Raw genomic sequence first — 55,988 nt, 5'->3', positions numbered from 1 at the left:
GATGCGAGAGGCGGCCGTGGCGGAACTCGCCCGGCGGGCGGGGTTGGAGTCGGGGGAGGGATCGGGCACCACGTGAAGGCCGCGGCGCGCGCCGGCCGGCTCCTCGCGGGCAGGGCGGCCGCCGCGGTTTTCGACGCGCTCGTGCCCGCGGCATGCATCGGGTGCCGCCGCGGCGTCGCTCCGGATGGCGCGCCTCTGTGCGCCCTCTGCCGGTCGCGCCTCCCTCGGCTGGCGAATCCGCGCTGCCCGCGCTGCGCTCAGGGGCTCGGCAACCTCGCGGCGGCGGCCGGCGAACTCGTGCGGTGCGGGACGTGCGAGGAGTGGCCCGAAATCCTGGTTGCGGCCGACGCGCCCTTCGCCTTCGAGGGCCTCGCCGCCCGGACCGTACGCGCCCTCAAGTACGACCGCTGGCGCTCCCTCGCCCCGTGGATGGCCGCCCGCATGGCTCCCGGGGCCGAGGCGATGGCGTCCCGGCTCGGCGAAGTCGCGCCCTGGCTGATTCCGGTGCCGCTCACGCCGGCCCGGCAGCGGGAGCGGGGTTTCAATCAGGCCGGGGAGTTGGCCCGTGCGCTCGCGGAACTTGGCGTCGGGTCGCTGGGGCCGTTCCTCGACCGCCGTCCGGGGGGCAGCCGCCAGGCCGGCGTCCGGGGGGCGCTGCGCCGCGCGAACGTACAGGGTCGCTTCCGGTTGTGTGCCGGCCTCCCGGAGGAGCGTCGGAGCGCCATCATCGTCGACGATGTGCTCACGACCGGAGCTACCGCGATCGCCTGTGCCGAGACGCTGGCGGAGGCTGGATTCCGCAGCGTGGCCACCGTTAGTTTTGCGCGCACTTTGCTCCCCCTTAATCCTTCCCGAGAGGAATCCGAATGAGTGTGAGGGTTGCCATCAACGGTTTCGGCCGCATCGGCCGGAACATCCTCCGCGCGGCGCTCCAGAACCCGCGCGGGGACCTTGATTTTGTTGCGATAAACGACCTCACGGATGCGGCGACGCTCGCCCATCTGTTCAAGTACGACTCCGTGCACGGGCGCTTTCCCGGCGAGGTGCGCGTGGACGGGGGCGAGCTCGTGTTGGGCGAAGAACGCGTGCGCGTCTTCTCCGAACGCGACCCGGCCGACCTCCCGTGGGCCGAACTCGACGTCGACATCGTGATCGAATCCACGGGCATCTTCCGCAAGCGGGAGGATGCGACGCGGCACCTGCGCGCCGGGGCGAAGAAGGTCCTCATCTCCGCGCCGGGCATCGAGCCGGACATCACCCTGGTGCTGGGCGTGAACGCGGACGAATACGACCCGGCGCGGCATGACGTGATCTCGAACGCGAGCTGCACGACCAACTGCATCGCTCCGGTCGTGAAGGTCCTGCTCGACCGCTTCGGCTTCGAGCGCGGTCTCATGACGACGGTTCACGCGTACACCAACGGCCAGCAGCTCCTCGACCTCCCGCACAAGGACCTCCGGCGCGCCCGCGCCGCCGGGCTTTCGATCATCCCCACGACGACGGGGGCGGCGAAGGCCGTGGGTCTCGTCCTCCCGCAGGTCAAGGGGAAGCTCGACGGCATGGCGATGCGCGTGCCGACGCCGGACGTGTCGATCGTGGACCTCGTGGCCACCGTGTCGCGGGACACGTCGGCCGGCGAGATCAACGCCGCGTTTCGCGAGGCCGCGGAGGGCCCGCTCGACGGCGTGCTCGAATACACCGAGGAGCCGCTCGTATCCGTCGACTTCACGGGACACCCGGCCAGCGCGATCGTCGACGCGCAGTCGACGTCCGTCATGGACGGCACGCTCGTGAAGGTCATCTCGTGGTACGACAACGAGTGGGGGTATTCGAACCGCCTCGTCGACCTGGCAAGCTTCGTGGGAGAGCGTCTGCCCGCCGCAGTCGGGGCCTAGCGTTCACCACGGACTGCTGGCGCCCCCGGTCCGTTTCCGGTGACCAGGTTTCTGCGTGACCTCCCGGCCGACCTGGCCGGGAAGCGGGGGCTCGTGCGCGTCGATTACAACGTGCCGCTCGACGCCGGGCGGGTCGCCGATGCGACGCGCATCGAGGCGTCGCTGCCGACGCTCCTGTGGCTGTTGCAACGCGAGGCCCGGCTAGTGCTGCTCTCGCATCTCGGCCGACCGGAAGGTCGGCCGAATCCCGCCCTCTCGCTGTCGCCCGTGGCCCCCGAGCTTGCCGGCCGCCTCGGGACCGAAGTGCTCTTTTGCGCGCCGTGCGACGGCGAGGACGCGCTCCGCGCCAGCCGCGAACTGAAAGCCGGACAGGTGCTGCTCGTCGAGAACACCCGCTTTCTGCCTGGGGAGACGGCGAACGACGAGGTGCTCGCCGGCCGCCTCGCCCGGCTCGGCGACTTCTTCGTCAATGACGCGTTCGGCACGCTGCATCGCGCGCACGCCTCGACGACGGGCGTGCCCGCCCTCCTGAGCCCTTCCGGCGCGGGCCTGCTCGTCGAGCGCGAACTGGAGGCGCTGGGGGCGCTCGAGCGGCCGCGCCGCCCGTTCGTCGTCGCCTTCGGGGGGGCCAAGATCGGCGACAAGATCGAGCTCATGCGCCGCTTCGCGGAACGCGCCGATCTGGTCCTCGTAGGCGGCGCCATGGCGAATACCTTCCTCCGCGCACAGGGGTTCGAGACCGGGACCTCGCTCGTCGAGGAAGCGGCGCTGGACCTCGCCCGCTCGATCCTGTCCGCGGGGGAAGGCCGGATCCGGCTGCCGGCGGACGTGCGGGTCCTCGACCGGACGGGTGGGAAGGGGGAGAGCGTCGAGAAGGTCGAGAGCGTCCGGGTCGACGCGATCGAGCCGGGGATGGCCGCCCTGGACATCGGGCCCGAGTCCCACGCCCGCTACGCCGAGGCGTTGCGGGGGTGCGCCTCCTTCTTCTGGAACGGTCCCATGGGCCTGTTCGAGGACCCGCGGTTCGCGGCGGGCACGTTCGCCCTTGCGGAAGCCGCCGCCGAGGCGACGGCGGCGGGTGGGTTCACCGTCATCGGGGGCGGCGACTCCGCGGCCGCCGTTCGCCGCGCCGGGCTTTCCGACCGCGTATCGCACGTCTGCACCGGGGGCGGAGCGGCCCTCGAGTACCTGTCGAGCGGCCGCCTGCCCGGCCTCGACGCTCTCACCGAAAGGAGGCGTCCGTGAGTGAGCCGCGCACCCCCGTGTTCGCCGCGAACTGGAAGATGAGCCATGGCCCCGCCGAGACCGGGGCGTTCGTGGAGCGATTCGCCGCGCGCCACGGGCCGCGCGGCGATGCGACGGTGGTCGTGTTTCCCCCGGCCATCAGCCTGGCGGCTTTCGCTGCCGCGGCCTCCGGGCGTCCGGACCTCGAGTTCGGCGTGCAGGATGTGCATACCGAGGTCGAGGGCGCTCACACGAGCGGCATCTCGGCCGCCATGGTCCCGGCGACCGGCGCCACCTGGGGGCTGGCGGGCCACTCGGAACGTCGGCGGGAGTTCGGCGACACCGACGTGGACGTGGGGCGCAAGCTGGTCCGCCTTCTGGAGGTCGGACTCCGCCCCGTCCTGTGCGTGGGCGAGACGCTCGATGAGCGCGAGGCCGGACGGCTCGCGACGGTGCTCGAGACGCAGATCCGGGACGCCCTCCGGCCCCTCGGCCGCGAGGGCCGGGCCCGTCTCGCCTACGCCTACGAGCCCGTGTGGGCGATCGGCACCGGACGCACCGCGAGCCCGGCCGACGCCGCCGAGGCGCACGCGATCATCCGCGAGCAACTCGTGCGGGCGGAAGGATGCGACGCGGAGCGGGCCGTGATCCTCTACGGCGGGAGCGTCAAGCCGGCCAACATCGACGCGCTGCTTGCCGCCCCCGGGGTGGACGGCGTGCTCGTGGGCGGCGCCAGCCTCGATCCCGACAGCTGGGCCGCGATCTGCGCGGCGGGCCGATGATCTCCCAAAACTGGCCCCATCTCCCGGGTCTCCCTAGCTTTAGCGGCCGGTCCAACCATGGCAGGTAGACGATGTTCACGTTCCTGATCGTATTGATTTCGCTGATCGCGCTCGTGCTATGCGTGATGATCCTCCTCCAGTCCGCGAAAGGCGGCGGCCTCGCCGCCTCCTTCGGCGGGGCCTCCTCCTCGACGGACTCCTTCATGGGGGGACGCCAGGCGGCCAACGCGCTCACGAAGGCGAGCTGGTACGGCGGGGGGAGTTTCCTCTTCCTCTCGCTGGTACTGACCGTGCTCTCCGCCCGTCCGGATGCGGCGCCCGAATCGATCCTGCGTCAGGGACTCCCCGGCCAGCAGAGCCTCCCCGAAGCGCCGGCTTCGCTCCTGGAGGTCTCACCCGACCTCGGCGAGGGCGCGGCCCCCTCCGAAGAAGGCGCAGCCCCCGGTTCCGAAGAAGACGCCGCGGGTCCCGATGGGACGGAAGGCGGGGAAGGGAACCCCGACTCGGGAAGCGGGAACCCCGGTCCGTAACTGCACGCCGCTCGTCAGTCGCCTGCGGCCTCGCCCGTAGCGGGGGGGCGGGGATCCTCGGCGAACGCATCGCTCGGCAGATCCAGAAACTCGAGGTAGCGCTCCTTCTCCTGCGCCTCCGCCAGCCAGCTCTCGAACCCGGACGGGACGAATCCGTCGGTGCCGCGCCGTTCCCGCGCCGCCGTCACCGCCAGGTGGTCCGCGTAGACGTTCTTCACGTCGCTGGCGTGTCCCCGGGTCCAGCGCCACTCCACCCGGTGCCGCGCGGCGGCCCGCACGAGTTCCCGCCACAGGTCGAGGTTCTCGATCGGCCCGCCCTTGCGACGCCAGCCGCGGCGGGCCCAGCCGTGCACCCACTCCTTCATTCCGCGGACGAGATACTGGCTGTCGCTCGTGAAGACGACGCGGCACTCCCGCCGCAGGGCGCCCAGCCCGACGATGCCGGAGACGATCGCCATCCGGTTGTTCGTCGTGTCCGGATCGAAGTGGGCGAAGTCCCGCCGATACCAGCCGGCACGCTCGTCGAACCGTTCGATGAGACCGGCGGCCGCCCCCGGATTCCGGCGATTCTCGAACTGGTTGCCGAGGCAGGACTCGTCGGCGAAGATATGAACGAGCGGCGCATCGGTCCCGCTCTCCCGCCCGGCTCCGGAGTCGGTGGTCAACGCGCCTCCCGCGGCTTGGGTTCGCCCGGCACGCGGGCCGCGGGTCGATGCCCGGGTCCCCGCACCTTCAACCGCCACATTGGACGCGCCACTTGAGCGAGACGCAAGCACGCCCCGGATACCTCCTGCTCGAAGATGGCCGCCGCTTTGGCGGCGCCTACGCGGGCCCCGAGACCGAGACCGCCGGCGAAGCCGTCTTCACGACGGTGATGACAGGATATCACGAGGTGCTCACGGACCCCTCCTTCGCCGCGCAGATCGTCGTCATGACGGCCCCCATGCAGGGCGTGTACGGCATCCGCGATCCCGATGTTCAGTCGCGGCGGCCCTGGGTCGCGGGCTTCGTCGTGAGGCACCTGTCGCACGAGATCGGGTCCGGGCCGGCCGATTCCACCCTGCCGGAGTACCTCGCCTCGCACGGGATTCCGACGCTCGTCGGCGCGGACACCCGGGCCCTCACGCGCCATATCCGCGATGCGGGCGCGATGCGGGCGGTCATCGCGCACGATGGGGTGTCGCCGCAGCGGGCCGCCGAGCGGCTGGCCGCCGAGCCGGAGATGTCCGGCCGGGACCTCGCGACCGCCGTCTCGACGCCCGAACCGTACGAACTCGATCCCCTCGATGGACCGGCGGAGCGCGGTCTCGTACTCTGCCTCGACTACGGCGTGAAGACGCGCAGCCTCGACCTCTTCCGTCGCGAGGGATACCGTGTCCGCGTCGTTCCGTGCGACACGGACGCCGAGGCGTTGCTCTCCGCCCGCCCGGACGGGGTCTTCGTCTCGAACGGACCCGGCGATCCGGAGGCCGTGCCGGGCGCCGTCGAGCGCATCCGCACGCTGAGCGACGCCGGCGTCCCGTTGTTCGGTATCTGCCTCGGACACCAGCTCATCGCGCGGGCCTTCGGGGGCACGAACTACAAGCTGCCGTACGGGCACCGGGGCGGGAACCACCCCGTGCTCAACCACGCCACGGGCGCCGTGGAGATCACCTCGCAGAATCACGGTTTCTCGGTACTCGAAAAGGACGGACGGATCGAGGGCGGAGACGATCTCGAGATCACGCACCGAAACCTGAACGACGGAACGGTGGAGGGGCTGGTCCACCGGGAGCGGCCGGTGTTCGCGGTGCAGTACCACCCCGAATCGGCTCCGGGACCCCACGACAGCCGGTATCTGTTCAACCGCTTCGTCGAAACGATGCGCAGAGCCGGGAGCGCCGTCCCGAGTTGACCGTGCGCGATCCGTTGAACGTTGAGGACATGTTATCTAGGTTGCGTCGGGCTTCCGCCCACGGACCCACACCTACGGACCGCGGCGCGACGTGACCTACGACAAGCGAAACACGGTGATCGCCCTCCTCGCGCTGCTTGGCATCTTCGGCGTGGGCGCGATCCTCTCCATCTGGTGGACGGTGGGGAATACGTCGTTTCTCGCGGGGGGACGCGTCGCGGTCGTCCCGCTGCGCGGCGTGATCACGGACGAAGCGGCCTTCACGAAGGCGCTCGACGGCTTTCGCGAAGACCCCGGCGTGCGCGCCTTCGTGATCGAGATCGAATCCCCGGGAGGCACCGTCGGGGCCTCGCAGAGCATCTTCGAGGCCATTCGCGACCTGCGGGACGACGACGACCGACCCGTCCTCGCCTGGATGGGCGATGTGGGGGCTTCCGGCGGGTACTACGCCGCGGTCGCGGCCGACAGCGTGTACGCGCTGCCCGGCACGATGACGGGGTCCATCGGCGTCATCATGGAATTCCCCAACGCAGAGGAGTTGTTCCGCAAGGTCGGCGTCGACTGGGAAGTCGTGGCGAGCGCGGAGCACAAGGACCTGGGCGGTTACGCTCGCGCTCTTTCTTCGGAGGACCGCGTAATCCTCGAGGAACTCGTGAGCGACGTGCACGAGCAGTTCGTCGAGGTGGTGTCCGATAACCGGAACCTGGATCGGGAGACCGTTCGCGGGCTGGCGGACGGCCGGGTGTTCACGGGCCGGCAGGCGAACGAACTCGGACTCGTCGACGGCCTGATGACTCTGCCGGAGACCATCGAACTCGCCGGCCGAATGGCGGGTCTGGGGACGGATCCGACCGTCGTGCGGCCGCGCGAGCCGACCGTCGGCCTGTTCGACCTGATCGGCGGTCTGAGCCTGGGCGATGCCCGGGCGTGGATCGGGTCGCTGGCGCCCCTGCGCCCCAGTGCGCCGAGGCTCCTCTTTGAACTGAGATAAGTCGCTCCCATCCCGGAGCGAGACGCCATTCTAAAGGGTTGAACAACGCTCGGAGGAGAGGGAGATGACGAAGGCGGATCTCATCGAACAGGTTCACGAGGCCATCGGCCCCGGCGTGACGAAGCGGGACTGCGCCGCGGTGGTCAACGCGTTTCTGAACGCCGTCAAGGGAGCCGTCGTACAGGGCAACCACATCGAGATTCGCGGCTTCGGCACCTTCAAGGTTCGGGAGCGCCGGACCCGCATGGCGCGCAATCCGCGCACGGGCGATCCGGTCCGCGTACCGCCGAGGAAGGTGCCCGTCTTCAAGCCCTCGCGTCTGCTGCGCGACGAGGTGGCATCGAGCCTCGGGGACTAGCAGAGTGTGAGGCAAGGCGGACGGGTCAGCCGAAGAAGCCGGCGATCCGTTCCAGTCCCTCCTCCAGGACCTCCCGCTCAACGGCGAAGTTGAAGCGCAGGTGTCCCGGAGAGCCGAACGGCTCGCCGGGCATGCACGCGACCTTCGCGTCGGCGAGAAGCCGCTCGGCGACATCGAGCGACGCGGCGGCGCCGCCGGTGAGCCGTCCGTAGAAGTACAGCGCGCCGTCCGGCGCGAACGCCTCGACCCCGTCCAGCTCCGCGAACCTCGACAGCCCCAGTTCCCTGAGTCCGGAAAGCCTGGACAGGAGTTCCGCGACGAACGCTTCGCGGGGCGCGCTCTCGCCGAGCGCGGCTGCGGCGGCGTGCTGGGAGGGGCCGACGGCCCCGGAGGTCGTCTGTCCCTGCAGGTCCGCCATCTTCCGGACGACATCCCGCGGCCCGACGGCGTACCCGATCCGGAACCCCGGCATGCAGAACGCCTTCGAGACGCCGTCGAGCAGAATCGTCCTCTCCCCGCGCTCCGCGATGTCGAACACGGACGGAGACGGCGCCCCGTAGGCGAGCCGCCGGTAGATCTCGTCGGACAGCACCCAGATCCCGTGCCGCTCGGCCCACGCCAGGATCTCCCGGAGAAGGCCGGGCGGGATGACGGCCCCGGTCGGGTTGCCTGGGCTGTTGAGCATGAGCCCCCGCGTCCGGGTGGTGCGGGCCGCATCGAGGTCCTCGACGGCCGGCACGAACCCGCCCTCCCACGTCGTCTCCACGATGACCGGCTCCGCCCCGGCGAGCCGGACGATCGTCGTGTAGCTTGGCCAGAAGGGGGAGGGCACCAGCACTTCCTCGCCGGCGCCGAAGAGCGAGTAGCAGCAGTTGAACAGCGACTGCTTCACGCCCGCGCTCACGATCACCGAGTCCGGATCCACCGCCTCGGCGGCCGTCGTCTCGCGCAGATAGCGGGCGATCGCCTCGCGCAGTTCGGGCAGTCCGGAGGTGGGAGGATATCCCGTCTTCCCCTCCTCGACCGCGCGAATGCCGGCGCGCGCCGCGAACGGCGGGGCGGGGTACTGCGGTTCGCCGGCCGAGAGGTCCACGACCGGCACTCCCGCCGCCCTCAGCTTCCGGGCGCGGGCGGCCAGCACCAGCGTGGCCGATGCCTCGAGCCGGGCGACGTTCGGGGAAAACTGCGTAGTGGGCACGGTCGGGCACTCTCGCGGAACGGGGCCGGTCGGATTTGAGAGAGGACTGCGGCGTCCTTATCTTCGGCTGCAGGATGGTACGCGGGGAGAGTCCATGACGACAGAGACCGTAAGCGCGCTGGCCCCGGCGGATGTGCTGGCCGCCACGCGAGACTTCTTCCTCGGGGACGACCGGATGGTGGACGCCTGGGTCGACACCGAGAGCGACACGCACATCGCGTTCTGCACCTTCCGGGGCAACCTCTCGGTCGCCGCCTTCCCGGATCCCGGGGGGGTCGACGGAACGCGGGTCCGGGTGACGACACTGCGCGAAGAGGGGATCGTGCCGCGGCTCCTCGCCTACCTTGCGCTCGCGAACGCGCGCCCATGAACCGGTGCTCCTGATGGACCGGATCTCGGTGCGTACGCTCTTCTTCGGCGTGTACGGCGAACTCGCCGCGCGCAGGGAGGGATCGGCGGAACTCGCGGCGGACAGCACCGTGGGGGACCTTGTTGACACCCTGCGCGGGCCGGGCGGGCTCGACTGGCTGCCGGAGAGGGTCGTGGTCGCCGTCAACCAGAGTTACGCGGAGGCGGGCACGATCCTGTCCGATGGAGATGAGGTGGCCCTCATCCCCCCCGTTGCGGGGGGTTGAGTCGATGTCGAAGGGGGCAGGCGGCCGCGTACGGACATGGATCACCCGCGAAAGTCTGGACGATTTCGCGCAATTCGAGGATATTGTACAGGAGATCGGGTCCGTGGAGGACGGCGCGCTGCTCTTTTTTCAGGGGCGGGTGCGCCGCACGAACCGGGGCCGGGCGGTGTCGCGCCTCGCATACGAGGCGTACGGCGAGATGGCGGAGCGGGAACTTTCGGCCATCTGCCGCGATGCACTGGAGCGGTTCGATGTGGGCTCCATCGCCGCGGCTCACCGCGTGGGCGATCTCGGGCTTGGAGAGGTCAGCGTGGCGATCGCGGTCACGTCGGCCCACCGCGACGATGGCTACCGGGCGTCGCGGTGGATTATCGAAACGATCAAGATCAGACTGCCGGTCTGGAAGCATGAGCACTACGAGGACGGCGAGTCCCACTGGGTGGGAGCCCCGGTTCGGGAGACGGAAATCCCGGCCGGCGGCGTGCGGTCCGAGTAGGGAGGTCCGGTCAGGGGCGGTCCGACGGACTCCGAGGCAGCCGGCCTCGGGCCCGGCCGCCCAAATCGAGGAGGACGCCATGTTGAAGATGGTCCGCAACCTGCTGGTCGTCGCGATGATCGCGACGGTTTCGTTTGCCGGAGACTGTGGCGACGACGACGACAACATGATGATGCAGGAGGACATCACGGCTATCGGCTAGCCGTCTCCGCGGCGAGGACTCCGCGCGGCGAGTCGGCCGCGCGGAGTCCCGCCACTCGCCGCTCCCGGCCCGGAGGGCGACGAGCTTCCGCGAACCCCTCACGACCGGTGCCATGAGAGATCAGTTCGGCCGCCGTATCCGATACCTTCGGATCTCGGTCACGGATCGCTGCAACCTGCGCTGCACGTACTGCATGCCGGAGGAGGGGCTCGCCTGGATCCCCAAGCCCGAGATGCTCGCGTACGAGGAGATCTCCGAGATCGTACGCCAGATGGCCGCGCTCGGGCTGGAACGGGTCCGGATCACCGGCGGAGAGCCGCTCGTGCGCAAGGACCTGCCGGATCTGGTGCGCATGATCGCCGCGGTCCCGGGCATCGACGACATCTCGCTTTCCACGAACGCCATCCTCCTGCCGCGTTTCGCGGCGGCCCTGCGCGAAGCGGGCGTCGAGCGCGTGAACGTCAGTCTCGACACCCTCGACCGGGACCGGTTCGAGGAGATCGCCCGCCGACCGGCGCGGCGCTTCGACGAAACGATGGAAGGCCTGCGCGCCGCCGAGGAGGTGGGGTTCGCGCCGATCAAGATCAACTGCGTCATCATGCGGGGCCTCAACGACCACGAGGTCGTCGACTTCGCCGAGATCACCAGGCGGCGGCCGTGGCACGTGCGTTTCATCGAACTCATGCCGGTGGGGGAGAACCTGCACCTCGCCGACCGCTTCATCTCGACGGACGAAGTGCTCGAGAAGATCCGCGCCATCGAGGACCTGCTGCCCGACTCCGGACCGCGGGGGAACGGGCCCGCCGTGTACTATCGCTTCCCGGGCGGTGCCGGGACCGTGGGCGCGATCACGCCCCTCTCGCACAACTACTGCGAACGCTGCAACCGCATGCGGCTGACGGCGGATGGCAAGCTGCGGACCTGCCTGTTCGGCGACCACGAGGTCGACCTGAAGGGTCCGCTGCGCGAGACGGGCCGCATCGAAGGCGCGGTGGCGGAGGCGCTCGCCGGGAAGCCGAAGCGCCATTACCTGGAGTTGGGCACGGCGGCCGGCAGCGGCGGACTCGCCGCCCTGAGCCAGGTCGGCGGATGACGAACTACGAGGAACGGCTCCGCCACCGGGACCTGCTCGAACGCGCGACCGACCTGCGCAGGCGGCTCGAACTCGAAGACGGCGATGCCCCCATGCGGCGCGAGGAAGGGGCCGAACTGGCGGCCCTTCTCGAAGCCACGCTGGCCGAGATCAGTCCGGAGCGCTGGGACCGGGTCATGGAGACGATCGCCGGAGAGGCGGCGCGGAGGGCGGGCGCGGGCGCGGCCCCGATGTTCGACTGATCGTCCGCGATTGACCGGCACCGGTTCGCCGCACCGCGTGCTCCTCGCGGCCGGGTGTCTGCTCGCGGGCCTCGGCGTCGCCGCGGGCGCGTTCGGCGCACATTCGCTCGAGGGCCGGCTCCCGGCGGATGCCCTCGCGATCTTCGACACGGCGGCCCGCTACCAACTGCTGCACGCCCTCGGGCTCATCCTCCTCGGCCTCGCGGCGGCCCGCTGGCCCGATGCGGGGTGGAGGAGCCCCGCGCTCCTGATGCTGTGCGGCGTCACGGTGTTCAGCGGCACGCTCTACGCCCTTGCCCTGTCCGGCATCGGCTGGCTCGGCGCGGTCACGCCGCTCGGCGGCGCGGCGCTCATCGCCGCCTGGATCTGGGCCGCCTGGGCCGCCCTCACCCGAACCTGACGCGCACGCGACACCCCGACGCGGCTGCGGCCTTGACGCCCGCGTAGGTTGACGCGGGAGAAAAACGCCCCACCGAGAGGTCCGATGGCGATCAAGAGCGACGGCTGGATTCGGCGCATGGCGCGCGCGCACGGGATGATCGAACCCTTCGCCGACCGCCAGGTGCGCGAGGGCGTCATCTCCTACGGCGTGAGCAGCTACGGCTACGACATGCGGGTCGCCGACGAATTCCGGATCTTCCACAACGCGCTCTTCCCGGTCGTCGACCCCAAGAAGTTCGACGAACGCTCCTTTCTCGAGTACTCGGGCGATGTCTGCATCATCCCGCCGAACTCCTTCGCGCTCGCGCGGTCCATCGAGTATTTCCGGATTCCGCGAAGCATCCTCACGATCTGCGTGGGGAAGAGCACCTACGCGCGCTGCGGCCTCATCGTGAACGTCACGCCCTTCGAGCCGGAGTGGGAGGGGCACGTGACGCTCGAGATCTCGAACACGACTCCGCTCCCCGCGCGCGTGTACGCGAACGAGGGCATCGCCCAGGTGCTCTTCTTCGAGTCGGACGAGGTCTGCGAGGTCAGCTACGCGGACAAGGCCGGAAAGTACCAGGGCCAGACCGGAGTCACCCCGCCGAAGCTCTAGGAGTCGACGCCGTCCGGGCGGCGAGTTCTCCGAGCAGTCGGGCGAGGAGTCGGGGGTGCTGTTCTGTGAGGACGTGGCCGCCGTCGGGGGACACGGTGAGGTCGCAGTCGAGGCGGGCGGCGAGACGCCGCGCGGCTTCGACCGGAATCCTCGGGTCGTGCGCGCCGGCCACCACGTGTGCGCCGACCGCGCGCCGGGGCATGCGGTCCTCGAGTTCCGCCGGATGCCAGTCGGCCAGGATGCGCAGGAGCGTTCGGGCGCGCGCCGGGCTCGCCCAGGGCTGCGCGTAGGCGGCGACGAGATCCGGAGGGGCCCGGAAGGCGGGACCGCACGCCCGCCTCAGCACCAGGTGGCCCAGCGGGGCGTGCAGCGGCGCCAGGAGGCTCCCGACCGCCCTCCGCGCCGCGGCCGACCGCAGCAGCCGCAGGATGGCCGGACTCCGAACTTCCGGCGTGACCGGGTTCGAGAGCAGGAGGCCGTCGATATCCGGTTCCGCCTCCGCGAGTGCGAGCGCAATGGCCGCGCCCTGCGAGTGCCCCGCGACGAGGCGCGGCAGGGGGCCGTCCGGCACCAGCGCCCGCACCACCGCGCGAAGCCGCCGCACCTCGTCGTCGAGCGTGTAGGAGAGTTCCGCCAGCGCGTCCGAGGCGCCCCGGCCCGGCAGGTCGGGAAGCCAGCACTCCCACCCCGGATGTTCCTCGGCGAAGCGTTCGGCGACGGGCCGCCACGCCCGCCCGTGGGCGCTGATCCCGTGCAGGAAGAGGACGGGGCGTCCCCGGCCCAGAATCGCGACGCGCACCGTGCCGTCGCCGATCGCCACATTCCGTGCCACAGCCCGCTCTCGACTCACTCACTCCCTCCGGTTTGGGGCGAAAATACCGCTTGCCGGTGCTACCCCTCCGCGATACCTTCGCGGCGCGGGAAAGTGAAGAAATTCACAAGCTCGCACGAGAGGAGCGAACCCCCTTGCTCGACCCATATCTCGGCATCCTGATCCTCGCGTTGGTCGGCGTGCTGAACGCGGCCGCGATGATGGGCGTATCACATTTCGTGGGCTCCCGCCGGCCGACCCCGGTGAAGGCGAGCCCGTACGAGTCGGGGATTCCCCCGCTCGGGACGACGCGGGAGCGTTTCTCGGTCAACTTCTACATCGTGGCGATGCTCTTCATCGTCCTCGACATCGAGACGCTCTTCCTCATTCCGTGGGCCGCGATCTTCCGGGAGCTGGGGATGGTCGGGTTCGTGGAGATCACGGCATTCCTCACGGTGCTCGGCGTGGGACTCGTGTACGCGTGGAAGAAGGGGGCCCTCGAATGGGACTGAACCCGGGACCGGACGCGGAGGCGCGATGAGAACGCTCGATACGCTGCCACCCGGCGCGCACCCGGACGCGCATTCCGACGAGGGTCGGGTCGACACCGGCATCCCGCACAACTGGATGACGACGAAGCTCGACTACGTCATCAACTGGGCGCGCCGCAACTCGCTGTGGCCCATGCCGTTCGGCACTGCCTGCTGCGCGATCGAGATGATGGCGTCCGCCGCGAGCAAGTACGACATCGGCCGCTTCGGGATGGAGCGGATGTCCTTCAGCCCCCGGCAGGCCGACCTGATGATCGTCGCGGGCCGGGTGACCTACAAGCTGGCCCCGGTCCTGCGCCGGGTGTGGGACCAGATGCCGCAGCCCAAGTGGTGCGTGTCAATGGGCGCGTGCGCGAGTTCCGGCGGGATGTTCGATAACTACACGATCGTCCAGGGGATCGATACGATCGTGCCGGTCGACGTCTACGTCCCGGGCTGCCCGCCCCGGCCGGAAGGGCTGATCTACGGGCTCCTCATGATCCAGGAGAAGATCAAGGGAGAGTCGCTGGCCGACCCCGGCTCTCGGGACGAGGCGCCGGAGGCGGTCGGACGCCCGAACCTGCCCCCGGAGACGATCGAACTCGTCGCCCAGCCCTTCGGCAACTCGACGAACCAGAACCGCATGAGCGGGCTCGGCCCGACCTCCGCGCTGGCCCGGTCGCGCGACCGGCGCGAACGCCGCCTGGAACACCGGGATTGAGCGGGGCGCTCCGCCGTTGACGACCGCGACGACGACCGCGCCTCCGCGCATGGTGCGGGGCACGTCCCCCGACGGGGAGGCGGCGAGCCATCCCTCGGTCGGCGCCCTTCGCGAACGCTTCGGGGAGGGCGTGCGGCGCGTGGAGCGCGACGCGCTCGGCTATCCGGTCGTGTGGATCGATCCCGGCATCGTCGCCGAAGCGCTCCGCTTCCTGCACGAGACGCCCGACCAGGCGTACGACCTGCTCGCGGACCTCATGGGGGCGCACGCGGGCATCGGAGCCCCGATCCAGGTGTGGTACCAGCTCTGGTCCATGGCGCACGGCCGGCAGCTACGGGTCGCGTGCGAGGTGCCGATGGACGACCTCGAGCTGGACAGCGTCACCGACGTGTGGCTCGCCGCCGACTGGCTCGAGCGCGAAGTGTGGGACATGTACGGCGTGAGCTTTCGCGGCCATCCGGACCTGCGCCGCATCCTCATGCCGGAGAACTACGAGGAGGGCTTCCCCCTCCGGAAGGACTTTCCGCTCCGCGGCCGCTTCAGCCGCTCCGCGCAGGTGAGCCGCGCGCTCTCCCGCGACCTCATCGACATGTACGCCGTCGAGGAGCTGGAGCTGGCGGGCTACGCCGTCACCGAAGACGGGGAGGTGCGGGAGCCGTCCGGGGGCGCGGCGGAGGGCGGAGTGCTCGACGGCATCCGCGACGTGAATCCGGACGAGCAGCCCGAGGACGCCCTCGAGGGCGCACCCATCCTCATCAACATGGGACCGCAGCACCCGGCCACGCACGGCGTCCTCCGGCTCGTGCTGCAGCTCGACGGTGAGCGCATCGTGCGCTGCTCCCCCCACATCGGGTACCTGCACACGGGCTTCGAAAAGACGTGCGAATACCGCGAGTGGAACCAGTGCGTCCCCTACACGGACCGCATGGACTACCTCGCGCCGATGCTCTACAACATCGGCTACGCCGGGGCGGTCGAAGCGCTCCTCGGCGTCGAGATCACGGAGCGCTGCCGCGTCGTCCGCGTCATCCTCGGCGAGTTGAACCGCATCCTCGGCCACCTCCTGTGGCTGGGCACGACGGCGATCGACATCGGCGCCTTCTCTGTCTTCCTCTACACCTTCCAGGAGCGCGAGCGGATCTACAACCTGCACGAAGCGTACACGGGGGGGCGGATCACGACCTCCGTCACGCGGGTCGGCGGGATGATGGCGGACCTGCCCGTGGGCTGGACGGCGGCGGCGCGCGACTTCGCGGCCACCTTCCCGGAGACGCTGGACGAGGTGGAGCGGCTCCTGTCGCGCAACGCGATCTGGCAGGGCCGCACGATGGACATCGGCGTGCTCCCGGCGGACAAGGCGGTGAGCTACGGCGTCACCGGACCCACGCTGCGCGCGAGCGGCGTGGCCTACGACGTGCGGAAGGCGCGTCCCTATCTGGGCTACGAGGCGTACGACTTCGACGTGCCCGTGGGGACGGCCGGCGACGTCTACGACCGCTACCTCGTGCGGGTGGAGGAGATGCGGCAGAGCGTCCGCATCATCGAGCAGGCGCTGGACGGGCTTCCCGGCGGCCCGATCAACATCGACGACTACCGAATCGTCCTGCCCCCGAAGGGGGAGGCGATGGGGTCGATCGACACCATGATCTCGCACTTCAAGCTCGTGATGGAGGGCGTCCGCGTGCCGGCCGGCGAGACGTGGTACTCCATCGAAAGCTCGAAGGGCGAACTGGGGTTCGGGATCATCTCCGACGGTGGCACGAAGCCCGTGCGCTGCCGTTTCCGCGGGCCCTCGTTCATCAACATCGCGTCGCTCCCGGAACTCGTGAAGGACGAACTCGTCGCGGATGTCGTCGCGATCAACGCCTCGCTCGACGTCGTGCTCGGGGAGATCGACCGGTGAGCCGGCGGATCCACCCCGCGGTCGTCGGGGCGCAGCCCTTCCAGTTGACGGCGAGGGAGACGTTCGACGGTCCCATCTTCGAGACGGAGGAAGGGAGGCACCGGCTGGAGGCGGCCCTCTCCCGCTATCCGACGAAACAGGCGGCGCTCCTCCCCATGCTCGGCTTCGTGCAGTCGGTGAAAGGATGGATCGAACCCGCGGACATGGTCGAGGTCGCCGAGGCGCTGGACCTGACCCCGGCCTACGTCCACTCGATCGCAACCTTCTACACGATGTATAACAAGCACCCGGTCGGGCGTCACTTCGTCCAGGTGTGCACGAACATCTCCTGCCACCTGAACCGGGCCGAAGAGGTGCTTCGCGGCTTCCTCGCCGAGACGGGGACGCGCGAGGGGGAGATCTCGGAGGACGGGGAGTTCACCGTGATCGAGGCGGAGTGTCTCGGCGCGTGCGGCTTCGCCACCGTCGTCCAGGTCAACGACCGCTACCTCGAGGACGTCACGCCGGAGCGCGTGCCCGAGATCGTGGCGGATCTTCGCGGCGCGAGGAACCCATGAGCTTCCCGCACCGGAGCGATCTCGAGGTCACGACGCGGCTCTCGCGGTACCAGGGCGAGGCCGAAGCGCGCACGCTCGATGGCTACCGGGCCCGCGGCGGCTACAAGGCGCTACGGCAGTCGCTCGACATGCCGCCCGCCGACATCACCGAGGTCGTGAAGGCCTCCGGGCTGCGCGGGCGCGGCGGCGCGGGCTTCCCGACGGGCCTCAAGTGGAGCTTCATGCCGAAGGACGACGGCAAGCCGCACTACCTGTGCTGCAACGCGGACGAGTCCGAGCCCGGCGCCTTCAAGGACCGCGAGGTCATCCGCTGGACACCCCACCTCCTCATCGAGGGCTGCCTGATCGCGTCGCGCGCCATCGGGGCGGCGCACGCCTACATCTACGTGCGGGGCGAGTTCTTCGAGGAAACCCGGGTGCTGAACGCCGCGGTCGTCGAGGCGTACGACAACGGTCTCGCAGGGGACGGGATCCTGGGTTCGCCGTGGTCGTGCGACGTGACGATCCACGCCGGGGCCGGGGCGTACATCGCCGGCGAGGAGACCGGCCTCATGAACTCGCTCATGGGGAACCGGGCCGAGCCCTGGGCCAAGCCGCCCTTCCCGGCGCAGGCCGGGGCGTTCGGGATGCCGACGACGGTGAACAACGTCGAGACGCTCGCGGCGGTCCCCATGATCCTCGAGCACGGCGCGGACTGGTACCGGCAGTGGGGGAGCGAGCAGTCGCCCGGCACGAAGCTGTGGAGCTGCTCGGGCCACCTCGTGCGGCCCGGCAACTACGAGTTCGCGCTCGGCCTGCCGCTGAGCGACATCATCTTCGACGCCTGCGGCGGCACGCCCTCGGGCCAGCCGGTGAAGGCCGTGATCCCGGGCGGGTCGTCCACGGCGTTCCTGAGCGGAGACGAACTCGACTGCGCGACGACGTACGAGGGGCTCGCGGAGGCGGGCAGCGCGCTCGGCACGGCCTCGCCGATCGTGATGGACGAGGACACGGACATCGTGGCGGCCATGCGCCGGATCGCGCAGTTCTACGCGCACGAATCGTGCGGCCAGTGCGTGCAGTGCCGCGAGGGCACGTCGTGGGTCGTCCGCATCCTGCAGCGGATCGAGGCGGGGGACGGCCGCCCGAGCGACATCGACACGCTGTACGAGCTGTGCGAACAGATGACGGGCCGCACGATCTGCGTGCTGGCGGACAGCGTCGTGTTCCCGCTCGAGTCCTCGCTGGACAAGTTCCGCGCCGACTACGAGGCGCTGATGAAGCCTTCTCTGGTCGCGGCGGGTTGAGGCATGGCGGGTGACGATGGCTGAGAACGGCGCGAAGGCGACGGTCACGCTCACGATCGACGGGGTCGAGGTCACGGTCCCGAGCGGCACGCGCGTCATCGAGGCGGCGGAGCACGTGGGCGTCGTCGTGCCGCGCTACTGCTACCATCCGGGCATCCCGACCCGGCCGGCGCAGTGCCGCATGTGTCTCGTGGAGGTCGAGGGACGCCCCAAGCTCGAGCCCTCGTGTACGCTGCAGGCGGCCGACGACATGGTCGTGAATACGGCGAGCGACACGGCGCGCACGGCCCGCCAGTCGGTCATCGAGTTCCTCCTCGTCAACCACCCGCTCGACTGCCCGATCTGCGACGCGGCGGGGCAGTGCATGCTCCAGGACTACGCCTACGTCACGAACCAGCTCGAGAGCCGGGTCGACGAGCCGAAGCGGATCATGGGGCGCGACCGCATCTCCGACGACATCCTCTACTTCGCGGACCGCTGCGTCATCTGCACGCGCTGCGTGCGCTTCATGCGGGACGTGGCGGAGGACGACTCGCTCATCGTCGCCCAGCGCGGGGACAAGGCCTACATCGACACCTTCCCGGGACGCGAACTCGACAACCCCTTCCAGGGGAACATCGTCGACGTGTGCCCGGTCGGCGCGCTCGTGCACGAGGACTTCGTGTTCAAGGCGCGGGCGTGGGACATGGACGCGACGGCGAGCGTGTGCCCGGGGTGCCCGACCGGCTGCAACGTCACGATCGACACGAAGGAGAACCAGATCGTGCGCGTGAAGCCGCGGCACAACGCGGCGGTCAACTCGTGGTGGATGTGCGACTACGGGCGCAATCACCTCGTGATGACGAACCGCGGCGTGCGGGCCGAGGTCCCCCTCATCCGCGACGGCGGGGACGATAGCGGCGACGACGGCGGTGCCCTGCGGCCGGTCGACTGGGCGACGGCGCTCGACTGGGTGACGGAGAAGGTTGACGCGCTTGGCGCGCCCGGCGGCAGCGCCGTCGTGTCGCCGGACGCCTCGAACGAGAACCTGTTCTACGTGCACAGGCTGCTCGAACGGCTCGGGGTCGCGGGCGCGGCGTTCCGGGTGGAGCAGGGGGAGACGGCCGAGTTGCCCACGGTGCCGACGCTCAAGCTGCGGGCGGACCGCGCCGCGAACGTCGCGGGCGCCGAGATCTTCGGCGGGCGGCGCGCGGACGGTCTCCCCGGCGGCCCGGCGGGCGGGGTGCTCGTCGTGCTCGATGACGACCTCGAGGGGGCCGGCGAGGACTTCGGCGCCTCGGCCGACTTCTTCCTCTACCTCGGCACGCGGCTCCCCGGCGCGGCGCGCAACGCGGACGCGGTGCTCCCGATCGCGACCTTCGCGGAGATGGACGGCACGTTCACGAACTTCGAGGGCCGCGTGCAGCGCTTCCACCAGGCGCTGAGGCCGCCCGGGCTGGCCCGCCCCGGCTGGATGGTGCTGAGCCGCGTGCTCGCCCGCCTGGGAGACGGCGAGGCCGTCAACGAGGTGCGCGGCGCGTTCGAGCGCATGGTGGCGGAGGCTCCGGCCTTCGCGGGCCTCACGTGGGACGGGATCGGCCTCAAGGGCGCCCCGGCCGCCGGCTCGGCCACGGCGGCGGCCGCCGCGGCCGGCATCCACGGTCCGCAGAAGGCTGACGCGTGAACGCGGTCACCGGCGCCGCTTTCGCCCTCGCCACCGTGGGGAAGGTCATGGTCTTCTTCACCTTGCTCATGCTCGCGGTCATGCTCGCCACGATCTTCGAGCGCAAGGTGTGCGGCTTCATGCAGGACCGGAGCGGCCCCAACCGCGTCGGGCCGTGGGGACTCCTGCAGGTCATCGCCGACGGGCTCAAGAACCTCCTCAAGGAAGAGACGATGCCGGAGCAGGCGGTCCGGCCCTTCTTCCTCCTCGCGCCCGTCCTCGCGATCGTGCCGGCCACCATCCTCTTCGCCGTCATCCCCTTCGCCTCTCCCCTGCCCACGCAGTGGGGACTCGTGGAGATGATCGTGGCGGACGTGCCGATCGGTTTCCTCTACGTGCTCGCGATCGGTTCGATCGGCGTGTACGGCGTCGCCATGGGCGGCTGGGCCTCCGGGTCGAAGTACTCGCTGCTCGGCGGCCTGCGCGGCTCCGCGCAGATGGTGAGCTACGAGGTCGCGCTCGCGCTCAGCCTCGTCCCGCTCATCCTGCTGACCGGCGACGTGCGCGCCCCCGAGATCGTCTCCATGCAGCAGACGTTCACCGCGGGGCCGGCGACCTACGCGACCTGGTTCGTGTTTCCGCTCCTCATCGGTCTCTTCTTCTTCTTCGTGTCGGGGCTCGCGGAGACGAACCGCCTCCCGTTCGACATGCCCGAAGCGGAGGCCGAACTCATCACCGGATACCACACGGAGTATTCGGCGATGAAGTTCTCGATGTTCATGATCGGCGAGTTCGCGCACGTGATCACGGTCGCGGCGCTCGTCACGGTCTTCTTCCTCGGCGGGTGGGACATCCCGTTCTGGCAGGGGGACAACATCCGCGTCCTCTCCGACGGGACGGTGATCGGGGAGCCGACGTGGTGGAAGACGCTGCTCACGCTCGGCGCCTTCGGCGTGAAGACGTCGCTGCTCGTGCTCGTCTTCGTATGGATTCGGTGGACGCTGCCGCGCTTCCGCTACGACCAGCTCATGGACCTGGGCTGGAAGTTCATGCTCGAAGCGGTGACGGTCTACATCCTCGTCATCGCCTTCGTCATCCTCGGCATCGAGGCGGTCGGGATCCCGGCCGGCGGCTGGTACGCGTTCGTGCTTTTCCTCGTGAACCTTGCGCTCGCGGGGGTGCTCTTCTTCGCCATGGACCGGGGGACGCTGATCCGCGGCGGGGCGAAGGGGACGAAGTCGGCCGGCGGCGCCGGTCAGGGAGGGTAGAGGTCAGATGCCTGGAGATGTGAAGGTCGTGGAGCGCCCGCGGGCCGAGAGCTCGTACGTGCGGGCGGCGGCGAAGGGGATGTCGATCACCATGCGGCACCTCCTGAGCCCGAACAAGAAGACGCAGCAGTACCCGGACGAGAAGTGGGAACTCGCGCCTCGCACGCGCGGCACGCACCGCATGGCGGTGCACGAGGACGGACGGGCGAAGTGCGTGGCGTGCGGCCTGTGCCCGACCGTGTGTCCCGTGAACTGCATCAAGCTGGTGCCGGCGGAGGACGAGAACGGCGAGCGCTACGCGGCGATCTACGAGATCGACGAGTTCCGCTGCATCTTCTGCGGCTACTGCCAGGAGGTGTGCCCGGTGGAGGCGATCCACCTCGGCGTGCACTACGAGAACGCGGAGTACTCGCGCGAGCGCTGGGTGTACGACCTCGAGCGCCTCGTCGAGCAGGAGCACCCCGTGACGGCGCTGTGGGATCCGCAGGACCCGGCGTCGCAGTGATGGCGCGATCGATACCGAGATGATCCAGGACTTCCTCTTCCAGGCCTTCGCGGCGGGTTCGATTCTGGGCGCGGTGATCATGGTCACGCGCCGGAACCCCGTGTCCGCGGTGATCTTCCTGGTCGGCGTGTTCTTCGCCACGTCGGGCATGTTCCTTATGCTGGACGCGCACTACATCGCGGCGATCAACGTGATCCTGTACGGCGGGGCCATCATGGTCCTGTTCCTCTTCGTTCTCATGCTCCTGAACCTGGGGCACGCGGACTGGCGCGACCTGCGGGGGCCGGTGGGCGGGCTCATCGGCGGCTCGATCTCCATCGCCTTCCTCGGCGTGCTCACGCGCCTCTTCGTGGGCGGGACGGACGCGCGCCCCGTCGTGGAGCTCGCCGGCAGCGCGCTGCGCGAGGCGGCGGCGGAGCAGGGGGTCGTCGGCGTCGTGGCCCGGCCGCTCTTCACGGAGTACACGATCGTGCTCGAGGTCACCGGCGTCCTCCTGCTCGTGTCCATGGTGGGCACGATCCTGCTCGCCCGCAGGGAGCGGAGCGTGGGCGAGAGGGAGCGGACGTGAACGAGGCGGGCATGGCGGCCGCGCTCGGCCTGAACGGGCTCATCGCCCTCTTCGTGAGCGCGATCCTGTTCACGATCGGCGTGATCGGGGTCCTGCTGCGGCGCAACGCGATCATCGTCTTCATGTGCATCGAACTGATGCTGAACGCCGCGAACCTGTCCCTCGTCGCCTTCTCGCGCATGCACGGGATCGAGGGCCAGATCTTCGTCTTCTTCGTCATGGCCGTGGCCGCGGCGGAGGCCGCCGTGGGGCTCGCGATCATCATCGCGATCTTCCGGCACTATGAAGTCGTGGACCTCGACCGCTTCCGGCTCCTGAAGTGGTGAGCCTCGGCGCGGTCGCGGCGGCGGGCCCCGGGGCGCTCTCGGCGGGAGCCGCCGCCCTCGCGGGTCAGGAGGGCGCGGCGGGCGGGTTCCAGCCCGTGCTCCCGTGGCTCATCCTCGCCCTCCCGCTGCTCGGGGCGGCGGTCAACGGGATCGGGGCCTTCCTGTGGCGCGACGACAAGCGGCTTCCGACGATCGTCGGGCCCGCGGCGCTGCTCGGGAGCTTCGCGGTCGTCCTCGTGAACTTCATCGCGATGAGCGGCGCGGATCTGCACGGCGCGGAAGTCGTCGGCCTGTGGAACTGGATCGTGTCCGGGGACCTCCGCATCGGCGTCGACCTCCAGTTCGACCAGCTCTCGATGCTGATGTGCATGATCGTCACCGGCGTCGGGAGCCTGATCCACATCTATTCCGTCGGCTACATGCGCGACGATCCGGGCTATTCGCGCTACTTCTCGTATCTCAACCTGTTCGTCTTCTTCATGCTCGTCCTCGTCCTCGGGGCCAGCTTCCCGCTGATGTTCGTGGGCTGGGAGGGCGTGGGGCTGTGTTCGTACCTGCTCATCGGCTTCTGGTACGAGAACCGGGACTACGCGAACGCGGGCAAGAAGGCGTTCATCATGAACCGGATCGGCGACGCGGGGTTCCTCGTCGCCATGTTCCTCGTCTTCATGGCCTTCGGGACGCTGGACTTCATCCCCGTCCTCGAGGCGGCGGACGGGACGCTCGCGTACGGCGGCGCGCTCGTCACGGGGATCACGCTCCTCCTCTTCCTCGGCTGCACCGGGAAGTCGGCCCAGATTCCGCTCCACACATGGCTGCCCGACGCGATGGCGGGCCCCACGCCCGTCTCGGCGCTCATTCACGCGGCCACGATGGTGACGGCCGGCGTCTATCTCATCGCGCGCACCAGCGTCCTGTTCGCGCTCTCGCCCGTGGCTCAGGGCGTGGTGGCGGCGGTCGGGGCGGGGACGGCGCTCTTCGCGGCCTCGATCGCGATCCGGCAGTACGACATCAAGAAGGTGCTCGCGTACTCCACGATCTCGCAGCTCGGCTACATGTTCCTCGCCGTCGGGGTGGGGGCGTTCACGGCCGGCGTCTTCCATCTGATGACGCACGCCTTCTTCAAGGCGCTCCTCTTCCTGGGAGCGGGGGCCGTGATCCACGCGGTGCACCACGCGTGGGCGCATGGAGATGGGCACGGCGACGGGCAGGAACAGGAAGACGGGCACGGCGACGCGCACCACGGCGACCCGAACGACATGCGGAACCACGGCGGGCTCCGGAAGTTCATGCCGCGCACGTTCGTCTTCATGTGGGTCGCGACGCTCGCCATCGCGGGGGTGCCGCCGCTGGCCGGGTTCTTCTCGAAGGACGAAATCATCTGGTACTCGGGGGCGTACGGATCCCCGATCCTGTGGGGCGTGGCGCTGGCCACGGCGCTGCTCACGGCGGTCTACATGGCCCGGCTCATGGTGCTGACCTTCCACGGGGGGAACCGGACCTTCGGCCACAGGGGAGGGGCGGAAGCGGGACGGAAGCTGCACGAGGTGCCCGCCGTCATGTGGGCCCCGCTGGCGGTGCTCGCGGTCCTCTCCGTGGTGGGGGGCTGGGCGAACATCCCCGAGGCACTGCCGCTGCTGCCGACGTTCGAGTGGCTGCATCACTGGCTGGAGCCGGTGTTCGCGCCGGCGATCGCCGTCAAGGAGGCGCACGGCTTCGCGCCCGAATACCGGTCGCCCGTCGGGGGCGGCGAGGCGCTGTGGGCGGTGATCTCCGCCGCGATCGCGATCGCGGCCGTGGTGGGGACGGTGCGCTTCCTGTCGCCGAAGCCGGTGCCGACCGAGGCGGAGGCGGTGGCGCCGACCGGGTTCGCCCGCGTGCTCCACGACAAATGGTACGTGGATGAACTGTACGACCGCGCGATCGTCCGCCCCTCGCTCGCCCTGTGGCGCGCCTGCTGGCGGATCGTGGACGCGGGGCTCATCGACGGCGCCGTGAACGGCGCCGGGCGGGCCGCCCGCCTCCTCGGATGGGCCGGGGGACAGCTCCAGACGGGCCGCGTGACCACCTACCTCGTCGCCTTCATGCTCGGGGCCCTCCTCGTTCTCGGGGTGCTCTCGTGATGGCCTTCTACGACGGGCACTGGATCCTGACCGCGCTCGTGGTCCTCCCCCTCGTGGGCGGCGCGGCCTGCCTCGTGGCGCCGGAGGCGCGCGCGAAGACCGTCGCCCTCGCGACGACGCTCGTCCTGTTCGCGCTCTCGCTGCCGCTCTTCTGGACCTTCGACACGGCGGAGCCGGGGTTCCAGAACCTCGTCTCCATCCCGTGGATCGAGGCGTGGGGGATCTCCTACGCGGTGGGCCTGGACGGGATCTCCATCCTCATGATCCTGCTCACGACCTTCACGATGCCGCTGGCCGTGGCGGGGTCCTTCTCCTACATCCGGCGCCGGGAGCGCGCCTTCTACGCGATGCTCCTCTTCCTCACGACGGGGATGATCGGCGTCTTCGTCGCCCTCGATCTCTTCCTGTTCTACGTGTTCTGGGAGATCATGCTGATTCCGATGTACTTCCTCATCGGGGTCTGGGGTGGGGAGCGCCGGATCTATTCCGCCGTGAAGTTTTTCCTCTACACGGCGGTGGGCTCGCTCCTCATGCTGGTCGCGATCGTGACCCTCGCCTGGATCTTCCAGGACGGCTCCGGGGCGTGGAGCTTCGCCTACGAGGATCTGGTGTCGCTGGAACTCGCGCGGCGGGCGCAACTGTGGCTCTTCGCGGGGTTCGCGCTCGCGTTCGCGATCAAGGTGCCGCTCTTCCCGTTCCACACCTGGCTGCCCGACGCGCACGTGGAGGCGCCGACGGCGGGTTCGGTGATCCTGGCGGGCGTGCTGCTGAAGATGGGCGTGTACGGGTTCCTCCGCTTCGGACTCCCCTTCTTCCCGGCCGCGGCAACGGACCCGATGGTGGTGAACGCGATGCTCGTGCTGGGGCTGATCGGGATCCTCTACGCGGCTTGGGTGGCGGCGGTGCAGCCGGACGCGAAGAAGCTCATCGCCTATACGTCGGTCGCCCACCTCGGCTTCGTCGTGCTCGGCGTGTTCGGGCTCACGACGCAGGGGATCGAGGGCGGCATCCTGCAGATGGTGAACCACGGGATCTCGACGGGCGCGCTCTTCCTCCTCATCGGGATGCTGTACGAGCGGCGCCACTCGCGGCAGATCGCCGACTTCGGCGGCATCGCGAAGGTGATGCCGGTGTTCGCCTTCGCGCTCGTCGTCGTCGCGCTGTCCTCCGTCGGGCTGCCGGGGACGAACGGCTTCGTCGGCGAGTTCCTGATCCTCGTGGGGACGTTCAGGACGCACCCGTGGATCGCCGCCATCGCCACGACGGGCGTGATCTTCGCGGCCTGCTACATGCTGCCCATGGTGCAGCGCGTGCTCTTCAACCGCCTCGACCGCGAGGAGAACCGGGCGCTCACCGACGTGAACCGCCGGGAGCGGCTGATCCTCGCGCCGCTCCTCGCGCTCATCCTGCTCATCGGCGTGTGGCCGGGCCCCTTCCTGAACCGGACGCGGGCGTCGGTGCAGGCGCTGATCGAGCAGGTGGAGACGCGGTCGGCGAACGTCGCGTCGTCGGAGGCTGGCGCCGTCGAACTCGGACTCGAGGCCGGGACCCAGGCCGAACCCGGGGTCGGGCTGGAGGGCGGGGCCGATGCCGGGGGAGGGGAGTGACGTGAATCACTGGGTCGCGCTCCTGCCGGAGGTCGTCCTGTCGCTGGCCGCGATGTTCATCCTCATGCGCGACGCCTTCGTGCGGTCGGACGCGGGTGGTGCGGGCGCTGCGGGGGCCGCGGGAGGCGCCGGCGGCGGCGGGCGGATGTCCGTCGACTGCCTCGTCACGCTGTACTCGATCGCGGGCGCGTTCATCGCCAGCCTGTGGCTCATGGACGCTTCCGCGCCGCCGGACGCGATGATCGCGCTCGACGGCTTCCGGGTGGCGGCGGACACCATCCTGTGCGGCGGGGCTCTGCTCGTGGTGTCGCTCTCGCGCGACTACCTCAGCCGGGAAGGGCTGCGGTCGCCGGAGTTCCACGCGCTGATTCTCCTCGCCCTCGTCGGAATGATGGTGCTCGTCGCGGCGCGCGACCTCATCCTCCTCTTCGTCGGCCTCGAGCTGATGTCGATTTCCGTGTACGTCCTCACGGGGTTCGTGCGGAAGAACCCGCGCTCCTCCGAGGCGAGCCTCAAGTACTTCATCGTGGGCGCCTTCGCGAGCGCCTTCGTCGTGTACGGGATGGCGCTCCTCTACGGGGCCACCGGGACGACGCGCCTGGCCACTGCCGCCGAGCGCATCGCGGCCGCGCCGGCCGGGGGAGACCTCCTCCTCGTCGCCGGCATCGGCCTCCTGCTCATCGGCTTCGCGTTCAAGATCGCCGCCGTTCCCTTCCACATGTGGGCCCCGGACGCGTACGACGGTGCGCCGACGCCGGTCACGTCGTTCATGGCGACGGGGGTCAAGGCGGCCGCCTTCGTCGCCCTCCTGCGCGTGCTGACCGTGGATCTCGGGGGTGCAGCCGAGGTGTGGAAGGGCGCGGTGTGGTGGCTCGCGATCCTGACCATGATCGTGCCCAACCTCGTCGCGCTCTCGCAGCAGGACGTGAAGCGGATGCTCGCCTACTCCTCGGTGGCGCACGCCGGATACCTCCTCGTCGGCGTTGTCGCGGCCTCCGAACTGGGGCGGTCCGCCTCGATCTTCTACCTCGCGGCGTACACCGTGGTGACCGCGGGGAGCTTCGCCATCGTCTTCCACGTGGCGGGGCGGGGCGACCGCAACCAGCGCGTGCGCGACTACCGCGGGCTGGGCTGGCGGCGTCCGGTGCTCGGGGCCGCGCTCCTCGTCTTCCTGCTCTCGCTGGCCGGCTTCCCGCCCACGGCGGGCTTCGTCGGCAAGCTGTACCTGCTGCGCGCGGCGGTGGATGCGGGGGAGATTTCGCTGGCGGTCACGCTCGTCCTTACGAGCCTCGTCGCCTACTACTACTACCTCCGCGTGGTGTGGAAGATGTACTTCGAGGCGGCGCCCGAGGACGCCCACACGCCACCGCCGCCCAGGCCGGGGTTCAACCTCGCGATCGGGACCTGCGTGGCGCTGATCCTGCTCGGCGGGCTCTTCCCGGGACGCATCATCGACCGGGCCCGCGAGGCGCTCGCGGATGCCCCTTCTGATGCGCCCGCGCCGGGCATGGTCGTCCAAGCCGAGGATCCGCCGACCCCCTGATGCCGATCCACTCCGGAATCTTCCGCGAATACGACATTCGCGGGATCGTCGGGGACGACCTGACGGAGACGGCGGCCGAACTCGTGGGGCGCGCCTTCGGGACCGAGCTCGCGGACCGTCCGGCCCCGCGCGTCGTCGTGGGGCACGACAACCGGCCTTCTTCGCCGGTGCTCTCGGCCGCGCTGTGCCGGGGTCTGTGCGCGGCGGGCGTCGACGTGACGACGGTCGGGACCGTCCCCACGCCCACCCTCTATTTCGCGGCGATCGAGTTCGGGACGGACGGGGCGATCCAGATCACCGGATCCCACAATCCGCCCGAATACAACGGGATCAAGATGGTGCGGGACGGCGCGGCGCTATACGGCCCGGCGATCCGGGCCCTGCGGGACCGGATCGAGGCGGAGGCCTTCGCGTCGGGCCGAGGGGAGATGCGGGAGGCGGAGATCCTCGACCGCTACGTGGAGGAGATTGCCGCGCGCGGGCGCGTCGAGGGTGACGTGCGCATGGTGCTCGACTGCGGGAACGGGGTGGGGAGCGTCATCGCGGTGCGCGCCCTCACCGCCGCGGGCATCGACGTGGATGGTCTCTACTGCGAATCGGACGGAACCTTCCCGAACCACCACCCGGATCCGACGGTGGACGAGTACATACAGGACCTCATCGCGCGCGTGCCCGCGACCGGCGCGGACCTCGGCGTGGGGCTCGACGGCGATGCGGATCGGATCGGCGCCGTGACCGACGAGGGGAAGATCATCCGGGGGGACCACCTGCTGCTTCTCTTTGCGCGGGAGGTGCTGGCGGAGCGGCCGGGGGCCGAGGTCGTCTTCGACGTGAAGTGCTCGCAGGCGCTGCCGCGGGTCATCCGGGCCCACGGGGGCGTTCCCGTGATGTGGAAGACGGGACACTCGCTCATCAAGGAGCGCATGCGGGCCGGGGGATCTCCGATCGCGGGTGAGATGAGCGGCCATATCTGCTTTGCGGACAGGTTCTTCGGCACTGACGATGCAATCTATGCGGCCGCCCGACTCGCGGGTCTTGTGTCCCGCTCGGGACGCCGGCTCTCCGCGTTGGCGGCGGAGATTCCGAGCTATCCGGCGACGCCCGAACTGCGCCTCGACTGTCCGGAAGAGCGCAAGTTCGGCCTCGTGGCGGAGGCCGTGCGCTTCTTCCGCGAGCGGTACGAGGTCATCGACATCGACGGCGTGCGCGTCCTGTTCGATGGCGGGTGGCTGCTGATCCGGGCGAGCAACACCCAGCCGGCCGTGGTGGCGCGGGTGGAGGCGGACACGGAGGAGCGCCTGGGGGAGATCGCGGAGGTGGCGCGGGCGTTCCTCGCCAGTCAGGGGGTCGACCTGCCGGCGGTTTGAAGCGAAATTCGAATCTTCCCGCGCGGCGGCCGCGGAGCTTTCGCCACGGGCTGCCGGACCCATGCGGGACCCGAGACGGGGGTATGACGACGATCCGATGAACATTCATGAATACCAGGCGCGGGCGATCTTCGCGCGGCACGGCATCCCCGTGCCGGAGGCCGAGGTCGCCGCGACGGCGGACGAAGCCGCGGCGGCGGCCGAACGCTTCGGCGGACGGGTCGTCGTCAAGGCCCAGGTCCACGCCGGCGGGCGCGGCAAGGCGGGCGGCGTCAAGCTCGCCTCGACGCCGGCCGAGGCGCGCGGCAGCGCCGAAGCCATCCTCGGGATGGAGATCAAGGGGATCGAAGTGCGGCGGGTCCTCGTCGCGCCGGCCGAGGACATCGCATCGGAGGCCTACGTCGGCATCGTGCTCGACCGGGCGCGCCGGGCGGACACGATCATGGTCTCCTCGGAGGGCGGCGTGGACATCGAGGAGGTGGCGGCGACCATGCCCGGGGCGATCCGCAAGGTCGCCGTGGACCCGCGCTACGGCCTCCTCGCCCACCAGGCGGCCCTGCTCGGCTACCACCTGTACGACGACCCGGGCGCGGCGCGGCAGGCCTCGTCCATCATCGCGAAGCTCTACGCGGCGTACCGGGCGAGTGGCGCCACGCTGGCGGAAATCAACCCGATGATCGTGAACCCCGCCGGAGAGGTGAAGGCGATCGACGCGAAGATGAACATCGACGACAACGCCCTCTTCCGGCTCCCCGGGATCGCGGCCCTCCGCGACACGGAGGCGGAGAATCCGGCCGAGGTCCGCGCGCGCGAGGCGGGCCTCTCCTACATCCCGCTCGACGGCAACGTCGGGTGCTGCGTGAACGGGGCCGGCCTCGCAATGGCCACGATGGACCTGGTCAAGTACTACGGCGGCGAGCCCGCGAACTTCCTCGACATCGGGGGTTCCTCGAATCCCGACAAGGTCGTGGCGGCGCTCGAACTCATCACCGAGGACCCGAACGTGAACTCGATCCTGTTCAACATCTTCGGCGGCATCACGCGCTGCGACGATGTCGCGAACGGGATCGTGGAGGCGACGAGCCGGATGGAACTCGGGGTTCCGATCACGATCCGCCTCACGGGAACGAACGAGGAGGCGGGGGTCGCGATCCTCGCCGCGCAGGGGTTCGAGGCCATGGTGGACATGGACCGGGCGGTCGAAACGGCCGTTCGGCGCGCGGTCGGCGGCACCGGCGGCGGCACCGGCGGCGAGCCCGGGGACGGCCGCTGATGGGGATCTTCATCGGAGACGATACGAGGCTCGTGGTCCAGGGCATCACCGGGCGCGACGGCTCGTTCCACACGCGGCAGATGATGGAGTACGGCACGGGGGTCGTGGCCGGGGTGACCCCGGGGAAGGGCGGCCGGACGTTCGACGGCGCCGTGCCCGTGTTCGACACCGTGGAGGAGGCGGTGGCCGAGGCGGGGGCGAACGCGAGCGTCATCTACGTGCCCGCGCGCTTCGCGGCGGACGCGGTGTTCGAGGCGGCGGACGCGGGGATCGCGCTCATCGTGTGCATCACCGAGGGCGTGCCTGTCGGGGACATGCTGCGCGTGCTGCCGTACGTGCGGGAGAAGGGCGCCCGCCTCATCGGCCCCAACTGCCCGGGGCTCATCGTCCCGGGCCGCTGCAAGGTCGGGATTCTGCCCGGCCAGATCGTGCGCGAGGGGCCGGTCGGGATCGTGAGCCGTTCCGGCACCCTCACCTACGAGGTCATCTTCCAGCTCACGCGCGCCGGGATCGGACAGTCCGCCTGCGTCGGGATCGGGGGGGACCCGCTCATCGGCACGGATTTCGTCGATTGCCTGGCGGCGTTCGAGGCGGATCCGGAGACCGAGGCCGTTGCGGTGATCGGGGAGATCGGCGGGACGGACGAGCAGGTGGCGGCGGAGTACGTGTCGCGGGAGATGAGCAAGCCCGTCGTCGGGTTCATCGCGGGCCAGACGGCGCCTCCCGGCCGGCGCATGGGGCACGCGGGAGCGATCATCTCCGGCTCCGAGGGGACGGCGGAAGAGAAGATCCGCGCCTTCGAGAGCCACGGGATCGGCGTCGCGCGGCGGCCCGCCGACCTGGTGGGCCTCATCCGCGACCGGTAGATCGGCGCGGCGGGGGGGCAGGGACGCTGCCAGGCAGGAGGCGGTAATGAAGGTACGTGAGATCATGACCCGCGACGTGACGACGGTCCCTCCCGGCATGACGCTGGAGGAGGCGGCGGACATACTCGCGCGCAGGCGGCTCCGTGCGATGCCCGTCATCGATGACGAGGGCCATGTGCTCGGCATGCTCACGGACCGCCTGTTGATCAGTGGCCTCCTGCCCGAACTCGAGCGGGCGGAGGCGGGCGCGCCGGCGACGCGAGGTGCTCACGCCGGCGAGGTGCGCGACATCATGGAACGGGCCGTGATGTGCGTGAAGGAGGACGAACCGCTGGCCAACGTGGTCCGTCTGATGCTGGACAGGGAAATCGAACGTCTGCCGGTCGTGCGCGAGGGCCAGCTCGTCGGGTTCCTCACGCGCGGCGACATTATCCGGAGGCTCCTCCTTCGGGACGCGGCGGACGAAGCGGAAGAAACGAAAGGGGAGTGAAGCCGTGCAGACGATGACGCTCGCGATCATCAAGCCCGATGCGTTCGGGTCCGGGAAGGCGGGCAGGGTCCTCGCGGCGCTCGAGGACGCGGGTTTTCGCATACGGGGGTCGCGGGTTCTGCGGCTGCGGCGCGCCGGAGCCGAAGCGTTCTACGCCGTGCACCGGGAGCGGCCCTTCTTCGGGGCGCTCGTGGAGTTCATGACGTCGGGGCCCTGCATGGCGCTCGCGCTCGAACACGACCGGGCGGTGCCCTACCTGCGCGAGGTCATCGGCGCCACCGACCCGGCGGAGGCCGCGCCGGGCACCGTGCGCGCGCTGTACGCGGAGAGCAAGGAGCGCAACGCGATCCACGGCTCCGACTCCGACGAGAACGCGCGGGCGGAACTCGGCTTTTTCTTCGGACAGGTCGACCTCATCGAGAGCGCGTGAGCCCGCCTCGCGCATCGCCATTGCCGAACCCGGCGGAACCCGCGCGCATCGGACTTGCCGGCCTCGACGGCGGCCCCATCGAGCGGGCGTTTCGCGTCGAAACGCCGGGTGAATCGCTCGGCGCCTTGCCGTTGCCCTTCGAGTACGTCGATGTCGAGGTCGAACTCCGGCGGGCGGATGGGGCCGCGGTGCGCGCCCGGGGCACGCTCGGGGCACGCGCCACCGTCGAGTGCCGCCGCTGCCTCGAGCCGACCCGGGTCCGCGTGCGCGCCAGGTGGGAGGCGCTGTACCGCCCGCCCGGCCGGGTCACGCCCGGGGAAGAAGGGGTCTGGGCGCTGGACGCCGACTCGGGCGAAGTGGACCTGGCGGGGCCGATCCGCGAGGAACTGTGGGTGCGCGCGCCCGCTTGGGTGGAGTGCTCGCGCGACTGCCCGGGACTCTGCCCGGCGTGCGGCGCGCGGCTCGGGGAACAGGCGTGTCGCTGCCCGCCGCCCGAACCCGACGCGCGCTGGGCCGCGCTGGAAGGGTTGGGAGGGGGTTCGACGGGCGTCTCCGAGGGCGCATCGGAAGGCGCCTCGGAGGGCGAGATTCCTTGACATTCCGGGGCGAAAAGCGCCAGTTACCGTGCTCCGTTCGAACGTTGCGGAGTTTCGTTTCAGCCGATGCCGATGGCGGGAGTGAGTTGACGATATGGCTGTTCCCAAGAGACGGACGTCGAAACAGCGCAAGCGCAAGCGGCGTACGCACTACAAGGCGCGGGACAACGCGTACCAGGCGTGCCCCAAGTGCGGGGATCCGAAGCGACCGCATCGCGTCTGCCCGACCTGCGGCTACTACGCGGACCGAGTGGTCGTTCAGATCGACGACTTTTGACGCCCCCGAGCGCGGCCGCCGCCCTCCGGCGGCCGGGCCGGGTAGATGAGTCGGGCGGCCAGCCGATGATTCGGGTGGCAGTCGATTTGCTGGGCGGAGACGCCGCGCCGCAGGCCGTGCTGGAGGCTGTGGCGGGCGCGCTCGACGCGTGGCCGGACGATCTCTTCCTCCTGCTCGTGGGGCCCGGCGATCTCCTGCGCGAAGCGCGAACCCGCTTTCCGCGCGACCGGGTGGCGTGGCTCGCGGCGGAGGAGTCCATCGGCCCCGCGGAACCGCCCGCCCTCGCCGTGCGGCGGAAGGCGGACAGCACCGTGGTCCGCGGCCTCGAGGCCGTGCGCGACGGGAGCGCTGACGGCTTCGTCTCCGCCGGGCCGACGGGGGCCACGGTCGTGGCCTCGGTGCTCACGCTCGGCCTGCTCCCCGGCGTGGACCGCCCGCCCGTCGGCGCCCTCTTCCCGACCGCGACCGGGCGCGTGCTCGTCATGGACGTGGGCGCGAACGTGGATGTTCGTCCGCGGCAACTGCACCAGTTCGCCCACCTGGGCTCGACGTATCTGCGCCGGACGCTCTCGATCGGCCGACCCCGGGTTGGCCTGCTCAACATCGGCGTGGAGGGCGAGAAGGGGGGGGATGCGATCGCGACGGCCCACGGCCTCCTCTCCGCCGACCCCGGGCTCCATTTCATCGGAAACGTGGAGGGACACCAGATCGTGACCGGCGCCTGCGACGTGCTCGTGTGCGGCGGCTTCGTCGGCAACGTGCTGCTCAAGTTCTACGAGTCGATCGCCGAGTTCGTGCTCGGGATCTTCCGCAGCGCCGGCGTCGGCGAGGGAGGCGAACTCGGCGAAGCGCTGCGCGTTCTCGACTATGCCGAATACGGCGGGGCGCCCCTGTTCGGCGTGGACGGGGTCGCGGTCATCTGTCACGGGACCTCGCCCGCGCGCGCCATCATGAACGGAATTCGCACGGCGGCCGACTGCGCCGCCTCGGGCTTCACCACCGTCACTCGCACCTCCCTCGCCCGGATGCGGGAGAGCGGCGCGTGAGCGGGGTCGCGCTCCTTTTCCCGGGACAGGGCTCCCAGTACGTGGGCATGGGACGGGATCTGGCGGAAGACGATGCGTCGGTGCGGGAACTCTACGAGCGGGCGGACGACACGCTCGGCATGCCGCTGAGCCGGATCTGCTGGCAGGGGCCGGAAGAGGAACTGCGGGCCACGGAGAACGCGCAGCCCGCGATCATGCTGCACTCCTTCGCCGTCTGGCGCCTCATCGCCGCGCGCGCCGGGAAGGCCGGCATCGGGGCGGGACATTCGCTCGGGGAGCTGTCGGCCTACCTCGTGTCCGACGCCTTCGGCTTCGAGGACGGCCTCCGGATCGTGCGCGAGCGCGGCCGGATGATGGGGGCTTCGGGCGCGGACCGGCCGGGTACGATGGCCGCCATCCTCGGGCTGGACGCCGAATCCGTCGCCGGCGCGTGCGAGCGGGCGGCGGAGGCAGGGGGGATCGCCGTGCCCGCGAATCTCAACGCGCCGGGCCAGGTCGTCATCAGCGGCGATCTCGACGCCGTGGCCGCGGCGGGCCGGCTCGCCTCGGAGGCCGGCGCGCGCCGCGTGCTCCCGCTCAACGTGAGCGGCGCGTTCCATTCGCCCCTGATGGCGACGGCGGCCGACGGGCTGGCGGCGACGCTCGATGGTACGCAGTGGCGGGACCCGTCGTTTCCCATCGTCTCCAACGCCACGGCGACACCCGTGACGGACTCGGGGGAGGCCCGGCGAACCCTCATCCTTCAGCTCACCTCGCCCGTCCGGTGGATGGAGGGGATCGAACGCATCCGCGAGACGGGCACCGCGCGCTGGCTGGAGGTCGGACCCGGCAACGTGCTCTCGGGCCTCGCCCGCCGCATCGATCGAAGTCTGCGCGTGACCGCGGTCGGAGATTCGCCGTCCGTGGACGCCTACCTGGGATCTTCGGACTAGCTGACTCGGACTCGCTGACGGGATGCCTGAATGAGTGAACTGACGGGAGAGATCGCCATCGTCACGGGGGCGACGCGCGGCATCGGGACCGCGATCGCGATGGAACTGGCCCGGGGGGGCGCCCGCGTCGCGGTGGTCGGCACGGGAGCGGATCGCGCTCAAGCCGTTGCCCGGGATTTGCCGGGAGACGGTCACGCGGGCTTCGGTTGCGACATCTCCGATCCGGGAGCGTGCAAGGGACTCGTAGCGGAGGTCTCTGAGAGTCTCGGGGCCGCGACGATCCTCGTGAACAACGCGGGCATCACGCGCGACAACATCCTCCTCCGCCTCAAGGACGAGGACTGGCGGTCCGTGCTCGACACGAATCTGTCGGGGGCCTTCTATCTCATGCGGGCCGTCGCCCGCGGCATGATGAAGCGGCGCGCCGGAAACATCGTGAACATCTCGAGCGTGGTGGGCTTGACGGGAAACCGCGGCCAGTCCAACTATGCGGCGGCCAAAGCCGCCCTGATCTCGCTCACCCGAAGCGTCGCTCAGGAACTCGCGAGTCGGGGCGTGCGGGCCAACGCGGTCGCCCCCGGGTTCATCTCGACCGACATGACCTCGGGACTGCCCGAAAGCGTCCAAAAAGCCATGTCGGAGAGGATTCCCCTCGGCCGGCCGGGGTCCCCGGAAGATGTCGCCACGGTGGTGCGATTTCTCGTCGGTCCCGGGGCTTCGTACGTTACCGGGCAGGTGATCGTCGTCGACGGCGGGATGGTCATGCAGTCCTAGCGACAACGCCGCATATTCGGTCGCCGGAAAGGGTCGGGAAACGGCGGGGCCTCGGGTCGGTCCCCTTCATACAAGGAGAACACGCAATCATGGACAACGCGGCACGCGTGCGGGAGATCATCGCGCAGGAACTCGGCGTGGAGCAGGAGAAGGTGGTGGACGACGCGAACTTCGTCGATGATCTGGGCGCCGACTCGCTCGATACCGTCGAACTCGTGATGGCTTTCGAGGAGGAGTTCGGGATCGAGATCCCGGATGAGGACGCGGAGAGGATGCAGACGGTCGCGGAGGCCATCGCGTATCTGAACGAGAAGGTCTAGCGAGGCTTCCTACGGGTGGCCATCGCCCGCGGGCCCTTCATTTCATGAGAAGACGTGTAGCGATCACGGGGATCGGCCTCGTCACCCCGATCGGGCTCGACCCCGACTCGACCTGGGACGCGCTCCTCCGCGGCGTGAGCGGCGCGGGGCCCATCACCCAGTTCGACGCATCCGACCAGTCGGTCCGCTTCGCCTGCGAGGTGAAGGACTTCGACCCGGCGAATTACATGGACCGGAAGGACGCCCGGCGGGCGGACCGGTTCCTCCACTTCGCGATGGCCGCGGCGGAGCAGGCCGTGACCGAGGCGGGGTTCGCGGAGGGGTTCGGAGCGCTTCCGCCGGATAGGGTCGGAGTGCTCATCGGCGTCGGGATCGGCGGGCTTCCGCTTCTCGAGGCGCAGCACGAAAAGCTGCTCGGCGGCGGGCCCCGGCGCGTCTCCCCGTTCTTCATCCCCATGTTCATCCCGGACATGGCCTCGGGGATGGTGTCGATGCGGTACGGGGCGCAGGGCCCCAACTATGCCACCGTCTCGGCCTGCGCGTCCAGCGGGCATTCCGTCGGGCTGGCCTTCCGCTCGATCCGGAACGGCGAAGCCGATGTGATGATCACGGGGGGCAGCGAGTCCACGATTACGCCGCTCGCGGTCGCCGGCTTCGCGAACATGCGGGCGATGTCGACGCGCAACGACGATCCGAAGCGAGCCTCGCGCCCCTTCGACGCGCACCGCGACGGGTTCGTGCTCGGGGAGGGCGCGGGGATGTTCGTCCTCGAGGAACTCGAGCACGCAAGGGCGCGCGGGGCGACGATCTTCGGGGAGGTGGCGGGCTTCGGGCAGAGCGCGGATGCCTACCACATGACGGCGCCGGCGCCGGATGGTTCAGGGGCACGGCTCGCCATGGAGCAGGCGCTCGAAGACGCGGGACTCGACGCGGCGGACGTCGGGTACATCAACGCGCACGGCACGTCGACGCCCGCGAACGACGTGTCCGAGACGAAGGCGATCAAGGATGTCCTGGGCGATCACGCGTACTCGATCGTCGTGGGTTCGACGAAGTCGATGACGGGACACACGCTCGGGGCGGCGGGGGCCATAGAGGGGGCGATCTCCGCGCTCGTCTGCCGGCGGGGGATCATCCCGCCCACGATCAACTTCGAGGAAGCGGATCCCGAGTGCGATCTCGAATACGCCCACGGAGGCGTGCTGGAACGAGAGGTCGAGGTCGCGCTCTCGAATTCTTTCGGGTTCGGCGGCCACAACGTCTGTCTGGCCGTCCGGCGCTGGAACGGGAACTAGCGGCCGTCCGCGCGGGGGGTGCCCGCGGCGGATCGGCCGGGAGGACAGGATGAGTTCGGTACTGGTGATGATGGGGTCGGAATCGGACATGCCCACCATGGACAAGGGCGTGGCGATCCTGCGCGAGCACGGGGTCGAGGTGCAGGTCGAGGTGAGTTCGGCCCACCGGCAGCCGAAGCGGACTGCGGAGTTGGCGGAGGGGGCGGCGGCAGCCGGCCATTCCGTCGTGATCTGCGGGGCGGGGTTGTCGGCGGCGCTGCCCGGCGTCGTGGCGGCGCATACCTCGCTGCCGGTGATCGGCGTCCCCGTTTCAGCGGGCACGCTCGGGGGGCTCGACGCGCTCCTGTCGTGCGCCCAGATGCCGCCGGGCGTCCCCGTCGCCGCCGTGGGCATCGACAACGCGAAGAACGCGGCCCACCTCGCCCTCCGCATCCTGGGCACGGGTCGGGACTAGTGTCCGGGACACGACCCTAGCTGGGCCGGGGAGCTTCGGCGGGTGCGGACCGGCGTCGGGTACGATTCCCACCGCTTCGATGAGACGCGGCCCCTCGTGCTGGGGGGCGTGGCGATCCCCGACGCGCCCGGACTGAAGGGACACTCCGACGGGGACGCGGTCGCGCACGCGATCACCGATGCGGTCCTGGGCGCCGCGGGCCTCGGAGACATCGGCGTCCTCTTTCCGGATACGGACCCCGCGTACGCGGGCGCCGACTCCATCGAACTCCTCGCCTCGGCGGTGCGCCGCCTGCGCGACGGGGGATTCCGGGTGGTGAACGTCGACGCGACCGTCATCGCCGAGCGGCCCCGCATCTCGCCGCACGCCGAGGCCATGCGGGAGCGGCTGGGAGAGGCTCTGGGCACGGGGGCGGCCGGCGTGTCGATCAAGGGGAAGTCGAACGAAGGGATGGGGTGGATCGGGCGGGGCGAGGGCCTCGCCGCCATCGCGGTCGCGACGGTGACCCCGGCTGCGGGGGACGGTGCCTGAGGTTCCGGGCGTTCAACCCCTCCTCGATTTCCTCCTCGCCCTGCCGGCGCTCACCGCCTACGCGCTCATCACCGCGGGCTCCGCGCTCGAGAACATCTTCCCGCCCGTCCCGTCCGACACGTTCGTCGTGCTCGGCGCCGTGCTCGCGGACCGGGGATCGCTGCAGCCCCTCCCCGTCCTCCTCTGCGCGTGGATCGCGAACTCCGGCGGCGCGATGGTCGTGTTCGGACTCGCGCGGCGGCGGGGCCGCGGCGCTTTCGAGACCGGCTGGGGCCGGCGCCTCCTCCGCCCGCACCAGTTCCGGCGCCTGGCCCGCTTCTACGAGCGGCACGGGTTGTGGGCCATCTTCTTCGCCCGCTGCCTGCCGGTGCTGCGCGTGGTCGTCCCCACCTTCGCGGGGTTCACGGGGTTGGGCGCGGTGCGGGCGATGGCCCCGGTCGTCGCCGCCTCGCTGCTCTGGAACGGGCTCATGCTGGCGGGGGGCCTGTTCGCCTCGCGCAACGTGGACCGCCTCATGGAGCTGCTGGGCCAGGTGAACGCCTGGCTGCTGCTCGTGGCCGCCATCCTCATCGGCGCCATCGTCGGCTGGTGGATCCGCAGCCGGCGCGACGATGGCAGTTCCGCGGACGGCGGATCGCGGGCATCGCCGTGACGCGAGAAGGCCCGGACATCGAGCGCGCCTTCCACCTCGAATCTTTCCGCGACCATCTCGGCTTCGAACGAGGACTCTCTCCGCGCACCATCGAAGCGTACCTGCGCGAAGCCCGGCGCTTCGCGGCGTTCGCGGCCTCGGAGGGCGTCGAGGGGCCGGCCGGGGTCACGTACGGGCTGCTTCGCGACCATGTCGCGCGGCTGGCCGGCGCGGGGCGGGCGGCCTCCACGGTCGCGCGTAGCGTCTATGCGCTGCGCGGTTACTTCCGCTTCCTCGTCGTCGAAGACGCCGTCGAATCCGATCCGAGCGAGCGCCTCGAAGCGCCGCGCGCGGGCCGCCCTCTCCCGGACGTGCTTTCCGTCCCCGAGATCGAGGCGCTGATCGGGGCGGGGGATCCGGAGAGCCGCACGGTGCGGCGAGACGAGGCGATGCTCGAGATCCTCTACGGCTGCGGGCTCCGCGTGTCCGAACTGGTCTCGCTGAAGGGGCGGGACCTCGACCTCGACGAGGCCCTCGTCCGCGTGCGGGGGAAGGGGGGGAAGGAGAGGTTCGTGCCAGTCGGCGCGGCTGCGCGCTCGGCGGTGCGCCGATACCTTCGAACCACCAGGCCGGCGCTCGACCGGGGAGGATCCGCCGGGCACATCTTTCTCAACGCCCGGGGGCTTCCGCTGAGCCGGATGGGCGTCTGGAAGATCCTTCGCCGCCACGTCGAGCGCGCCGGCATCCTGAAGCACGTGACGCCCCATACGTTGCGCCACAGCTTCGCGACGCACCTGCTCGAGGGAGGCGCCGACCTCGCGTCGGTCCAGGAGATGCTCGGACATGCAGACATCTCGACGACCGAGATCTACACGCACGTGGACCGGTCGCACCTGCGGCAGGTACACCGCAGCCACCATCCGCGTGGGTGACGGCGTCGTGGGGAACGACATTGCGGGTGAGCGGCGCAGATGCGGTTGACGCGCCTCCTCCACCTGTCGCGCAACCGGCGTCCGGTCCGGCGCTTCCGCGACCATCTCGTCGAACCCGAGGTCGTGGAGGCGGTGCTGGAAGCGGCGCGCTACGCATCTTCCGCCCGAGAGGCGCAGCCGTGGCGCTTCGTCGTCGTGCAGGAGGCGCTGGCGCGCCACAGGATCGCGGCGGCGGCCTTCAACCACCCGCACGTGATGACGGCGCCCGTCGTCGTCGCCTGCTGCGCGCGGATCCACTCGCACGTGAGCGGCACGGGCCGTCCGAGCTTCGCCATGGACCTCGCCGCCGCGACCCAGACGATGATGCTCGCGGCGGCGGATCTCGGCGTGCAGTCGAGCTGGGTCTACGGCTTCCGGGAGGGCAACGTCCGCGAGATCCTGGGCGTTCCGGAGCACGTGCCGATCGTGGCCCTCTTCTGCCTCGGGTACCACGATGGGCTGGCGGAGCTGCCGGAGCGGCTGCCGCGCGAGGAGGTGATCGCCTGGGACCGCTGGCGGACGCCGGTGAGGGCGGCCGAATGAAGCGCTACGTGCTTGCGGCCGCGCTCGCTGCGGGGCCAGCCGCCGGGCTGCCGGCCCCGGCGAGTGGGCAGGAGGTGTGGCTGGCGGAGGAGCCGCGGTCGGAGGCGCAGGCGGCGCTGGCGGCCTTCCTCGACGCCGGCGGCTTCGCGGTGTGGACGAGGGACACGGTTTTGGCCCGCGGGGACACGGTACCGGGCGCCGTCCTCCTGCTCGAGGGCACCGCTCGCATCGCCGGGCGAGTCGAGGGCGATCTCTACGTCGTCGACGGCGACCTCTTCCTTCGCTCCGGGGCGTCCATCGCCGGGGATGTGCTGGTGCTCGGGGGCGGGTTCTACGACTCGGACGTGGCGGAAGTCGAGGGGGCCGTCACTTATCGTCCGAACGAGCCGCTCCGCGTCCGGCCCTCGCGGGGCGGATTCGAGATCATCCCGGAAATCGAGCCGGAGCCCGCCTTCGAACTCGACGGCACGTTGGGCTTCCATCTCCCCACCTACGACCGGGTGAACGGCCTTTCGATCCCCGTCGGCGCGCTGGCCCGCCTCCCCACCGATCCCGGCCGCCCCGAAATCGCGGGCGGCCTCACCTGGATCCCCGCCCGCGAGGACGTAGACTACCGCCTCCACAGCTCCGGGCGCTTCGGCGAACGTTTACGGCTGGGCCTGTTCGCGACGAGCGCCGTGGTCAGCAACGAAGAGTGGATCCGCCCGACCTGGTACAACAGCCTCGCGCACTTCGTGGCCGGCGACGACGTCGGCAGCCACTACGACTCGCGGGAGATCGGCCTGGAACTGGAATGGACCTCGCCGGAGCCGCCCGTGTGGGAAGATGCGCCCCGCTGGCGCGTCGTCGCGGCGCTGGGACGCGAACAGGCGGAGGACTTTCGCTTCCGCAACGTGACGATCCTCTTTGGCGAGGAGCCGCCGGGGCCGTTCCCGTCGCTCCCGGACTACGATCCTCATCTCCAGATTGACAACGGAAGCCTGTGGTTCGGGCGCCTCGGCTTCGAGTGGGAGTCGCAGGGTAGAGGCGGGCACAATGCGATGGGTCTCGGTGTCGAGGTCGGGTTGGAGGACGAGCTCAGCCACATCACGGTCGGCCTCGGCCCGATACCGAAGTACAACTTCCTGCTGGTGGAGGGGCGCGTCTCCGCTCGTCGGGTGCTGGCGTCGGGGCATGCCGTCGAAGCCTTCGGGATCGGGCGCTTCGACGTGAGCGGACGTTTGCCCATGCAGCGCTACTCGATGATCGGGGGGATCGGAACGCTGCCCACCATGCCGCTGCGCGGCCGGCGCGGCCCCCGCCTCGTCTACGCGGAAGCCGCGTACGCCATCCCCCTCCTCGGCGACGCCGCACTCGGGGGCGTGGACGTGTTCGCGCGCGGCAGCGGGGGAGGGATCGACTCGCCTTGGGACGAGTTCGAATTGTACGGCTCGGTCCAGGGCGGGCTGGCTCTGCGGATGTGGGATTTCCGGCTCGAGTTCGGGGTGGCCGCCGGCTCCACGGCGGAGCCCGGCGATCCCGGCCTCATCGCCTTCGTGGACATCCGAACCCGCCGCTCCGCGCGACCCACGCGCATGCCGCCGCCGCGCTGATTTCACGGGCTGCTCCGGCCCGGCCCGAGCGCCCGTCGAAGGCCGGTGGAGTTTTTGACAACCCCCGAGCGCGGGCCTAGCTTTTCGCGATGCCGCCTCGGACCGTCTCCCGGCCCTCCCAGCGATGGGCGTGATCTGCGTCCTTCCCGCCCGTATCTCCAGCACCCGTATCTCCAGGAAGCCCCTCCAGCCGCTGGCTGGCCGCACGCTGCTTGAGTGGTGCTGGCGCGCCGCCTCGGCGATCCGCGCCTTCGACGGGGTCGTGATCGCGACGGACAGCGACGAGATCGAGGAGTGCGCGCGGGGGTTCGATGCGGAGGTCGTTCGCACGCGGCCGGACCACCCATCCGGCACGGACCGCGTGGATGAGGCCGCCGACCTTCTCGGCGCAGCGCAGGATGACGTCGTCGTGAACTTCCAGGCGGACGAGCCGTTCGTGGACGGAGGGGCGGTCGAGGGCGCCGTGCGGAGAGCGCAGGAAGTCGCGACGATCGCGGCCCCGATCCGCGGGGCGGACGAGTGGCGGTCCCCGGCCGTGGTCAAGGTCGCCCGGGCCGCCGACGGAAGGGCGCTCTACTTCAGTCGCAGCCCCATCCCGTTCTCGCGAGACGAGTCGCTGGAGTTCGGAAGTCGGGCGCGGCTGCGCCACATCGGGGTGTACGCGTGCCGGCGCTCCGCACTCAAGCGGTGGGCGGCCCTGCCCGAGTCCTCGCTCGAGCGCGCCGAGCGGCTGGAACAGTTGAGGGCGCTCGAGGCGGGCATGCGGATCCACGTCGAACTCGGTCCCTGGACCGAGCCGGGAGTCGATCTGCCGGCCGACATCGCGCGGGCGGAACGGGTATTGTCCAGCAAGGAGGTGGGGGGATGAGGGACGACGAATCACCGACGAGGTACATCTTCATCACGGGAGGGGTCGTCTCCGCGCTGGGGAAGGGGATCACCGCGGCCTCGATCGGGCGCCTGCTCGTCGAGCGCGGCCTGCGCGTGACGATCCAGAAGTTCGACCCGTACCTCAACGTCGACCCGGGGACGATGTCGCCGTTCCAGCACGGCGAGGTCTACGTGACGGACGACGGGGCGGAGACCGACCTCGACCTCGGCCACTACGAACGGTTCATCGACGAGTCGCTCTCGCAGGCGAACAACGTCACGACGGGCCGCGTCTACCAGGACATCATCACGAAGGAGCGGCGCGGCGACTTCCTCGGCGTCACGGTCCAGGTCATCCCGCACGTGACGGACGAGATCAAGACGGCGGCGCGGCGTCTGGCGCCGAACCACGACGTCGTGATCACGGAGATCGGCGGAACCGTCGGCGACATCGAGTCGCTCCCCTTCCTGGAAGCGATCCGGCAGTTCCGGCAGGATGTGGGCCGCGAGCACTCCCTCTTCATCCACCTCACCCTCGTCCCCTGGATCAACGCATCCGGCGAACTGAAGACGAAGCCGACGCAGCACTCGGTGCGGGAACTCCTGAGCATCGGGATCCAGCCCGACCTGCTCGTGTGCCGTACGGAGCACGACCTCGATGACGGGATCAAGCAGAAGATCGCCCGCTTCTGCAACGTCGACGTGAACCGGGTCATCGAGTCGCGGGACGTATCGACGATCTATGAACTCCCGCTCGCCTATCGCGCGCAGGAGGTGGACGACCGCATCTGCGAGCAGTTCGGGTTCGACACGCCTCCACCCGATCTCGACGGCTGGCAGGCGATGGTCGACCGGATCAAGAACCCGGCGAACGGCAAGGTCCGGATCTGCGTGGTGGGGAAGTACACGGAACTCGTGGACTCGTACAAGTCGATCGCGGAGGCGTTCGTCCACGGCGGGGCCGTGAATGACGTTGAAGTGGATGTCGAGTGGAGGTCCGCGGAGGACGTGGAGGCGCGAGGGACCGATCTCCTCGAACGCTTCCACGGCGTGCTCATCCCGGGCGGCTTCGGGGAGCGCGGCATCGACGGGATGATCGACACGATCCGGTTCGTGCGGGAGCGAGAGATCCCCTATTTCGGGATCTGTCTGGGCTTGCAGTGCGCGATCATCGAGTTCGCGCGCAACGTGTGCGGTCTCACGACGGCCCACTCGTCCGAGTTCGATCCGAGGACGAGCCATCCCGTGATCTCGCTCCTGGACTCGCAGCACCAGGTGACGGACATGGGCGGAACCATGCGACTCGGGGCCTATCCGTGTCTGCTGCAGCCGGAGTCCCGGGCGCACGAAGTGTACGGGGATGACGAGATCTCCGAGCGGCACCGCCACCGCTACGAGGTCAACCCGACCTACCGGGAGACGCTGGAACAGAGGGGGATGGTCTTCAGCGGCATGTCCCCGGACGGCGGACTCGTCGAGATGCTCGAACTTCCCGGGCACCCGTACTTCCTCGGCACGCAGTTTCACCCGGAACTCAAGTCGCGGCCGACGAAGGCTCACCCGCTCTTCGCGGCGTTCGTCGAGGCGGCGGTGACGCGGCGGGACGCGGTGCGGAGCGCGCCCGGCGATTCGGCGGAACGGAGTCAGACAGCCGAGGAGTGGGCGGACTCGGCGGCGGCCCGGACGAACGGGGTCACGGTCGGGAGATGAAGCCGGGGCGTCCCTCGTTTTTTTCGGGTCGCCGGGGCACATCGCTCTTTCTCATCGCGGGGCCGTGCGTGCTCGAGGACGACGCTCTGAACTTCGAGATCGCGGACCATCTCGCGGAACTCGGAGAGCGGCTCGACCTGCCGGTGACGTTCAAGGCCTCGTTCGACAAGGCGAACCGGAGTTCCGCGCTGTCTCCGCGAGGACCGGGTCTCGAAGCCGGGCTGGCGGCGCTCGCCCGGGTGCGCGACCGCTCCGGCCTCCCGCTGCTCACGGACATTCACCTCCCCGAACAGGCGGCGCGCGCGGCGGCGGTCGTCGACGCGCTCCAGATCCCCGCCTTCCTCTGCCGGCAGACGGACCTGCTGGAGGCGGCGGCCGCCACGGAACGGCCGGTGAACGTGAAGAAAGGGCAGTGGATGGCTCCGCGGGATGTCGGGGGCGTGATCGGGAAGCTTCGGTACGCGGGGGCGCAGGACGTGGCGGTGACGGAACGCGGGTTCGCCTTCGGCTACGGGCGCTGGGTCGTCGACATGCGGAACTTCGCCCTCATGCGCGAGGCGACGCGCTGCCCGACGGTGTTCGACGCGTCCCACGCCGTGCAGTTGCCGGGCGGGGAAGGGATGTGGAGCGGCGGGGAGCCGGAACACATCGGGCGGCTTGCGGCGGCGGCGGTCGCGGCCGGGGCCGACGGCCTCTTCATCGAGGTGCACCCGGATCCCCCCGGGGCCCCCTCCGACGGGTCGAACATGCTGCCGCTCGCCGAACTCGAGCGCGTCATGGTCCGGGCGCTGCGCGTGCACGAGGCCGTGGCGGTCTGAGAGCCCGGTCCCCATGAACCCTGGAGCTGTGAGGCCCGTGATGGATCGCCGGCTGGCGGAGTCCGTCCGCTTCGTGTCCCTCGACGTGGACGGCGTGCTCACGGATGGTTCGATCTGGGTGGGCGCGGAGTCCGACCTCAGCGCCCCCCGGGACCTCCGCCGCTTTCACGCCCTCGATGGCCTGGCGATCCGGCTGATGCAGCGGGCGGGACTCGTGGTCGCGTTCCTCAGCGGCAAGCGGTCGACCGCCGTCCGCCTGCGGGCGCGGGAGCTGGATATCGCGGAGGTTTCGCTCGGCTCTCGAAAGGGAAAGCTTTCGGCGCTTCGGGGTATGCTCGCGCGACGCGGTTGCACGTGGGACCAGGCCGCGCACCTTGGCGACGATCTCACGGACCTGGCGGTCATGGAACGGGTGCGCCTGCCGGCCGCCGTCGTCGGCGCGGTGCCCGAAGTCCGGGCCGCCGCGCGGTGGGTGGGGACGGTGCCCGGCGGGGAGGGGGCGGTGCGCGAATTTGCGGAAGCGCTGCTCGTCGCCCGGGGGGAGTGGGATGGGCTGGTGACGGAGTTTCGGGAAGGAGGACGGTTTGCAGGTTGAACGCGGGGGACGCACGGGCCGCGCCGGCGCGCTAGGTCTGTTCGCCTGGGGCTCGCTGCTGCCCTTCACCGCCGCGTGCGGGTCCGACGAGGGGCCTCCGACGGCGAGCGAACCGCTGCCCGAAGGGGTGGACACCGCCGTGCGCGGGATGCGGACGTTCGTCACGCGCGATGGGGTTCGGCGCGCCCTCGTGGAAGCCGATACCGCGGAATGGCGCGTGGGGAACGAGATTCACCTGCGGCAGATGACGCTGACCTTCTTCGACCCGAACGGACTGGAATCGACCGAGGTGACCGCCGAGTTCGGGATCTTCTACCAAATCAGCGGCGACCTCGAGGCCGAACGGCAGGTGGTGGTGATCGACCGCGTGGACCACCAGCGTCTCGAGACTGACCGCATCGAATACCGGAACCTGGACGGCCGCCTGTACGGCGATACCGCCTTCCGTCTCCTGCACGATACGGAGGGTCTGACGCTTCAGGGGACGGGGTTCGAGTCGGACCCCGCGCTCGACTCGGTCATCGTCCTGAATCAGGAAGGGGAGATGCGACCCGGGGTCGCCTTCACGGAGACGATCCCCCTGCCGGCGGTTCCGGCCGGGGACACGGCGGAAGCGGTCGCGGAGCCGGCCGTCGGGGAGCCCGTCGCGGACGAGCCGGCGACAGGCGACTCGATGGCGGTGGAGACTGACCCAGAGGCGGTGGATCCGGCGGCCGAGACTGCCCCGACGGTCGAGATCGACCCGGCGGCGGAGGTGGATCCGGCGGCGGAGATCGACCTGGAGGCAGTCCCGCCGGACAGCCTGGCGGCCCCGCCCGACACCGTGGAGACGCCACCCGACACGACCGGGGCGGCGGCCCCGCCCGACACCGTGGAGACGCCACCCGATACGACCGCGACGGCGACCCCGCCGGACAGCCTGGGGGCGCCGCCCGATACCACGGCGGCGACGCGCCGGTGACTCTAACACGCATCCGTTCCGCGGGCTGTCTCGCGGTGGCGGCGTGGCTCGCCGGTTCGCTCACCGGCCCGCTCGCCGCGCAGGAGCCCGAGGCCGGCGTCGGGTCGGCGCTCGGCCAGTGCAGCCTCCGGTGGCGCCCGCTCGAAGACGACACGAGGAGCGTCACGAACCGGGACGTGTCCGGGGCGCACGTCACGGTGCTCAGCGGCCGATACCTGTGGACTTGCGGTAACGCCACCATGGAGGCGGACAGCGCCATAAAGCGGGACGGCCCCCGGCAGGTCGAACTCCTAGGCGCGGTGGTCTACAAGGATTCGATCAGGACGCTGAACTCGGAACGGCTCCTGTACTTCCAGCTCTCCGATTTCATCATCGCCGAAGAGGATGTCGAACTCGTCCGTCAAACGGATCGCTCGACCCTCATCGGCCCCCGCGTGGAGTTTCTGCGCGCCGTCTCCGGCATCGACGCCGTCACGACCGCGCCCGGACGGCCTACCGTTACGTTCTATCCGACGAACACCGAGTCGCCGGAGCCGTTCACGGTGGAATCGGAGCTGGCCATCTTTGCCGGCGAGGACGAGGCGCGCTTCTACGGCGAAGCGGTCGTGAATCGGAGCGACCTGAACGCCCAGGCGGACAGCGCCCTGCTCACTCGAGCCGATGGCCTGGGCGTTCTGTGGGGCGAGCCGTGGCTCGAGGCCGAGGGGATCCGGCTGGAAGGCGACTCGATACGTTTCGTCTCCCAAAACGAGGAACTCGAGGAAATCCACGCCATCGGCGATGGCTATGCGTCCGGGGAGAGGTTCGAGGTGGCGGCGGAACTGATCGACATCGACCTGGCGAATCGCGAAGTGGAACAGGTGCAGGCGCACGGGGAGGGTGTGAGCCGGGCGCTGTCCGGTGGCCACGAGCTTCGGGGTGACTCGATTCACTTCGTGATGTACCGGAGCCAGATCGACACGGCATATGCGCTCGGCGGCGCGGTCGCGGTCCAGCGCGACTCGTCCTGGGCCGTGCCGCCCGGGCCGGCGATGGCCGATTCGGCCGCGGCGGATTCAATCACCTCCGCACCAACGGCCAGCGATTCGACGGCTCCCGACGCGACCGCCGCGGACTCGGCGGCCGTTGCCCGGGACAGCGCGGCGGTCCCCGCCTCGCCGGATTCCGCTGGAGTCGGCGCCGGCTCCAGCGCCGTCGCGGCCGACACCGCCGCTGCCGCCGCCGACACTTCCGCCGCCCCGGCAGCGGATACCAGCGCCGCCACGGTCGACACTGCGGCGGTCGCACCCGCAGCGGAGGCGGAGGACAGGGAGCCGGCCGAGATCGAACTGCCGACCGACGGCTCGGCGAACTGGGCGCGCGGCGACACGCTCATCGCGGTCTTCGAGCGCTCCGAGGCCCCGGTCGCGGATGCGGCTACCGCACCGGACCCCTTCATGCGGCAACTCGTGCTCGAGGGCAATGCCAGCGCTTTCTACCGGATGGTCCGGGATTCGACGGCGAGCGTGCGACCGTCGCTGAACTATCTCGTGGCGCGGCGCATCCAGGTGGACTTCGAGGGGGGAGCACCCACGGGGGTCGAGGGAGAACACGCGATCGGCGCCTACCTCGAACCGAGGGAGGTGTTCGGGACGCCGTCGCCAGCGGATAGCGCCGCCGCGGACAGCGCCGCCGCGGTGGCCGACAGCGCGGCCGTGGCCGACAGTACGGGAGCCGCGGCCGACTCGCTCGGTGCGTCTCCGGACACGGCGAGCGTCCGACCCGACAGCGCGGCGGCGCCGCCCGATACCGTCGGGGCGCCCCCGGGCACCGTGCGCCGGCGAGGGCTCCCCGGGAGCGGGGATGTGCAACTTGCCGTGCGCAACCGCCAACCGGGACAGGGGCGGCGCACCACGTTCGGTGCGTCTCCGGTGCTCAGACCCGTCAGACTCTGGAGACCGCGTTGAGCAGTGTACTACGGGCCGAGGGCCTCGTCCGCTCCTTCAAGCGTCGCTGTGTCGTGAACCAGGTGGAGATCGAGGTGCGGCAGGGAGAGGTTGTCGGACTGCTCGGCCCCAACGGCGCGGGGAAGACGACGACCTTCTACATGATCGTCGGACTCCTCAAGGCGGATGAGGGACGCGTCTACCTCGACAGCGACGAACTCACGAGCTGGCCCATGTACCGGCGCGCGCGCGCCGGCATCGGCTATCTCCCGCAGGAAGCGTCGATCTTCCAGAAACTCACCGTCGAACAGAACGTGATGGCGATCCTCGAGACCCTGAAGATGTCGCGGCAGGAGCGGCGCGATCGCCTGGAGGAGTTGCTCGACGAACTGTCCATCAAGCACCTTCGGGCGAACAAGGCCTATTCGCTCTCCGGGGGAGAGCGGCGGCGGCTGGAGATCACCCGGGCGTTGGCGACCCGGCCCAAGTTCCTCCTGCTCGATGAACCCTTCACCGGGGTCGATCCCATCGCGATCGACGACATTCAGCGGATTGTGCGCGGCCTCAGGGAAAAGGGTCTGGGGGTTCTCATCACCGATCACAACGTGCGCGAGACGCTGTCGATCACGGATCGCGCCTACCTCCTGTTCGAAGGCAAGATCCTGGTGCAGGGCGAGGCGGACCACCTCGTGAACGACCCGGAAGCCCGGCAACTGTACCTCGGGGAGGACTTCAGGCTCTGAACATGGCATCGGGACGGCCGAGTCTCGCCGCGGGCCTCCACCTGCGGCAGGAACAGAAGGCGCAACCTCGCCTCTACCAGGCGATGGACCTTCTGCACATGCCGCTGCTCGACCTTCAGAGCCACCTGAGGGAGGCGCTCGTCGACAACCCGTTCCTCGACCTCGTGGAACCGGGGGACGAGCCGGACGACGCCGTCGACGAACTGTCCGAGTCCATCGCCGATGACGCGGGAGACAACCCTGCGGATGAGGCCGAGGAGGTGGACTGGGAGGACATTCTCCTCGACGACTTCGATGCGGGCGGGCGGCGCGAGGAATACGGGGACCGGGAGTACTACGCGCCCACGGCGGCCGCGGCGCAGACGCTCTGGGATCACCTTCACGAGCAGTTGAACCTGCTCCGTCTCGGCGAGCGTCAGGTGCGGATCGGCGAGGAGATCATCGGCAACGTCGACCGCGACGGGTTCCTCTCGTGCCCGCTCGACCGGATCGTCGAGGCGCTGGACCAGGTGTCGCGGGCGGAGGTGGAGGAGATGCTCGCCCGGATACAGTCCTTCGAACCGAGCGGCATCGCGGCGCGGGATCTGCGCGAAACGCTCATGCTGCAGTTGCGGGACCGTGGGGGGGAGGGGTCGCTGGCGCACCGGATCGTCGACGGACACTTCGATGACCTTGCGAACCGCCGGTGGTCGGAACTGGCGGAAGCGTTCGGGATCGAGCCGCGCGAGGTGCAGGCGGCGGCGGACGAGATCGCGAAGCTGGATCCCAAGCCCGGTCTCAGGTACGCGGATGCCTCGGAATCCTACGTAATCCCGGATCTCACGGTGGAGAAGGTCGAGGGGCGATATCGCGTCTCGCACGCCGACACGTCGCTGCCGCGGCTGAAGCTCTCGCCCGTCTATCGTGACGTGGCTGCGGACCGCGCCCGGTTCGAGGGGGAGAGCAGGGCGTTCATCTCGGAACGGCTCAACAGCGCGCGGTGGCTGATCCAGGCGATCGAGCAGCGCCGGCGGACCATGCTGAAGGTGATGGACTTCATCGTCGAGCGGCAGCACGACTTCTTCGAGAAGGGGGTCGAACACCTGCGGCCGCTCACGCTTCGCGACGTGGCCCGACACATCGAGATGCACGAATCCACCGTCTCTCGCGTGACGAACGGCAAGTACGCGCAGACGCCGCGCGGACTCTATCCGCTCAAGTTCTTCTTCTCGGGCGGCTATGCGACGCGCGGGGGGGAAGACCTGTCGTCGGAGGGCGTGCGGGCCCGAATCCGCAAGCTGGTGGCGGAGGAGGACCCCACGGCGCCGCTCAGCGACCACGAGATCACCGCCCGCCTCCAGGATGCCGGCGTTCGGATCGCGCGCCGCACGGTGGCGAAGTACCGGGACGGGCTCGGGATCCTCTCGGCGCGGCTGCGCAGGCGCGTATGAGCGATCCGGGAATCTCCGTCCTCGTCCCGGCGTACGACGAAGCCGAGAACATGCCCGAGCTGTTCGCGGAACTCGCGGCGACGTTCGCGAAGTACGAACTCGCAGCGGAGGTCGTCCTCGTCGACGACGGTTCCGCCGACGGGACCGCCGAAGCCGCCGAGGAGGCGGCCGCGCGGGCGGGACTGGAGGGCAGGGCCGTCGTGCTCCGGCACCGGGCGAACCGGGGCAAGACGGAGGCGATGCTCACGGCCGCGGCGGCGGCCCGGGGCGGGTATCTCGTCCTCTTCGACGCGGATCTGCAGCATTCAACGGAGGAGATCCCGCGTTTCGCGGCGAAGCTGGATGAGGGGTACGACCTCGTCGCCGGCCGCAAGGTGGGGCGCTACGAGAAGCGCTTCACGTCCTCCATTTACAACCGGCTCGCGCGCGCCATCTTCAAGGTGCCCGTGCGCGACCTCAACTCGATGAAGGCCTTCCGGGCCGATGTCCTCAAGGGTCTCCGGCTCCGGGACGACTGGCATCGCTATTTCGTCGTGCTCGCCCACGCCCGGGGTTACCGGCTCGGCGAACTGGACATCGACCTCCTCCCGCGACGGCATGGCGAACCCAAGTTCTCGGGCCGCCGGCGAATCCTGATTGGCGTGCTGGACATGGCGTCCGTCTGGTTCCAGCTCGTGTTCGGGCGCAAGCCGCTGCTCTTCTTCGGCACGAGCGGCCTCGCGCTGATTGCGGCGGGCTGCGTCACGGGGCTGACCGCGCTGGTACTGCGCTTCGGGTTCGGCCTCGGATACCGCCCTCTCCTCACGCTCGTGGTTCTTCTCGTCGTGGGAGGCCTCCTCCTCTTCATCCTCGGCTTCCTCGCAGAGACGATGGCCCAACTAAGGGACGAGATCGAAGACCTCAAGCGCGACCGCGACGACGGCCCGTGAAGACCCGCGACGCTCCCGCGGAAGATCCGTGCGAGTTCTGTGGCGGGACCTCGATCAAGACGAAGTACGACTTCGGTCCGCAGCGGATCGTTCGCTGTGTGAACTGCACCTTCATGTGGCTGACGCCCCGGCCCACCGAAGAGGAACTGCACGAGATCTACGGGTTCGACTATTACCGGAACGACGCCTTCTTCGCCCACGGAAACGAGACCCTATACGGCTACTACGACTATTTCTCGGAGCGCTTCATCAAGCAGCACGATCACCGGCGGATCGTCGACCGCCTCGCCGAGATGAGCGGCGGCGCACCGGGCGAAGCCCCGCGGTTTCTCGACATCGGCTGCGGCCTGGGCTACCTGCTGGATGTCGCGCACGATGGCGGGTTCGCGGTTGAAGGAGTGGAATACAATCCGGAGGCCGTGAAGTGGATCACGGCCAAGTACAGGTTCCCCGTCTATTGCGGCGACTTCATGAAGTACGACGGAGAGGGTTTTGACGCCGTCGCGATGCTCGACGTCATCGAACATCTTCCGCAGCCGCTTGAGGCTCTTCGCCGGGTCGCCGCTCTGGTGGCGCCCGGCGGCGTGTTCGTCCTGTCAACGATGGATTCGGATTCCCTCGTGTCCCGCCTCATCGGAAAGCGGCTTGAGGATTTTCGCCGGACGAGGGAACATCTCTACTTCTTCAACCGAAAGACGATCACTGGCGCACTGGAGCGGGCCGGTTTCGAGGTGTTGAGGATAGAGTCGTACGGGTTGACCATTCAGATGGATTTTCTGGCGGCGCGCGCGCGGCTGGCCTTTCCGGTGGTCGGGGCAGCGCTTGAGCGCCTGGTTCGTTGGGGCCGCCTCGCGAACGTGCGGTTTCGATTCGACCCACGTACGAAGATGATCGTGTATGCGCGCCGGATCCGCCGGACTCCGGGATCGTCCGCCGAGGAGGCGGGAGGCGGCGCGTGAGCGAGAGCTGGAGCCGGGACCGAATCCGGGGTGTGTTGAGCAGCCGCACCGTGCGAACCATCGGCGCGCTGGCGGCCCTGCACCTCCTGCTTTGTGCGGTCCTGTTCGATCCCAAGATCCATACGGGAGGGGATAGCGCCACGTACGTCCTCCTGGCGGAGAGCATCCTGCGGGCGGGAGACGGCTTTGCGCTCTCGATGGCTCCGGGGGCGCCCGAAGCACATACCCACTACCCTCCGGGCTACCCGATTCTCCTCGCCCCCGCCGTCGCCCTGTTCGGCCGGAACTTCGTCGTACTCAAGCTCCTGTCCGTCCTGTTCACGACGGCGTCGGTGGTCATCTTCTGCCTCTACGCGCGAGGCGGCCGTGAGCGGGCGCCGTGGTGGTGTATCGGCTTGGCCTTTGCCGTCAACCCGGGCGTGATCGATTACTCGCGATGGATCCTGAGCGAAGCCCCGTTCCTGCTCTTTACCCTTGTCGCACTGTGGGCGCTACGCGAAGACGGGAAGGCCGACCGAATGGGACCGGTGTTCGTCGTCGCCCTGCTCGCGTCCGTCGCGAGCTTCTATGTGCGCTCCATCGGCGCCCTCCTCCTCGCCGGGACCTCGATCGCGTACCTGGTCCATCGAAGGTGGCCCCGGCTGATCGTACATGGACTGGTCGGGAGCGCGCTCACGATTCCGTGGCTCCTGAGGAACCGGTACGTCGCGGACAGCGCCAGCCCGTATTTCGCACAGTTCCGCCTGGCGAACGTGTACACTCCGGAAGCCGGCTACCTCGATCTTGCCGGGTTTGCGGGCCGCTTCCTGGAGAACCTCTGGCTCTATGCCTCGCGTGAAATGCCGAGGGCGCTGGTGGGTTCGGACAGTCCGTGGGCCCAGCTTCCCATCGTGAGCCTCGCGGGCATTGCCGTGTGCGTACTCGCGCTGTTGGGCCTGACGCTGGCCTTCCGCAAGCCGGGCGCGGCGGAGTTCTACGCGGTGTTCATGGGCCTGGCGATCCTGCTGTTCCAGGAAAGCGTAAACGATGTTCGCTACTTGGTGCCCCTGTTGCCGCTGGTGCTGGTCTACGTATTCGATACGGTGGGTCTGCTGACCCGCCAAGTACGGCGACGGCCCTTCGGATTCTCCGCCCCGGCCGCCGCGATGATCGCTCTGGCCGGCGTGGGGCTGTGGTCCGCAGCGGCGCGGGCGCCCGCGAATACCGACATGATCCGACGATACGGGGCCGGCGACCCCTACGCGGGATATCATCCCGCATGGCGCAACTTCTTCGAGGCTGCGGCATGGGTGGAGGAGAACACGCCCGGCGATGCGGTCGTCACGGTGCGAAAGCCGCGCCTGTTTCACGCACTTACGGGGCGGCGGGTGCGGATGTATCCCCTCAGCACCCCGGATTCGGTGCTGGCCGTGGTGCGGTCGACCGACTTCGTAGTTTTGGATCCGATCCACGGGACGAACGTCCGGTATCTGCTTCCGGGCATTCAACAGGCACCGGAAGCCTTCTTCCCGGTTCATGAGACGGGGGAGCCTACGACCCACGTCCTGGGCGTCCGAAACGAAGAGCGTCCGTGATGCGCGCTCCCGGTGCCGGGGCGGCGGGGCGGCCGCGTCCCGCCGTCGTCATCGGTGCGTTCGTCTTCCTGGTGGCCGCACTCGTTGCGGTTGCCGTGGCCCTGTCCGGCCGCTGGGACGCCTGGGCGGCGGTGGCCGGGGCGGAGGGCGTAGGTTGGCGGCTCCGCGCGCCGTGGCTGGTCGGCGCGGTGGCCTGCGAAGTCCTGGCCCTGTTGGCCGGCGCCGCCCTCTGGGCTTTCGTGTTCCGCGCCTGCGGCGCCCGCATGGGCGTGCGGGAAGGCGTCTCCGTGTGGCTCGGGTCGCAACTCGCCCGATACCTGCCGGGCAGGATCTGGCAGGCCACGGGTCTCGTCGCCTACGTCCGCGCGCGCGGCGATTCCGGCGTGGTCGCGCTCACGGTGGCGCTCGTCCTCCAGGCGGGCACGCTCGCCACCGGCGCGGGCATCGGGGCGGCCGTGCTCGGCCCGGGCGTCTTCGGCGCCATCGGACCGTGGTCGGCAGCGTTCGGCGTGCTCGCCATCGGCGCCGCCCTCGCGCCGCCCGCGCTTCGCGCCATGATCCGCCTGGGCCGCCGGCTGTTGCGGGAACCGCCCGATTCCGAGCCTCCCGAGGTGAGGGGAGGCCTCCTCCTGCGGGCCACGCTGGCGCGCCTCGTGCTGTGGCTGCCGCACGGCCTCGGTTTCTGGCTGCTGCTCGAAGGGATGCTCGTGTCGAACCCTCTGGGCCCGCTCGAGGCGATCGGAGTGTTCGCCGTCGCCTACGTGGCCGGATACCTGGTCATCCTGGCCCCCGCCGGCATGATCGTGCGCGAGGCGGCCCTGGCGAGCCTGCTCGGCGTTGCGGGGGGCCTTCCGATCGGGCCCGCGGCCGCGCTGGCCCTGGCCGCCAGGCTCTGGTCCACGCTGGCCGAAATCGTCGGGTTCGCGATCGCCGCGCTGATCGGGTTGGGTGCTCGCCGGAGGTAATCGCGAAGCCGAAGCGCAGTGGAGTTGCCCCGGGCTGGCAGGTACGTTGGGCGCAGTGTGAACAGGCCTGAGGTAAGGCGATGATTGGCGGTGCCATGCATGCGTTCGAAGGATAAACGGCGGCGCGGCCCCGAGCCGGCGCTCGAGCGGGG

64 protein-coding genes and 1 pseudogene (2 of these 65 cut by a window edge) are annotated in these 55,988 nt (G+C 69.9%); 62 read left to right on the top strand and 3 right to left on the bottom strand.

Annotated elements, in window-relative coordinates; all coding sequences use genetic code 11:
* From RN743_RS07980 to secG, 6 genes are all read left to right on the top strand, one after another.
* Positions 1 to 76, top strand: the final stretch of a protein-coding gene (locus RN743_RS07980) for a hypothetical protein (protein ID WP_310778566.1). 848 nt of this gene lie to the left of the window's left edge; the window shows 76 of its 924 coding nt (coding positions 849–924); its start codon lies off the left edge, out of view; its stop codon occupies positions 74 to 76.
* Positions 73 to 870 (top strand): ComF family protein, encoded by a 798-nt coding sequence (locus tag RN743_RS07975; protein WP_310778563.1) that lies wholly within the window; start codon positions 73 to 75, stop codon positions 868 to 870. Before RN743_RS07980 ends, RN743_RS07975 begins: the two co-directional genes overlap by 4 nt.
* Complete coding sequence (gap, locus tag RN743_RS07970; RefSeq protein WP_310778559.1) at positions 867 to 1,895, top strand: type I glyceraldehyde-3-phosphate dehydrogenase; 1,029 nt, start codon at positions 867 to 869, stop codon at positions 1,893 to 1,895. Before RN743_RS07975 ends, gap begins: the two co-directional genes overlap by 4 nt.
* A gap of 39 nt (positions 1,896 to 1,934) precedes the next feature.
* On the top strand, positions 1,935 to 3,140 hold the full coding sequence (locus tag RN743_RS07965; RefSeq protein ID WP_310778556.1) for a phosphoglycerate kinase: 1,206 nt from the start codon (positions 1,935 to 1,937) through the stop codon (positions 3,138 to 3,140).
* Positions 3,137 to 3,901 carry a triose-phosphate isomerase gene (tpiA, locus tag RN743_RS07960; RefSeq protein ID WP_310778554.1) on the top strand — a complete coding sequence of 255 codons (765 nt, stop codon included), beginning with the start codon at positions 3,137 to 3,139 and terminating at the stop codon, positions 3,899 to 3,901. The genes RN743_RS07965 and tpiA overlap by 4 nt, the downstream gene beginning before the upstream one ends.
* Positions 3,902 to 3,972: 71 nt before the next feature.
* A complete protein-coding gene (gene secG, locus RN743_RS07955; RefSeq protein ID WP_310778552.1) occupies positions 3,973 to 4,431 on the top strand; it encodes a preprotein translocase subunit SecG in 459 nt (152 codons plus the stop codon).
* A gap of 14 nt (positions 4,432 to 4,445) precedes the next feature.
* Here secG and RN743_RS07950 read toward each other — a convergent pair whose 3' ends face one another.
* A complete protein-coding gene (locus RN743_RS07950) occupies positions 4,446 to 5,096 on the bottom strand; it encodes a ribonuclease H (protein WP_310778549.1) in 651 nt (216 codons plus the stop codon).
* Positions 5,097 to 5,188: 92 nt separating this feature from the next.
* Here RN743_RS07950 and carA point away from each other — a divergent pair, with 92 nt between their 5' ends.
* The 3 genes from carA (at position 5,189) to RN743_RS07935 (ending at position 7,674) form a co-directional block, all read left to right on the top strand.
* Entirely contained in the window at positions 5,189 to 6,325 is a 1,137-nt protein-coding gene (gene carA, locus RN743_RS07945; protein WP_310778546.1) for a glutamine-hydrolyzing carbamoyl-phosphate synthase small subunit, read from the top strand.
* A 91-nt stretch (positions 6,326 to 6,416) separates the two neighbouring features.
* Positions 6,417 to 7,316 (top strand): signal peptide peptidase SppA, encoded by a 900-nt coding sequence (gene sppA / locus RN743_RS07940; protein WP_310778543.1) that lies wholly within the window; start codon positions 6,417 to 6,419, stop codon positions 7,314 to 7,316.
* A gap of 64 nt (positions 7,317 to 7,380) precedes the next feature.
* On the top strand, positions 7,381 to 7,674 hold the full coding sequence (locus RN743_RS07935) for an HU family DNA-binding protein (protein WP_310778540.1): 294 nt from the start codon (positions 7,381 to 7,383) through the stop codon (positions 7,672 to 7,674).
* Positions 7,675 to 7,699: 25 nt separating this feature from the next.
* On the opposite strand, the gene RN743_RS07930 is transcribed toward RN743_RS07935, so the two are convergent.
* Complete coding sequence (locus tag RN743_RS07930; protein WP_310778537.1) at positions 7,700 to 8,872, bottom strand: aminotransferase class I/II-fold pyridoxal phosphate-dependent enzyme; 1,173 nt, start codon at positions 8,870 to 8,872, stop codon at positions 7,700 to 7,702.
* A gap of 94 nt (positions 8,873 to 8,966) precedes the next feature.
* Here RN743_RS07930 and RN743_RS07925 point away from each other — a divergent pair, with 94 nt between their 5' ends.
* The 8 genes from RN743_RS07925 to dcd all read left to right on the top strand — a co-directional run bounded on the left by RN743_RS07925 (position 8,967) and on the right by dcd (position 12,579).
* A complete protein-coding gene (locus tag RN743_RS07925) occupies positions 8,967 to 9,242 on the top strand; it encodes a hypothetical protein (protein ID WP_310778534.1) in 276 nt (91 codons plus the stop codon).
* A gap of 13 nt (positions 9,243 to 9,255) precedes the next feature.
* On the top strand, positions 9,256 to 9,507 hold the full coding sequence (locus tag RN743_RS07920) for a MoaD/ThiS family protein (protein ID WP_310778531.1): 252 nt from the start codon (positions 9,256 to 9,258) through the stop codon (positions 9,505 to 9,507).
* A 4-nt stretch (positions 9,508 to 9,511) separates the two neighbouring features.
* Entirely contained in the window at positions 9,512 to 10,003 is a 492-nt protein-coding gene (locus tag RN743_RS07915) for a molybdenum cofactor biosynthesis protein MoaE (protein WP_310778529.1), read from the top strand.
* 79 nt (positions 10,004 to 10,082) lie between these two features.
* Positions 10,083 to 10,205: a hypothetical protein gene (locus RN743_RS07910; protein WP_310778526.1), complete on the top strand. Its 123-nt coding sequence runs from the start codon at positions 10,083 to 10,085 to the stop codon at positions 10,203 to 10,205.
* A gap of 112 nt (positions 10,206 to 10,317) precedes the next feature.
* Positions 10,318 to 11,298 (top strand): GTP 3',8-cyclase MoaA, encoded by a 981-nt coding sequence (gene moaA, locus RN743_RS07905; RefSeq protein ID WP_310778523.1) that lies wholly within the window; start codon positions 10,318 to 10,320, stop codon positions 11,296 to 11,298.
* On the top strand, positions 11,295 to 11,540 hold the full coding sequence (locus tag RN743_RS07900; protein ID WP_310778520.1) for a hypothetical protein: 246 nt from the start codon (positions 11,295 to 11,297) through the stop codon (positions 11,538 to 11,540). The genes moaA and RN743_RS07900 overlap by 4 nt, the downstream gene beginning before the upstream one ends.
* Positions 11,541 to 11,550: 10 nt before the next feature.
* Positions 11,551 to 11,940: a DUF423 domain-containing protein gene (locus tag RN743_RS07895; RefSeq protein WP_310778518.1), complete on the top strand. Its 390-nt coding sequence runs from the start codon at positions 11,551 to 11,553 to the stop codon at positions 11,938 to 11,940.
* Positions 11,941 to 12,024: 84 nt separating this feature from the next.
* Positions 12,025 to 12,579: a dCTP deaminase gene (dcd, locus tag RN743_RS07890; protein WP_310778517.1), complete on the top strand. Its 555-nt coding sequence runs from the start codon at positions 12,025 to 12,027 to the stop codon at positions 12,577 to 12,579.
* On the opposite strand, the gene RN743_RS07885 is transcribed toward dcd, so the two are convergent.
* Complete coding sequence (locus RN743_RS07885; RefSeq protein ID WP_310778515.1) at positions 12,560 to 13,429, bottom strand: alpha/beta hydrolase; 870 nt, start codon at positions 13,427 to 13,429, stop codon at positions 12,560 to 12,562. The two genes, dcd and RN743_RS07885, sit on opposite strands and share 20 nt — an antisense overlap.
* A 116-nt stretch (positions 13,430 to 13,545) precedes the next feature.
* On the opposite strand from RN743_RS07885, the gene ndhC reads away from it, so the two are divergent.
* The 45 genes and pseudogenes from ndhC to RN743_RS07665 form a co-directional block, all read left to right on the top strand.
* Positions 13,546 to 13,902, top strand: a complete 357-nt coding sequence (gene ndhC, locus RN743_RS07880; RefSeq protein WP_310778513.1) for an NADH-quinone oxidoreductase subunit A — start codon at positions 13,546 to 13,548, stop codon at positions 13,900 to 13,902.
* Positions 13,903 to 14,002: 100 nt separating this feature from the next.
* A complete protein-coding gene (locus RN743_RS07875; RefSeq protein WP_343219006.1) occupies positions 14,003 to 14,641 on the top strand; it encodes an NADH-quinone oxidoreductase subunit B in 639 nt (212 codons plus the stop codon).
* Between the two features lie 49 nt (positions 14,642 to 14,690).
* Positions 14,691 to 15,167, top strand: a pseudogene (locus RN743_RS16015) (NADH-quinone oxidoreductase subunit C); the annotation flags it as partial.
* A 234-nt stretch (positions 15,168 to 15,401) separates the two neighbouring features.
* On the top strand, positions 15,402 to 16,544 hold the full coding sequence (gene nuoD, locus RN743_RS16010; protein WP_343219005.1) for an NADH dehydrogenase (quinone) subunit D: 1,143 nt from the start codon (positions 15,402 to 15,404) through the stop codon (positions 16,542 to 16,544).
* Complete coding sequence (locus RN743_RS07865) at positions 16,541 to 17,101, top strand: NAD(P)H-dependent oxidoreductase subunit E (protein ID WP_310778509.1); 561 nt, start codon at positions 16,541 to 16,543, stop codon at positions 17,099 to 17,101. Before nuoD ends, RN743_RS07865 begins: the two co-directional genes overlap by 4 nt.
* A complete protein-coding gene (gene nuoF / locus RN743_RS07860; protein ID WP_310778506.1) occupies positions 17,098 to 18,387 on the top strand; it encodes an NADH-quinone oxidoreductase subunit NuoF in 1,290 nt (429 codons plus the stop codon). The genes RN743_RS07865 and nuoF overlap by 4 nt, the downstream gene beginning before the upstream one ends.
* Positions 18,388 to 18,403: 16 nt before the next feature.
* Entirely contained in the window at positions 18,404 to 20,050 is a 1,647-nt protein-coding gene (locus RN743_RS07855; protein WP_310778503.1) for a molybdopterin-dependent oxidoreductase, read from the top strand.
* Positions 20,047 to 21,297 carry a complex I subunit 1 family protein gene (locus tag RN743_RS07850; RefSeq protein ID WP_310778500.1) on the top strand — a complete coding sequence of 417 codons (1,251 nt, stop codon included), beginning with the start codon at positions 20,047 to 20,049 and terminating at the stop codon, positions 21,295 to 21,297. Before RN743_RS07855 ends, RN743_RS07850 begins: the two co-directional genes overlap by 4 nt.
* Before the next feature lie 7 nt (positions 21,298 to 21,304).
* Positions 21,305 to 21,802, top strand: coding sequence for an NADH-quinone oxidoreductase subunit I (locus RN743_RS07845; RefSeq protein ID WP_310778497.1), 498 nt, complete (start codon positions 21,305 to 21,307; stop codon positions 21,800 to 21,802).
* Positions 21,803 to 21,821: 19 nt separating this feature from the next.
* Positions 21,822 to 22,370, top strand: a complete 549-nt coding sequence (locus RN743_RS07840; protein ID WP_310778495.1) for an NADH-quinone oxidoreductase subunit J — start codon at positions 21,822 to 21,824, stop codon at positions 22,368 to 22,370.
* 11 nt (positions 22,371 to 22,381) lie between these two features.
* Positions 22,382 to 22,696, top strand: a complete 315-nt coding sequence (nuoK, locus tag RN743_RS07835; RefSeq protein ID WP_310778609.1) for an NADH-quinone oxidoreductase subunit NuoK — start codon at positions 22,382 to 22,384, stop codon at positions 22,694 to 22,696.
* Positions 22,693 to 24,819, top strand: a complete 2,127-nt coding sequence (locus tag RN743_RS07830) for an NADH-quinone oxidoreductase subunit L (protein WP_310778492.1) — start codon at positions 22,693 to 22,695, stop codon at positions 24,817 to 24,819. The genes nuoK and RN743_RS07830 overlap by 4 nt, the downstream gene beginning before the upstream one ends.
* Positions 24,819 to 26,426, top strand: coding sequence for an NADH-quinone oxidoreductase subunit M (locus RN743_RS07825; RefSeq protein ID WP_310778489.1), 1,608 nt, complete (start codon positions 24,819 to 24,821; stop codon positions 26,424 to 26,426). The genes RN743_RS07830 and RN743_RS07825 overlap by 1 nt, the downstream gene beginning before the upstream one ends.
* Before the next feature lies 1 nt (position 26,427).
* The gene (locus RN743_RS07820) at positions 26,428 to 27,969 is read left to right on the top strand and encodes an NADH-quinone oxidoreductase subunit N (protein ID WP_310778486.1); all 1,542 of its coding nucleotides are present in this window, start codon (positions 26,428 to 26,430) and stop codon (positions 27,967 to 27,969) included.
* Positions 27,969 to 29,336 (top strand): phosphomannomutase/phosphoglucomutase, encoded by a 1,368-nt coding sequence (locus RN743_RS07815; protein WP_310778483.1) that lies wholly within the window; start codon positions 27,969 to 27,971, stop codon positions 29,334 to 29,336. The genes RN743_RS07820 and RN743_RS07815 overlap by 1 nt, the downstream gene beginning before the upstream one ends.
* 97 nt (positions 29,337 to 29,433) lie before the next feature.
* Positions 29,434 to 30,609 (top strand): ADP-forming succinate--CoA ligase subunit beta, encoded by a 1,176-nt coding sequence (gene sucC, locus RN743_RS07810; RefSeq protein WP_310778480.1) that lies wholly within the window; start codon positions 29,434 to 29,436, stop codon positions 30,607 to 30,609.
* Positions 30,609 to 31,475 carry a succinate--CoA ligase subunit alpha gene (gene sucD / locus RN743_RS07805; RefSeq protein ID WP_310778478.1) on the top strand — a complete coding sequence of 289 codons (867 nt, stop codon included), beginning with the start codon at positions 30,609 to 30,611 and terminating at the stop codon, positions 31,473 to 31,475. Before sucC ends, sucD begins: the two co-directional genes overlap by 1 nt.
* A gap of 46 nt (positions 31,476 to 31,521) precedes the next feature.
* Positions 31,522 to 31,965, top strand: a complete 444-nt coding sequence (locus tag RN743_RS07800) for a CBS domain-containing protein (RefSeq protein WP_310778475.1) — start codon at positions 31,522 to 31,524, stop codon at positions 31,963 to 31,965.
* A 13-nt stretch (positions 31,966 to 31,978) separates the two neighbouring features.
* The gene (gene ndk, locus RN743_RS07795) at positions 31,979 to 32,395 is read left to right on the top strand and encodes a nucleoside-diphosphate kinase (protein WP_310778606.1); all 417 of its coding nucleotides are present in this window, start codon (positions 31,979 to 31,981) and stop codon (positions 32,393 to 32,395) included.
* Positions 32,392 to 32,991, top strand: coding sequence for a DUF177 domain-containing protein (locus RN743_RS07790; RefSeq protein WP_310778470.1), 600 nt, complete (start codon positions 32,392 to 32,394; stop codon positions 32,989 to 32,991). The genes ndk and RN743_RS07790 overlap by 4 nt, the downstream gene beginning before the upstream one ends.
* 94 nt (positions 32,992 to 33,085) lie before the next feature.
* A complete protein-coding gene (gene rpmF / locus RN743_RS07785; RefSeq protein ID WP_310778468.1) occupies positions 33,086 to 33,268 on the top strand; it encodes a 50S ribosomal protein L32 in 183 nt (60 codons plus the stop codon).
* Positions 33,269 to 33,333: 65 nt separating this feature from the next.
* Positions 33,334 to 34,314 carry a phosphate acyltransferase PlsX gene (gene plsX, locus RN743_RS07780; RefSeq protein WP_310778466.1) on the top strand — a complete coding sequence of 327 codons (981 nt, stop codon included), beginning with the start codon at positions 33,334 to 33,336 and terminating at the stop codon, positions 34,312 to 34,314.
* A complete protein-coding gene (gene fabD / locus RN743_RS07775) occupies positions 34,311 to 35,246 on the top strand; it encodes an ACP S-malonyltransferase (RefSeq protein WP_310778464.1) in 936 nt (311 codons plus the stop codon). The genes plsX and fabD overlap by 4 nt, the downstream gene beginning before the upstream one ends.
* A 30-nt stretch (positions 35,247 to 35,276) precedes the next feature.
* Positions 35,277 to 36,020, top strand: coding sequence for a 3-oxoacyl-[acyl-carrier-protein] reductase (gene fabG, locus RN743_RS07770; protein WP_310778460.1), 744 nt, complete (start codon positions 35,277 to 35,279; stop codon positions 36,018 to 36,020).
* An 89-nt stretch (positions 36,021 to 36,109) separates the two neighbouring features.
* A complete protein-coding gene (locus RN743_RS07765; RefSeq protein WP_310778457.1) occupies positions 36,110 to 36,340 on the top strand; it encodes an acyl carrier protein in 231 nt (76 codons plus the stop codon).
* A gap of 44 nt (positions 36,341 to 36,384) precedes the next feature.
* A complete protein-coding gene (gene fabF, locus RN743_RS07760) occupies positions 36,385 to 37,635 on the top strand; it encodes a beta-ketoacyl-ACP synthase II (protein ID WP_310778454.1) in 1,251 nt (416 codons plus the stop codon).
* A 49-nt stretch (positions 37,636 to 37,684) separates the two neighbouring features.
* Complete coding sequence (purE, locus tag RN743_RS07755; protein WP_310778451.1) at positions 37,685 to 38,089, top strand: 5-(carboxyamino)imidazole ribonucleotide mutase; 405 nt, start codon at positions 37,685 to 37,687, stop codon at positions 38,087 to 38,089.
* A 42-nt stretch (positions 38,090 to 38,131) separates the two neighbouring features.
* Positions 38,132 to 38,620, top strand: coding sequence for a 2-C-methyl-D-erythritol 2,4-cyclodiphosphate synthase (gene ispF, locus RN743_RS07750; RefSeq protein WP_310778448.1), 489 nt, complete (start codon positions 38,132 to 38,134; stop codon positions 38,618 to 38,620).
* Entirely contained in the window at positions 38,613 to 39,272 is a 660-nt protein-coding gene (locus tag RN743_RS07745; protein WP_310778445.1) for a DedA family protein, read from the top strand. Before ispF ends, RN743_RS07745 begins: the two co-directional genes overlap by 8 nt.
* Positions 39,269 to 40,183 (top strand): site-specific tyrosine recombinase XerD, encoded by a 915-nt coding sequence (gene xerD, locus RN743_RS07740; RefSeq protein ID WP_343219004.1) that lies wholly within the window; start codon positions 39,269 to 39,271, stop codon positions 40,181 to 40,183. The genes RN743_RS07745 and xerD overlap by 4 nt, the downstream gene beginning before the upstream one ends.
* A 39-nt stretch (positions 40,184 to 40,222) precedes the next feature.
* Positions 40,223 to 40,765: a nitroreductase family protein gene (locus tag RN743_RS07735; RefSeq protein ID WP_310778443.1), complete on the top strand. Its 543-nt coding sequence runs from the start codon at positions 40,223 to 40,225 to the stop codon at positions 40,763 to 40,765.
* Positions 40,762 to 42,357 (top strand): polymer-forming cytoskeletal protein, encoded by a 1,596-nt coding sequence (locus RN743_RS07730; protein WP_310778440.1) that lies wholly within the window; start codon positions 40,762 to 40,764, stop codon positions 42,355 to 42,357. The genes RN743_RS07735 and RN743_RS07730 overlap by 4 nt, the downstream gene beginning before the upstream one ends.
* 130 nt (positions 42,358 to 42,487) lie before the next feature.
* Positions 42,488 to 43,225 carry a 3-deoxy-manno-octulosonate cytidylyltransferase gene (kdsB, locus tag RN743_RS07725; RefSeq protein WP_310778437.1) on the top strand — a complete coding sequence of 246 codons (738 nt, stop codon included), beginning with the start codon at positions 42,488 to 42,490 and terminating at the stop codon, positions 43,223 to 43,225.
* On the top strand, positions 43,222 to 44,937 hold the full coding sequence (locus RN743_RS07720) for a CTP synthase (protein ID WP_310778435.1): 1,716 nt from the start codon (positions 43,222 to 43,224) through the stop codon (positions 44,935 to 44,937). Before kdsB ends, RN743_RS07720 begins: the two co-directional genes overlap by 4 nt.
* Entirely contained in the window at positions 44,934 to 45,755 is an 822-nt protein-coding gene (gene kdsA / locus RN743_RS07715; protein ID WP_310778432.1) for a 3-deoxy-8-phosphooctulonate synthase, read from the top strand. Before RN743_RS07720 ends, kdsA begins: the two co-directional genes overlap by 4 nt.
* Before the next feature lie 37 nt (positions 45,756 to 45,792).
* Positions 45,793 to 46,350, top strand: coding sequence for a hypothetical protein (locus RN743_RS07710; protein ID WP_310778429.1), 558 nt, complete (start codon positions 45,793 to 45,795; stop codon positions 46,348 to 46,350).
* Positions 46,340 to 47,311 (top strand): hypothetical protein, encoded by a 972-nt coding sequence (locus RN743_RS07705; protein ID WP_310778426.1) that lies wholly within the window; start codon positions 46,340 to 46,342, stop codon positions 47,309 to 47,311. Before RN743_RS07710 ends, RN743_RS07705 begins: the two co-directional genes overlap by 11 nt.
* On the top strand, positions 47,308 to 49,257 hold the full coding sequence (locus tag RN743_RS07700; protein WP_310778424.1) for a hypothetical protein: 1,950 nt from the start codon (positions 47,308 to 47,310) through the stop codon (positions 49,255 to 49,257). Before RN743_RS07705 ends, RN743_RS07700 begins: the two co-directional genes overlap by 4 nt.
* Positions 49,254 to 49,979: an LPS export ABC transporter ATP-binding protein gene (lptB, locus tag RN743_RS07695; protein ID WP_310778422.1), complete on the top strand. Its 726-nt coding sequence runs from the start codon at positions 49,254 to 49,256 to the stop codon at positions 49,977 to 49,979. The genes RN743_RS07700 and lptB overlap by 4 nt, the downstream gene beginning before the upstream one ends.
* Before the next feature lie 2 nt (positions 49,980 to 49,981).
* Complete coding sequence (gene rpoN / locus RN743_RS07690; RefSeq protein ID WP_310778419.1) at positions 49,982 to 51,409, top strand: RNA polymerase factor sigma-54; 1,428 nt, start codon at positions 49,982 to 49,984, stop codon at positions 51,407 to 51,409.
* Positions 51,406 to 52,338 carry a glycosyltransferase gene (locus RN743_RS07685; RefSeq protein ID WP_310778416.1) on the top strand — a complete coding sequence of 311 codons (933 nt, stop codon included), beginning with the start codon at positions 51,406 to 51,408 and terminating at the stop codon, positions 52,336 to 52,338. The genes rpoN and RN743_RS07685 overlap by 4 nt, the downstream gene beginning before the upstream one ends.
* Positions 52,335 to 53,297, top strand: coding sequence for a class I SAM-dependent methyltransferase (locus RN743_RS07680; RefSeq protein ID WP_310778413.1), 963 nt, complete (start codon positions 52,335 to 52,337; stop codon positions 53,295 to 53,297). The genes RN743_RS07685 and RN743_RS07680 overlap by 4 nt, the downstream gene beginning before the upstream one ends.
* Positions 53,294 to 54,871, top strand: a complete 1,578-nt coding sequence (locus RN743_RS07675; RefSeq protein WP_310778410.1) for a hypothetical protein — start codon at positions 53,294 to 53,296, stop codon at positions 54,869 to 54,871. The genes RN743_RS07680 and RN743_RS07675 overlap by 4 nt, the downstream gene beginning before the upstream one ends.
* Positions 54,871 to 55,836 (top strand): hypothetical protein, encoded by a 966-nt coding sequence (locus RN743_RS07670; protein ID WP_310778407.1) that lies wholly within the window; start codon positions 54,871 to 54,873, stop codon positions 55,834 to 55,836. The genes RN743_RS07675 and RN743_RS07670 overlap by 1 nt, the downstream gene beginning before the upstream one ends.
* A 99-nt stretch (positions 55,837 to 55,935) precedes the next feature.
* On the top strand, positions 55,936 to 55,988 hold the beginning of the coding sequence (locus tag RN743_RS07665; protein WP_310778402.1) for a hypothetical protein. The gene runs 2,434 nt beyond the window's last position; 53 of the gene's 2,487 nt are visible here — the first part of the coding sequence; its start codon is at positions 55,936 to 55,938; its stop codon lies beyond the right edge, outside the window.

This window comes from Candidatus Palauibacter scopulicola, from assembly GCF_947581915.1.
Classification (GTDB): Bacteria; Gemmatimonadota; Gemmatimonadetes; order Palauibacterales; family Palauibacteraceae; genus Palauibacter; species Palauibacter scopulicola.
Note: the sequence above shows the minus strand (reverse complement) of the source record. Positions and strands in the feature narration are given on the sequence as shown.

Bases quoted from the DNA above. Each gene is read 5' to 3' on its own strand.
- gap (WP_310778559.1), top strand. From the start codon at position 867: ATGAGTGTGAGGGTTGCCATCAACGGTTTCGGCCGCATCGGCCGGAAC.
- secG (WP_310778552.1), top strand. From the start codon at position 3,973: ATGTTCACGTTCCTGATCGTATTGATTTCGCTGATCGCGCTCGTGCTA.
- RN743_RS07935 (WP_310778540.1), top strand. From the start codon at position 7,381: ATGACGAAGGCGGATCTCATCGAACAGGTTCACGAGGCCATCGGCCCC.
- RN743_RS07925 (WP_310778534.1), top strand. From the start codon at position 8,967: ATGACGACAGAGACCGTAAGCGCGCTGGCCCCGGCGGATGTGCTGGCC.
- RN743_RS07920 (WP_310778531.1), top strand. From the start codon at position 9,256: ATGGACCGGATCTCGGTGCGTACGCTCTTCTTCGGCGTGTACGGCGAA.
- RN743_RS07915 (WP_310778529.1), top strand. From the start codon at position 9,512: ATGTCGAAGGGGGCAGGCGGCCGCGTACGGACATGGATCACCCGCGAA.
- RN743_RS07910 (WP_310778526.1), top strand. From the start codon at position 10,083: ATGTTGAAGATGGTCCGCAACCTGCTGGTCGTCGCGATGATCGCGACG.
- moaA (WP_310778523.1), top strand. From the start codon at position 10,318: ATGAGAGATCAGTTCGGCCGCCGTATCCGATACCTTCGGATCTCGGTC.
- RN743_RS07900 (WP_310778520.1), top strand. From the start codon at position 11,295: ATGACGAACTACGAGGAACGGCTCCGCCACCGGGACCTGCTCGAACGC.
- dcd (WP_310778517.1), top strand. From the start codon at position 12,025: ATGGCGATCAAGAGCGACGGCTGGATTCGGCGCATGGCGCGCGCGCAC.
- nuoD (WP_343219005.1), top strand. From the start codon at position 15,402: ATGGGACCGCAGCACCCGGCCACGCACGGCGTCCTCCGGCTCGTGCTG.
- nuoF (WP_310778506.1), top strand. From the start codon at position 17,098: ATGAGCTTCCCGCACCGGAGCGATCTCGAGGTCACGACGCGGCTCTCG.
- RN743_RS07855 (WP_310778503.1), top strand. From the start codon at position 18,404: ATGGCTGAGAACGGCGCGAAGGCGACGGTCACGCTCACGATCGACGGG.
- RN743_RS07845 (WP_310778497.1), top strand. From the start codon at position 21,305: ATGCCTGGAGATGTGAAGGTCGTGGAGCGCCCGCGGGCCGAGAGCTCG.
- RN743_RS07840 (WP_310778495.1), top strand. From the start codon at position 21,822: ATGATCCAGGACTTCCTCTTCCAGGCCTTCGCGGCGGGTTCGATTCTG.
- nuoK (WP_310778609.1), top strand. From the start codon at position 22,382: ATGGCGGCCGCGCTCGGCCTGAACGGGCTCATCGCCCTCTTCGTGAGC.
- RN743_RS07825 (WP_310778489.1), top strand. From the start codon at position 24,819: ATGGCCTTCTACGACGGGCACTGGATCCTGACCGCGCTCGTGGTCCTC.
- RN743_RS07815 (WP_310778483.1), top strand. From the start codon at position 27,969: ATGCCGATCCACTCCGGAATCTTCCGCGAATACGACATTCGCGGGATC.
- sucC (WP_310778480.1), top strand. From the start codon at position 29,434: ATGAACATTCATGAATACCAGGCGCGGGCGATCTTCGCGCGGCACGGC.
- sucD (WP_310778478.1), top strand. From the start codon at position 30,609: ATGGGGATCTTCATCGGAGACGATACGAGGCTCGTGGTCCAGGGCATC.
- RN743_RS07800 (WP_310778475.1), top strand. From the start codon at position 31,522: ATGAAGGTACGTGAGATCATGACCCGCGACGTGACGACGGTCCCTCCC.
- ndk (WP_310778606.1), top strand. From the start codon at position 31,979: ATGACGCTCGCGATCATCAAGCCCGATGCGTTCGGGTCCGGGAAGGCG.
- rpmF (WP_310778468.1), top strand. From the start codon at position 33,086: ATGGCTGTTCCCAAGAGACGGACGTCGAAACAGCGCAAGCGCAAGCGG.
- plsX (WP_310778466.1), top strand. From the start codon at position 33,334: ATGATTCGGGTGGCAGTCGATTTGCTGGGCGGAGACGCCGCGCCGCAG.
- fabG (WP_310778460.1), top strand. From the start codon at position 35,277: ATGAGTGAACTGACGGGAGAGATCGCCATCGTCACGGGGGCGACGCGC.
- RN743_RS07765 (WP_310778457.1), top strand. From the start codon at position 36,110: ATGGACAACGCGGCACGCGTGCGGGAGATCATCGCGCAGGAACTCGGC.
- fabF (WP_310778454.1), top strand. From the start codon at position 36,385: ATGAGAAGACGTGTAGCGATCACGGGGATCGGCCTCGTCACCCCGATC.
- purE (WP_310778451.1), top strand. From the start codon at position 37,685: ATGAGTTCGGTACTGGTGATGATGGGGTCGGAATCGGACATGCCCACC.
- RN743_RS07735 (WP_310778443.1), top strand. From the start codon at position 40,223: ATGCGGTTGACGCGCCTCCTCCACCTGTCGCGCAACCGGCGTCCGGTC.
- RN743_RS07730 (WP_310778440.1), top strand. From the start codon at position 40,762: ATGAAGCGCTACGTGCTTGCGGCCGCGCTCGCTGCGGGGCCAGCCGCC.
- RN743_RS07720 (WP_310778435.1), top strand. From the start codon at position 43,222: ATGAGGGACGACGAATCACCGACGAGGTACATCTTCATCACGGGAGGG.
- kdsA (WP_310778432.1), top strand. From the start codon at position 44,934: ATGAAGCCGGGGCGTCCCTCGTTTTTTTCGGGTCGCCGGGGCACATCG.
- rpoN (WP_310778419.1), top strand. From the start codon at position 49,982: ATGGCATCGGGACGGCCGAGTCTCGCCGCGGGCCTCCACCTGCGGCAG.
- RN743_RS07685 (WP_310778416.1), top strand. From the start codon at position 51,406: ATGAGCGATCCGGGAATCTCCGTCCTCGTCCCGGCGTACGACGAAGCC.
- RN743_RS07670 (WP_310778407.1), top strand. From the start codon at position 54,871: ATGCGCGCTCCCGGTGCCGGGGCGGCGGGGCGGCCGCGTCCCGCCGTC.